The sequence below is a fragment of the Actinomadura sp. NBRC 104412 genome (assembly GCF_030269515.1).
GTDB lineage: Bacteria > Actinomycetota > Actinomycetes > Streptosporangiales > Streptosporangiaceae > Spirillospora.
Genome location: NZ_BSTM01000044.1, coordinates 1 through 43,974 on the forward strand (window position 1 = coordinate 1; position 43,974 = coordinate 43,974).

General features: G+C 71.6%; 37 protein-coding genes and 3 pseudogenes. 24 read left to right on the top strand and 16 right to left on the bottom strand.

The genetic code is table 11. From position 1 onward, the window contains the following. Nucleotides 1–227 precede the first annotated feature (227 nt). Complete coding sequence (locus tag QSK21_RS33100; protein WP_285701572.1) at nt 228–536, top strand: tyrosine-type recombinase/integrase; 309 nt, start codon at nt 228–230, stop codon at nt 534–536. Between the two features lie 49 nt (nt 537–585). On the opposite strand, the pseudogene QSK21_RS33105 reads toward QSK21_RS33100, so the two are convergent. After that, nucleotides 586–922, bottom strand: a pseudogene (locus tag QSK21_RS33105) (NUDIX domain-containing protein); the annotation flags it as partial. Between QSK21_RS33105 and QSK21_RS33110 the strand changes: the two are divergent. Further along, nucleotides 905–1,027 carry a hypothetical protein gene (locus QSK21_RS33110; RefSeq protein WP_285701573.1) on the top strand — a complete coding sequence of 41 codons (123 nt, stop codon included), beginning with the start codon at nt 905–907 and terminating at the stop codon, nt 1,025–1,027. The pseudogene QSK21_RS33105 and the gene QSK21_RS33110 sit on opposite strands and share 18 nt — an antisense overlap. Here QSK21_RS33110 and QSK21_RS33115 read toward each other — a convergent pair. Further along, nucleotides 1,005–1,403 carry a Zn-ribbon domain-containing OB-fold protein gene (locus tag QSK21_RS33115; protein WP_285701575.1) on the bottom strand — a complete coding sequence of 133 codons (399 nt, stop codon included), beginning with the start codon at nt 1,401–1,403 and terminating at the stop codon, nt 1,005–1,007. The two genes, QSK21_RS33110 and QSK21_RS33115, sit on opposite strands and share 23 nt — an antisense overlap. 71 nt (nt 1,404–1,474) lie before the next feature. After that, a complete protein-coding gene (locus QSK21_RS33120; protein ID WP_285701577.1) occupies nt 1,475–2,605 on the bottom strand; it encodes an acetyl-CoA acetyltransferase in 1,131 nt (376 codons plus the stop codon). Between the two features lie 285 nt (nt 2,606–2,890). Here QSK21_RS33120 and QSK21_RS33125 point away from each other — a divergent pair, with 285 nt between their 5' ends. From QSK21_RS33125 to QSK21_RS33145, 5 genes are all read left to right on the top strand, one after another. Continuing rightward, on the top strand, nt 2,891–4,411 hold the full coding sequence (locus QSK21_RS33125; protein WP_285701579.1) for an ABC transporter substrate-binding protein: 1,521 nt from the start codon (nt 2,891–2,893) through the stop codon (nt 4,409–4,411). A 20-nt stretch (nt 4,412–4,431) separates the two neighbouring features. Then, nucleotides 4,432–5,292 carry a hypothetical protein gene (locus tag QSK21_RS33130; protein WP_285701581.1) on the top strand — a complete coding sequence of 287 codons (861 nt, stop codon included), beginning with the start codon at nt 4,432–4,434 and terminating at the stop codon, nt 5,290–5,292. Further along, the gene (locus QSK21_RS33135) at nt 5,289–7,871 is read left to right on the top strand and encodes a CaiB/BaiF CoA-transferase family protein (RefSeq protein WP_285701582.1); all 2,583 of its coding nucleotides are present in this window, start codon (nt 5,289–5,291) and stop codon (nt 7,869–7,871) included. Before QSK21_RS33130 ends, QSK21_RS33135 begins: the two co-directional genes overlap by 4 nt. 71 nt (nt 7,872–7,942) lie before the next feature. After that, nucleotides 7,943–9,199, top strand: coding sequence for an acyl-CoA dehydrogenase family protein (locus QSK21_RS33140; RefSeq protein ID WP_285701584.1), 1,257 nt, complete (start codon nt 7,943–7,945; stop codon nt 9,197–9,199). Continuing rightward, nucleotides 9,196–10,326: an acyl-CoA dehydrogenase family protein gene (locus QSK21_RS33145; protein WP_285701585.1), complete on the top strand. Its 1,131-nt coding sequence runs from the start codon at nt 9,196–9,198 to the stop codon at nt 10,324–10,326. Before QSK21_RS33140 ends, QSK21_RS33145 begins: the two co-directional genes overlap by 4 nt. A gap of 71 nt (nt 10,327–10,397) precedes the next feature. On the opposite strand, the gene QSK21_RS33150 is transcribed toward QSK21_RS33145, so the two are convergent. Both QSK21_RS33150 and QSK21_RS33155 read right to left on the bottom strand, forming a co-directional pair. Beyond that, the gene (locus tag QSK21_RS33150; RefSeq protein ID WP_285701586.1) at nt 10,398–11,069 is read right to left on the bottom strand and encodes a TetR/AcrR family transcriptional regulator; all 672 of its coding nucleotides are present in this window, start codon (nt 11,067–11,069) and stop codon (nt 10,398–10,400) included. Between the two features lie 221 nt (nt 11,070–11,290). Continuing rightward, entirely contained in the window at nt 11,291–12,172 is an 882-nt protein-coding gene (locus QSK21_RS33155; RefSeq protein WP_285701587.1) for a MaoC family dehydratase, read from the bottom strand. 179 nt (nt 12,173–12,351) lie between these two features. Between QSK21_RS33155 and QSK21_RS33160 the strand changes: the two genes are divergently transcribed. Then, a complete protein-coding gene (locus QSK21_RS33160) occupies nt 12,352–14,661 on the top strand; it encodes an acetate--CoA ligase family protein (protein ID WP_285701588.1) in 2,310 nt (769 codons plus the stop codon). Nucleotides 14,662–14,818: 157 nt separating this feature from the next. Next, entirely contained in the window at nt 14,819–15,703 is an 885-nt protein-coding gene (locus QSK21_RS33165) for an SDR family NAD(P)-dependent oxidoreductase (protein WP_285701589.1), read from the top strand. A gap of 113 nt (nt 15,704–15,816) precedes the next feature. Here QSK21_RS33165 and QSK21_RS33170 read toward each other — a convergent pair whose 3' ends face one another. From QSK21_RS33170 to QSK21_RS33180, 3 genes are read right to left on the bottom strand one after another with little or no spacing between them, the layout of a single operon-like run. After that, nucleotides 15,817–16,899, bottom strand: coding sequence for a phosphotransferase family protein (locus QSK21_RS33170; protein WP_285701590.1), 1,083 nt, complete (start codon nt 16,897–16,899; stop codon nt 15,817–15,819). Beyond that, nucleotides 16,899–17,675 (bottom strand): SDR family oxidoreductase, encoded by a 777-nt coding sequence (locus QSK21_RS33175; RefSeq protein WP_285701591.1) that lies wholly within the window; start codon nt 17,673–17,675, stop codon nt 16,899–16,901. The genes QSK21_RS33170 and QSK21_RS33175 overlap by 1 nt, the downstream gene beginning before the upstream one ends. Then, nucleotides 17,668–20,127, bottom strand: a complete 2,460-nt coding sequence (locus tag QSK21_RS33180; RefSeq protein WP_285701592.1) for an AMP-binding protein — start codon at nt 20,125–20,127, stop codon at nt 17,668–17,670. Before QSK21_RS33180 ends, QSK21_RS33175 begins: the two co-directional genes overlap by 8 nt. Before the next feature lie 386 nt (nt 20,128–20,513). Here QSK21_RS33180 and QSK21_RS33185 point away from each other — a divergent pair, with 386 nt between their 5' ends. The 11 genes from QSK21_RS33185 (at nt 20,514) to QSK21_RS33235 (ending at nt 32,742) form a co-directional block, all read left to right on the top strand. Beyond that, on the top strand, nt 20,514–21,536 hold the full coding sequence (locus tag QSK21_RS33185) for an ABC transporter ATP-binding protein (RefSeq protein ID WP_285701594.1): 1,023 nt from the start codon (nt 20,514–20,516) through the stop codon (nt 21,534–21,536). Beyond that, complete coding sequence (locus QSK21_RS33190) at nt 21,533–22,582, top strand: ABC transporter ATP-binding protein (protein ID WP_285701596.1); 1,050 nt, start codon at nt 21,533–21,535, stop codon at nt 22,580–22,582. The genes QSK21_RS33185 and QSK21_RS33190 overlap by 4 nt, the downstream gene beginning before the upstream one ends. A gap of 80 nt (nt 22,583–22,662) precedes the next feature. After that, nucleotides 22,663–24,201 carry an ABC transporter substrate-binding protein gene (locus QSK21_RS33195; protein ID WP_285701598.1) on the top strand — a complete coding sequence of 513 codons (1,539 nt, stop codon included), beginning with the start codon at nt 22,663–22,665 and terminating at the stop codon, nt 24,199–24,201. Then, nucleotides 24,201–25,283, top strand: coding sequence for an ABC transporter permease (locus QSK21_RS33200; protein WP_285701599.1), 1,083 nt, complete (start codon nt 24,201–24,203; stop codon nt 25,281–25,283). Before QSK21_RS33195 ends, QSK21_RS33200 begins: the two co-directional genes overlap by 1 nt. Next, complete coding sequence (locus QSK21_RS33205) at nt 25,280–26,158, top strand: ABC transporter permease (protein ID WP_285701600.1); 879 nt, start codon at nt 25,280–25,282, stop codon at nt 26,156–26,158. Before QSK21_RS33200 ends, QSK21_RS33205 begins: the two co-directional genes overlap by 4 nt. Then, nucleotides 26,142–27,251 (top strand): CaiB/BaiF CoA transferase family protein, encoded by a 1,110-nt coding sequence (locus tag QSK21_RS33210; protein ID WP_285701601.1) that lies wholly within the window; start codon nt 26,142–26,144, stop codon nt 27,249–27,251. The genes QSK21_RS33205 and QSK21_RS33210 overlap by 17 nt, the downstream gene beginning before the upstream one ends. After that, nucleotides 27,248–28,654 (top strand): CaiB/BaiF CoA transferase family protein, encoded by a 1,407-nt coding sequence (locus QSK21_RS33215; RefSeq protein WP_285701605.1) that lies wholly within the window; start codon nt 27,248–27,250, stop codon nt 28,652–28,654. The genes QSK21_RS33210 and QSK21_RS33215 overlap by 4 nt, the downstream gene beginning before the upstream one ends. Further along, complete coding sequence (locus QSK21_RS33220; protein ID WP_285701606.1) at nt 28,651–29,901, top strand: acyl-CoA dehydrogenase family protein; 1,251 nt, start codon at nt 28,651–28,653, stop codon at nt 29,899–29,901. The genes QSK21_RS33215 and QSK21_RS33220 overlap by 4 nt, the downstream gene beginning before the upstream one ends. Next, entirely contained in the window at nt 29,898–31,010 is a 1,113-nt protein-coding gene (locus tag QSK21_RS33225) for an acyl-CoA dehydrogenase family protein (protein WP_285701607.1), read from the top strand. The genes QSK21_RS33220 and QSK21_RS33225 overlap by 4 nt, the downstream gene beginning before the upstream one ends. 67 nt (nt 31,011–31,077) lie before the next feature. Beyond that, a complete protein-coding gene (locus QSK21_RS33230) occupies nt 31,078–31,929 on the top strand; it encodes an enoyl-CoA hydratase/isomerase family protein (protein ID WP_285701608.1) in 852 nt (283 codons plus the stop codon). 108 nt (nt 31,930–32,037) lie between these two features. Then, nucleotides 32,038–32,742, top strand: a complete 705-nt coding sequence (locus QSK21_RS33235) for a TetR/AcrR family transcriptional regulator (protein ID WP_285701609.1) — start codon at nt 32,038–32,040, stop codon at nt 32,740–32,742. A gap of 463 nt (nt 32,743–33,205) precedes the next feature. Here QSK21_RS33235 and QSK21_RS33240 read toward each other — a convergent pair whose 3' ends face one another. After that, complete coding sequence (locus tag QSK21_RS33240; protein WP_285701610.1) at nt 33,206–33,625, bottom strand: hypothetical protein; 420 nt, start codon at nt 33,623–33,625, stop codon at nt 33,206–33,208. Between the two features lie 312 nt (nt 33,626–33,937). Next, nucleotides 33,938–34,945: a helix-turn-helix transcriptional regulator gene (locus tag QSK21_RS33245; protein WP_285701611.1), complete on the bottom strand. Its 1,008-nt coding sequence runs from the start codon at nt 34,943–34,945 to the stop codon at nt 33,938–33,940. Between the two features lie 62 nt (nt 34,946–35,007). Here QSK21_RS33245 and QSK21_RS33250 point away from each other — a divergent pair, with 62 nt between their 5' ends. After that, a complete protein-coding gene (locus QSK21_RS33250) occupies nt 35,008–36,165 on the top strand; it encodes an epoxide hydrolase family protein (RefSeq protein WP_285701612.1) in 1,158 nt (385 codons plus the stop codon). A 4-nt stretch (nt 36,166–36,169) separates the two neighbouring features. Here QSK21_RS33250 and QSK21_RS33255 read toward each other — a convergent pair whose 3' ends face one another. Then, the gene (locus tag QSK21_RS33255) at nt 36,170–37,639 is read right to left on the bottom strand and encodes a DHA2 family efflux MFS transporter permease subunit (RefSeq protein ID WP_285701614.1); all 1,470 of its coding nucleotides are present in this window, start codon (nt 37,637–37,639) and stop codon (nt 36,170–36,172) included. Between the two features lie 23 nt (nt 37,640–37,662). Between QSK21_RS33255 and QSK21_RS33260 the strand changes: the two genes are divergently transcribed. Beyond that, on the top strand, nt 37,663–38,112 hold the full coding sequence (locus tag QSK21_RS33260; protein ID WP_285701615.1) for a MerR family transcriptional regulator: 450 nt from the start codon (nt 37,663–37,665) through the stop codon (nt 38,110–38,112). A gap of 430 nt (nt 38,113–38,542) precedes the next feature. Further along, nucleotides 38,543–39,344 (top strand): annotated as a pseudogene (locus QSK21_RS33265) (IS5 family transposase). 51 nt (nt 39,345–39,395) lie between these two features. Here QSK21_RS33265 and QSK21_RS33270 read toward each other — a convergent pair. The 3 genes from QSK21_RS33270 to QSK21_RS33280 form a co-directional block, all read right to left on the bottom strand. Then, complete coding sequence (locus tag QSK21_RS33270) at nt 39,396–39,782, bottom strand: hypothetical protein (RefSeq protein ID WP_285701616.1); 387 nt, start codon at nt 39,780–39,782, stop codon at nt 39,396–39,398. Between the two features lie 610 nt (nt 39,783–40,392). Continuing rightward, complete coding sequence (locus QSK21_RS33275) at nt 40,393–41,160, bottom strand: restriction endonuclease (protein ID WP_285701618.1); 768 nt, start codon at nt 41,158–41,160, stop codon at nt 40,393–40,395. Continuing rightward, on the bottom strand, nt 41,157–41,348 hold the full coding sequence (locus QSK21_RS33280; RefSeq protein ID WP_285701620.1) for a hypothetical protein: 192 nt from the start codon (nt 41,346–41,348) through the stop codon (nt 41,157–41,159). The genes QSK21_RS33275 and QSK21_RS33280 overlap by 4 nt, the downstream gene beginning before the upstream one ends. Nucleotides 41,349–41,709: 361 nt before the next feature. On the opposite strand from QSK21_RS33280, the gene QSK21_RS33285 reads away from it, so the two are divergent. Then, the gene (locus tag QSK21_RS33285) at nt 41,710–42,438 is read left to right on the top strand and encodes a hypothetical protein (protein ID WP_285701621.1); all 729 of its coding nucleotides are present in this window, start codon (nt 41,710–41,712) and stop codon (nt 42,436–42,438) included. A 277-nt stretch (nt 42,439–42,715) separates the two neighbouring features. Here the strand turns inward: QSK21_RS33285 and QSK21_RS33290 are convergent, their stop codons facing one another. Together QSK21_RS33290 and QSK21_RS33295 are read right to left on the bottom strand one after the other, a co-directional pair. After that, nucleotides 42,716–43,477 (bottom strand): hypothetical protein, encoded by a 762-nt coding sequence (locus tag QSK21_RS33290; RefSeq protein WP_285701622.1) that lies wholly within the window; start codon nt 43,475–43,477, stop codon nt 42,716–42,718. 107 nt (nt 43,478–43,584) lie between these two features. Continuing rightward, nucleotides 43,585–43,845, bottom strand: a pseudogene (locus QSK21_RS33295) (ISKra4 family transposase); the annotation flags it as partial. Between the last annotated feature and the right edge of the window lie 129 nt (nt 43,846–43,974).

Consider the following 43,974-nt stretch of genomic DNA (forward strand, 5'->3'; position numbering starts at 1 on the left):
GCCAAGCTGGACCACGCGGGAAGGGCGACCACGTGTCGGCCCTTCGAGGTCTGACCTGAACCGCCGCTCAGACGGCCTTGTCGGCGCCCTTCCCGCCCCAACCACGCCTTATTCAGTGGGCTCCTAGAGCCACCGTGGGCTGCGGCTGTGCCAGCTGGCCGTGGACGCGCTGATCGTCGCACGGGCACAGCAGGCAGCCGACAAGCTCGCCGCCGGGCCCGCCTACCGTGACCACGGACCTGGTGTTCTGCCGGCCGGACGGGACGCCCTGGTGCGCCGAGCAAGTGCTGTACCGCTTCACGAAGATGACCGACGCGGCCGGGATCGGGAGGCGATGGTGCCCACGGGAGCTCCGCCACACGTTCGTGTCGCTGATGAGTGACAGCGGTGTGCATGTGGAGAAGATCACCGACCTGGTCGGCCACCGCACCACCGTGGTCACCGAGATCGTGTACCGCCACCAACTGCGACCGTTGATCGAGAACGGCGCCGAACGGATGCAGGAACTCGCTGATGTGACGTCCGCGCCCGCATGACAGGTCTGTGCTCGTTCCGGACTCGGAGGATGAACGGGCCTTTGCGGTCCCCGGCAAGTAGGTGGTCGATTCTGGTGCGCATTGACGCGGACATGCGTAAAGCAGCAGGCTCCACCAGCGGAGTCCAGCACACGTCGAGGGACTCGCTGCTTGGGGTGGGGCGGCCGGAGAGGGTGAGGGCGATCGAGAACTCTTGGCGGACCTCGTCGTCGCCGGTGTAGTGGATCACGTGCCGCGGATCGGAGTAGATCCCGACGAGTCCGGTGATCTCGCACAAGATCCCCGTTTCCTCGTAGGTCTCCCGGACGGCAGCCTGACTCACCCAAGTCGATCGCCCCACCGGGCAGGGCCCGGTTCCCGTTGTCGCTATGGCGAATCAGCAACAGCTCACCCGCGAGAACGCCAGCACCCCGGCGGCCATCTGGCTGAAGGTCCGCTGGGCGCTGGAGTGGCCCGGTACGAACGCGGTCAGTCCTGGGGGATCGGGGTGAAGCAGGGGAGGGACAGGCCGTCCTCGACGGTCTTCACGGTCACCTTCACCCGGGATCCGATCCGCACGTCCGCCGGATCCACCTCGACCAGGTGGGTCATCATCCGCACGCCCTCGTCCAGGTCGACCAGGGCCACCACCGTGGGCGGGTTCGTCGCGAAGCGGCCGAAGGCCCTGCGCAGGACGGTGTAGGAGTAGACGGTGCCGGTGCCGGACGCGGGCCGCCACTCCAGTTCGGTGGAGAAGCAGAGCGGGCACACCGCGCGCGGGTAGAAGATGGCCCGCGTGCAGCTCAGGCAGTGCTGCAACAGCAGCTCGCCGCGGGCGACCCCGTCCCAATAGGGACGGGTGTCGGCGTCGATCATCGGTTCGAACATCGGTGGCTCCCTGGGGCGGCGGGACGGCAGGCGACCTGGACGTCGGGCGACCGAGACTTGGGTGGCAGACGTCAGGCGGCCAGGACGCAGGTCGCGCTGGATGACAGGACGCCGCCGGTGCCGTGCACGAGGGCGAGCTCGGCGCCGGGGACCTGGCGCTCGCCGCACTCGCCGCGCAACTGCCGGACGGCCTCGATCAGCAGGAAGATCCCGTACATGCCGGGATGGGTGTAGGACAGGCCGCCCCCGTTGGTGTTCATGGGGAACTCCCCGCCGGGGGCGATACGGCCGCCGGACACGAAGTCGCCCGACTCGCCCGGCTCGCAGAACCCGAGCGACTCCAGCGTCAGCAGCACGGTGATGGTGAAGGAGTCGTAGATCTCCACCAGGTCGATGTCGGCGAGCTCCACTTCGGCCCGGCGCAGCGCCTCGGGGCCGGAGCGGGTGGCGCCGGTCACGGTGAGGTCGGGCATGCTCATGATCGAGTTGTGGGTGTGCGTCTCGCCGTGGCCCAGCACCCGGACCGGTCTGGTCGCCACGTCGGGGAAGCGGTCCTCGGCCGCCACCACGACCGCACCGCCCCCGTCGGTGACCAGGCAGCAGTCCAGTTTGTGGAGCGGGTCGGCGACCAGCGGCGAGGCGAGCACGTCGGCGACGGTGAGCGGGTCGCGGCGGTAGGCCCTGGGGTTGAGCGCCGCCCACCGGCGGGCGGCGACGGCGACCTCGGCGAGCTGCTCGGAGGTGGTGCCGTACTCGTGCATGTGCCGCATGGCGGCCATCGCGTAGGAGGTGACCGGGGTCAGCACGCCGTAGGGCTGGTCGAACTGCCCGGTCAGCGCGGCGGTCCGCGGCCTGCCGGCGAGGCCCCCGGTCTTCTGGGTGCTGCCGTAGGTGATCAGCGCGACGTCGATGAGCCCGGCCTCGATGGCGGCCGCGGCATGGCCGACATGGGCCTCGAAGGAGGCGCCGCCGATGTTGGTGCTGTCGGTGAAGGACGGCTGGATGCCCAGGTACTCGGCGAGCATCATCGTCGGGGCCCAGCCCCAGCCGCCCGCGGTGAACAGGCCGTCCACGTCGTTCTTGGTCAGGCCCGCCTCGTCCAAGGCGGCCTTGGCGGCCAGCGCCTGCTGGGAGAGCACGGTCAGGTGCGGGGTCTTACCGAGGTCCGATTCGGCGACGCCGACGATGCCGGCCTTGCGCATGGCCCCTCCGCGTTTTAGAGCAGCATTCTAGAGTCGCATTCTAAATCGGGTTCCAGCGTGGACCGGTTCTCGCGGGGCTGTCAAGAGGACGGAGTCGCCGTAACCGGCCCTTGTGTCGGCCGTCACAACTATTTTAGCATCGCGAGTGCAAAAATCGTGCGTTGCTTCGCGGTCGGGGCGCGCTGAGCACGGCTTATCGCTGAGGCGTGAACGGGAGTCACAGTGCAACTTGGAGTCACAGTGCGACTTGTAGGGACCACAAGCAGAGGCGGCGGTCGACGGCGCATGGCGGGCTGGACCGCCGCCGGGCTCCTCCTGGTCTCGTCCGCTGCCGGATGCGGCGGCACGGCCGGCGGTGGACCCGCCGGAGACGTCCTGCGCGTCGCCACCCAGCAAAAGCCGGTCCAGCTCGACTCGTGCGGACCCAGCAACGGATCCGAGCTGGCCTACGACAACGTCCTGTACGCGCCGCTCATCAAGGCCGACGACAAGACCGGCAAGCTCGGCCCCGGCCTCGCCGAGAGCTGGTCGTACTCCGACGACAGGCGCAGCTTCACCCTCAAGCTCAAGCCGAACCTGAAGTTCCAGGACGACACCGTGATGGACGCCGCGGCCGTCGCCAAGAGCCTCACGCAGTGCAAGGAGATGGGGAACCAGGTCCCCGAGCAGGTCACCAAGATCAGGGCCGACGGCGACCGCACCGTCGTTTTCGAGCTGAGCGAGCCGTACGCGGCCCTGCCCGACCTGCTCTCGGGGCGGATGGGCATGGTCGCCTCGCCGACCGCGCGCGAGAAGGAGGGCGAACGGTTCGCCAGCCGGCCGGTGGGCGCGGGCCCGTACCGGCTCACCTCCTACAAGCCGGGCGTCTCCGCGGAGCTGACCCGCTGGGACGGCTACACCCAGGCGGGCACCCCGGCCGCGAAGGTGAAGCGGATCGAGTGGCGGATCCTCAGCGACAACTCGGCCCTGGCCAGCGAGATCATCGCGGGCAACGTCGACTACGCGTGGGGCTTCAGCACCTCCCTCATCGCGCAGCTCAAAGGCCAGTCCGGAATCACCGTCGGCAGCAACGACATCGCGACCGGATGGACCTCCATCAACCTCAACCGGTCCAAGCCGCCGCTGAACGACGTGCGGGTGCGCCAGGCCATCAGCCACGCCATCGACCGCAAAAGCATGGCCGAGGCCGTCTCGGACGGGGTGTGGAAGACGCCCACCTGGGGCCCGTACCCGCCCGGCAGCCCCTACTACGACGGCAGCGTCGAGAACGCCCAGCCCTACGACCCCGAGAAGGCCAAGGAGCTGTTGAAGCAGGCGGGCTACGGCGGAGGCCTCACGATCAAGGCGGTGGCCCTCAACGTCCCGCCCTACAACGACAACGCCGTCATCCTCAAGGAGCAGCTCAAGAAGGTGGGCATCGACCTCCAGGTCGAGGCCCAGCCCACGGCGGAGGCCACCAAGAACTTCTACCCCGGCACCGACAACCTGATGCTGATCTCTGCGATGGGCGGGACCTCGCCGCTGTACGTCTACCCAAAGTTCTACGGCCAGGACACCAGCGCCAACGTGGGCCGGGTCGAGACCGCCGCGACCCCTCTGGTGAACAAGCTGCTCACCACCTACGGCGAGGAGGAGCAGAAGAAGGTCATGAAGCAGATCAACGCGGTGGCCGCCGATGACGTCCCCTTCATCGGCCTGTACTTCATCCCCGAGGCGCTGGCCTGGCGCAGCAACGTGACCGGTGCCAAGGAGAGCACCTCCGTCCAGGGCAACGTGAACCTCGCCTACCTCGGGCTGGGCCGATGACGCGGGGGACGGACGGGGACATGGCGACCGACGACGGAACCCTCGCCGGGGAGCCGCGGCGCCCCCGCAACCTCCACGGGGCGGTGTCCGGCAGCATCCACGACGACGCGACCGCGCGGCGGCTCGGCTTCCGCGGCGGGACGATCGCGGGCAGCTACCACATGGAGCAGGCGGTGCCGCTGGCGCTGGCCCTCTTCGGCCGCGCGTGGTTCGACAACGGGACCATGGCCGCCTACTTCCGGAACGCCACCGTCGACGGCGAGGGGGTGCAGGCCTTCGCACGGCGCACGCCCGGCACCGGCGACGGCGAACGGGCGGAGCTGTGGATGGACACCGCCGACGGCCGGCGGGTCTGGGACGGCTCGGCCACCGTCGGCGACCCCGGCGGTCCCAGCGCCTTGGCCGACCGGATGACCGACCGCGACGCCGACAAGGTCCGCATCCTGTCGTTCCTCCGGGTCGGCGAGGTGATCGATCTCGGCGAGCTCCGGCTCGACGGCGAGCGGCAGCGCGAACGGCTGCGCAAGGGCCTGATGACCGAACCCCTCGACTGGTACGGCGACTCCTCGCCGTGGGGACCGGCCGTCGCGTCGCCGCCCACCGAGGTGTCGTTCACCTTCGAGTCGGTCAAGCAGGCCATCGTGCGGCGGCGCGGCCCCGCGGTCGGCCTGTACGGCGCGATCGAGATCCGCCACCTGGCCGGGCCGCTGCTGCTCGGCGAGACCTACCACGTCTCCAGCACCGTCCTCGCGCTGGGCTGCACCCCGAAGACCGAGTACATGTGGACCGAGACGGTGGCGGCCGATCGCGACGGAACCCCGGTGACCTCGGTGCTGATGATGAGCCGGGTCATGAAGGCGTCCTCGGACCTGTACTCATGAGCGGGCCGCTGCGACGGGACGCCCCGCGCCCCTCCGCGCTGGGGCATCTGAGGGTCGTCGATCTGAGCTCGGGCGTGGCCGGCCAGTACTGCGGCAAGCTGCTGGCGGGCTACGGCGCCCAGGTCACCCTGGTGGAGCCGGTCGAGGGCACGCCGACGCGCCGCATGCACCCGTTCACCGACGGCGGCTGCGCGGGTTCGCCCACCTCCTCCCTCACCTTCCGCCACCTCAACCAGGGCAAGGCGTCGGTGGTCGTGCCCGACAAGGAACCCGCCCGCGGGAACCGGTTGTGCACGCTCACGGCGGGCGCCGACGTGGTCATCCGGGACGCCGCGACCGTCCTGCCCCCGCTCGGCCCCGCGGTCGTGGAGTGCGTGGTGAGCGACTTCCCGGACGGTGGACCGTACGCCGACTGGGCCGCCGACGAGATGGTGCACCAGGCACTGTCGGGCTACATGAACGCCACCGGCCGCAGCGACCGGGAACCCCTCTACGGCGTCGGCCGACGCGCCTACTACGCCTGCGGCACCACCGCGTTCGTGTCGGTGCTGGCGGCGCTGCACGAGCGGCACCGCTCGGGACGCGGGCAGCGGGTCCGCGCGTCGGTCTTCGAGTCGATGGCCGCCATGGGGCAGAACTTCGTCACCCAGTACAGCTACAACGGCACGACCGAGACCCGGGCGCGGTACACCGGTCTGCTGGCCACGCTGCGCTGCGCCGACGGTTACATCGTGATGTTCGCGATCCGGGACCCCGCCGCGGTGTGCCGCCTGTTCGACGCCGAGCACCTCGCCGAGGACCCGCGCTTCGACCGGCCCGGCTCGTTCATCCGCAACTGGGACGAACTGGTGAAGGTCTTCCAGGACCGCGCCCTGCGGATGACGACCGAGGAGGTGGTGACCCGGGCCCAGGAGCTGCGGATCAGCTGCGAGCGGATCTGGGCGCCGGAGGAGCTGGTGGCCTCCGAACAGTGGCTCGGCCGCGGGGTCGTGCGCACCCTGCGCTCCCCGTGCACCGGCCGCGAGGAGGCGGCGCTCGGGCCGGTCTTCCGTATCTCCGGCTCCCCCTACCTCGCCGACACACCCAGCCCCCTGCCCGGCGAGGCCGTCCAGGACGCAGGCGCCCCGGCGAGCGCCGAGCCGCAGACCACCGGGCCGAAGACCACCGGGCCGAAGATCACCGGGCCGCAGACCACCGGGCGACTGAGCGCTGAGCCACAGACCACCGGGACACGGACCGCCGTCCCACAGCCCGCTGCGGCGCGCACCGCCCCGAAACCGGCGGGGGAGGGGCCGCTCGCCGGAATCCGGGTCATCGACATGACCACGGCCTGGGCGGGACCGATGGCCACGCGCAGCCTGGCGTGGCTCGGCGCCGAGGTCATCAAGATCGAGCCGCCGCGCCGCCCCGACGGCTGGCGCGGCTTCCTGACCGGCGGGCCGCCCCACCACTACCCCGACATGGACCCGGGCGACAAGCCGTACAACCGCAACCTCCTCTTCAACACCCAGGGCCACGACAAGCTCTCGCTGTCCCTTGACCTGAAGAGGCCCGGAGGACTGGACGTCATACGGCGCCTCGCCGCCGTGAGCGACGTCCTGGTCGCCAACTTCACCCCCGGCGTGCTGGACCGGCTCGGCATCGGCCACGACGACCTCGCCGCGATCAACGACCGGATCGTCGTGGTGGAGATGCCGGCCTTCGGCGCGACCGGACCCATGGCGTCCCACCAGGGCATGGGCAAGACGATGGAGGCCGCCTGCGGCATGGCCGCGCTGCTCGGGTACGGCGGCGACGAGGAGCCGGTGCTGACCGGCCCGGCGATCCTCGACCCGATCGGTGGGCTGAACGCGGCGGCGGCCGTCGTCACCGCCCTGGAACTGCGCGCGCGGCACGGCGCCGGATGCCATGTCGAGGTGCCGCAGACCGAGGCCGCGGCGCACTGGATCGGTGAGTATGTCCTCCAGCAGGTCGAGACGGGCCGGGTACCGGCCCCCGACGGTAACCACGTTCCCGACGCCGCGCCCCACCAGGCGTTTCCCGCTGCGGGTGACGACCAGTGGGTCGCGGTCGCGGTGCGCGGCGACGCCGAGTGGCGAACCCTGTGCCGCGTCATCGACCGGCCCGACCTGGCCGCCGACGGGCGCTTCGCCACGCTCGGCGGACGGCTGGCCCACCAGGCCGAGCTGGAGGACGCGGTGGCCGCCTGGACGCGCACGCGCGGCAAACGCGAGGCCGCCCGCGCCCTCCAGGCCGCCGGTGTCCCGGCGGCCCCCGTGAACGACGGGACCGACGTGGCGACCGACCCCGGGCTGCGCGCCTGCGGCTTCCTGACCACCGTCACCCATCCCGAGGCCGGGACCCACGTCTACCCGGGCCTGGGCTTCCGGCTCGACCGCACACCCGGCGCTGTCCGGCGGCCCGCCCCGCTCTTCGGGCAGCACAACCGGGAGGTCCTCGCCGGTCTGCTCGGGCTGACCGACACCGAGATCGCCGACCTGTACGCCCACGGGACGGTGACCGACGACCCCGTCCTGGACGACCCGCCGCGCCGGGGCCCACGCAAGGTGCGTCGGTGACCCCGGCTCCCCGGCCGCCTGTTCACCACCCCAGCGAGCGACAGAGGCAGCGACCAAGGAAAGGTGCAGCGATGACCACCCCCCGGACGGTGTACCGGCCCCCGCAGGTGACGGCCACGGCCGTCGACCCGGGGCCGGAGGCCGAAGAGTTCCGGCGCGAGTTCCGTGCCTGGCTGAGCGAGAACGCGCCTCCGGAACTGCGCGGCGTCGGCTGGCCCGCCCCGCCCGGCAGCCCCCACGCCAAGGCGCTCAAGAAGTGGGGGGATGTGCTGTGCGAGGCCGGGTACATGTGCGTCGCCTGGCCCCGGGAGTACGGAGGCCGCGGGCTCGGGCCCGTGGAAGTCGCGATCATGAACGAGGAGTTCGACCGGGCGGGCGTCCCCCGGGTGACCCGGGGACGGGCCGAAACGACCGTCGGCCCGGCCATCATCGCCCACGGCACCGAGGAGCAGAAGGCGTACTTCCTCCCGCGGATCATCTCGGGCGAGCACGTGTACTGCCAGGGCTTCTCCGAGCCGGGCGCCGGGTCGGACCTGGCCTCGCTGCGGACGGCGGGCGTGGTCGACGGCGACGAGCTGGTCATCACCGGGCAGAAGGTGTGGACCTCCGGCTATTACGAGGCGACCATGATGTTCTGCCTGGTCCGGACCGACCCGGACGCCCCGCGCCACGCGGGCATCAGCTACGTCCTGGTGCCCGTCGCCGAGAACGGGCCGGGCACCGGGATCGAGTTCCGGCCGATCCGCCAGCTCACCGGGCGCAGCGGCTTCGCCGAGACCTTCCTGGACGGGGCGCGGGTGCCGCTGTTCAACGTCATCGGCGGTCTTGACCAGGGGTGGCGGGTCACCGTGACCACCCTCGGGCACGAGCGGGGGAACCGGGCGACGGTCGCCCACGTCGGCTACGCGCGTGACTTCTGGGCCCTCGTCGAGGAGGTACGGGCCCGCGGCCTGGCGGACGACCCCTCCGTCCGGGAGAGGCTGGCCTGGGCGTGGACCCGGATCGAGACCATGCGGTTCTCCGGCCTCCAGCTGCTGGCGGCGCTTGCGGCGGGCCAGGACCCGACCGGGCGGGCCGAGAACGGCTCCGTCACCAAGATCCGCTGGTCGGAGTACGCCCGCGAGTTCGGGGAACTCGCCCTCGACCTGCTGGGCCCCGACGCCCTCACCGCCGGGGGCTCCGGGGACGATGGCCTGGGGCACTGGCAGGAGGAGTTCCTGTCGTCCCGGTCCGGGACGATCTGGGGCGGGACCGCGGAGGTCCAGCGCAACATCATCGCAGAACGTGTCCTGGGACTACCCAAGGAGAGCAGGGGGACCGGCCGATGAGTCTCGCCATCACCGCCGAACAGGAGGACCTGCGCGCCGCCCTCGGCCGGTTCCTCGACGCCCGTTCGCCGCTGTCGCGCACACGCGAACTGATGGAGCGGCCGGTGCCGCACGACGGCGACGTCTGGCGCGCCATGGCCAGCGACCTCGGCCTCCACGGCATCGGCGTGCCCGAGCAGTACGGGGGCGTCGGCGTCGACGTGCAGACCCTCGCCTACGCCTTCGAGGAGACCGGCCGGGTCCTCCTCCCGGGTCCCCTCCTGGCGACCCTGGGGCTGGCGGTCCCGCTCCTGCTGGCCGCCGGCGACACCGACGCCCAGGCCCGCTACCTGCCGGGCATCGCCGCCGGAGAGACCGTCGCGACGGTCGGCTGGCTCGCCCCCGGCGCGTCGTGGGACTCGGTCGGGGACGCGGCGGAGGCGGTCAGGCGTCCCAGCGGTACGGCCCGCGGCGGATGGACCGTCGACGGCCGGGTGTCCCTGGTGCTCGACGGGCTCGCCGCGGACGTGTGCCTGGTCGTGGCCGCCGCGCCCGCGGGCCCGTCGGTGTTCGCCGTCGACACCACGGGACCCGGCGTGGACCGGCGGCGGATACGCGCGCTGGACCCGACGCGCGGGCTCGCCGAGATCACCCTCACCGGTGCGCCGTGCACGCCGGTCGGTGCGGAAGGGGCCGGGCGTGCCCTGCTCGACGCCGCCCTCGACCAGGCGTGCGTGCTGCTGGCGTCGGAGATGGTCGGCGCAGCCCAGGCGTGCCTGGACATGGCCGTCGCCTACGCAAAGCAGCGCGAGCAGTTCGGCCGTCCGATCGGGTCCTTCCAGGCCATCAAGCACAAGTGCGCCGAGGTGCTGGTCGAGGTCGAGGGTGCGCGCTCCTGTGCCCGGTACGCGGCGTGGGCGTGCGGCGCCGTCCCGGAGGAGGTGCCCGTGGTGTCGGTTCTGGCGAAGGCGGCGGCGGCCGAGGCCCTCTTCCGCGCCGCCGCGGAGAACCTCCAGATCCACGGCGGGATCGGGTTCACCTGGGAGCACGACGCACACCTGTTCCTCAAGCGCGCCAAGGCGTGCCAGGTGCTGTTCGGTGACACCAGGTCCTTCCGCCTCCGGCTGGCGGACCGGCTGGGCCTGTGAGACCGGGCCTGAGACCTGACCTGTGAGACCGGTCCTGTGAGAGAAGTGGGATTGTGAGCGAGGCCGCCGGGTCAGTGCGTCTCGTCGTCCCGGACGACGAGACGCATCCCGGTGGCGCTCGCCAGGAGCGGGCGCATCCGCTCCAGTACCTCCAGCATCGCCTCCACCTGCTCGCGCGCGGCGCGGGGGGTCGGCTGTCTGCTGATCTCGCGGCGGGCCTCGCCGATGTAGCTGGTGACCAGCCACACCAGGACGCGGTTCACCGGCTCGTCGGTGGCGCCCAGGAGCCGGAAGTTGCGATTGAGCCACTCCCGGCCGCTGCGGCGCTGCACCTCGGTGAAACCGGGAGGGGTGTCGCCGTCCTGGAAGATGCGCACGAGGTCGCGGCGGGACCAGGTGGCCTCCAGGTAGGCGCGGGCGCCGGCGACGAGGAGGTCGAAGGGGTCGGTGACGCCGGCGGCCTGCGCATCCCGCACGCCCTTGCGGACGATCGCCACCTGCTCGGCGTGGTGGCGCTCCCACAGCGCCATGAACAGGTCGGTCTTGCTGCCGAAGTGGTGGTAGATACTGCCGACGCTCGCCCCCGACCGCTCCACGACCTCGTTGATCCCGGCGGCGGCGAAGCCCCGCAGGGCGAAGACCTCCCGGGCGGCGTCGAGGATCTCGCCGCGCACGATCTCGGTCGAGCGCCACTTCCGGCCACCACCGGTTTGTGACTCGCCGGAAGGGGTCGGTGGTGGCATCGGGGCGTTTCCCTCTTCCTTATGTCGGGGTGCCGGGGCGCGGCTGGGCGCCACCAGCATGCCAGGACGGCGTCAGGGGCGAGGACCGGGCCGGGAGTGAAGGCCGGGCCTCCGGCGAGCAGGTGCCGGGTGAGCACGTGTCAGGTGAGCACGTGTCAGGTGAGCACGTGTCAGGTGAGCACGGTGCCGGGAGCGGTCGGGGCGGCGGACGTGGGGCGGCGTCAGGAGTGCTGGACGACGCCGCGGTCGATGACGACCGTGCCGTTCTCGGTCTGCGTCTGGAACAGGGCGCGGCCCTCGCCGTCGCGCCACACGTTCACCACGAGCACGTCGCCGGGGTGGACGGGGCGGCTGAAGCGGCCGTACATGGCGTGGAACCGCGCCGGGTCGGAGTCGCACAGGGTGTGCAGCAGCGCCCGTCCGGTGAAGCCGTAGGTGCACAGGCCGTGGAGGATCGGGCGGTCGAAGCCGCCGCGCGCGGCGAAGGCAGGGTCGGAGTGCAGCGGGTTGCGGTCGCCGCTGAGCCGGTAGAGCAGCGCCTGGTCGGGACGGGTGCGGTAGACCACGCGGTGGTCGGGCTCCCGGTCCGGCCGCGTCCATGGCAGGTCGCCCGGCGACGGCTCGTCGTCGGGCGGGCGTTCGGCCGAGACCGAGCCCGCGCCGCCCTCGCCCATGATGAAGGCGCCGCTGGTGGCGGTGATGAGGGGACGGCCGTCGGTGTCGAGCGCGCGGCTCTCGGTGCGCACGAGCGCGCCCTTGCCCTTGTCGAGCATGTCGGTGACGGTCGAGGTCACCGTCACCGTGCCCGCGACGGGCAGTGGGCGGTGGAGCCGGAACGACTGCTCGGCGTGCACGAGCCGGGCGGGGTCGAAGTCGCCCAGCTTGCGGCGCGGCCCGCCGCGCGCCTGGGCGGCGAGCACGGCGAAGGTGGGCAGTACCTGCTGGGGGACCCCTTGGGTGTTCTCGGTGGTGAACGCCAGCTCTTGCAGGGGGTCCTCGGCTCCGGCGCCGACGCCGAGCGCGTACAGCAGCGCGTCGGTGCTGTCCCAGGAGCGGGTGGCCGGTTCTCCCGGCACCCCGACGAGCGTGTGATCGAGCGCCATGCCACGGCTCCTCACGTATTGAAATGGCATTCTAGAACTAACGTGCTGCAATCGGTCTGTCAACCCGTTGACACAGGCTCTGATTCTGTTGTTGGCTCCATTATGAAATGACGTTCTAAGATGCGACCGCCTGGACGGCGCCGGGAGGCGCGGTGCGGGCGGCCGGGGAAGGGGGCCCGATGACCCCTGCGGCCGACGGCGCGCCGGACGGCAGGACCACAGACACAGGCCCCGCGGCACAACTCGACGCGGGCCCCGACGCGGGCCCCGACGCGGGCCTCGACGCGGGCCCCGACGCGGGCACGGAGGCGGGGCGCCGCCGTCTGGCCCGGCCGGAGCGGCTGCGCGCCCTGTTCGCGCCCCGCAGCGTCGCGCTGGTCGGCGCCAGCGAGTCCTCCGGCTGGTCCCGGCTGGTGGTCGCGAGCCTGAGGACGGGCGGCCTTCCAGGGCGTGTCGTGCCCGTGAACCCCCGCCACTCCTCGGTCTTCGGGCTCCCCGCGGTGCCGAGCCTGCGGGCGCTGGACGAACCGGTGGACCTGGCCTTCTGCCAGGTCGCCACCGAGCGGGTGGAGTCGGTGATGGAGGAGGCCGCCGAGGCCGGGGTGCGGCACCTGGTGGTGCTCGCCTCGGGCTACGGCGAGAGCGGCACCGACGGCCGCCGCCGCGAACGGGCTTTGCTCGGCAAGGCGGTCGGCCTCGACCTGACCCTGCTCGGCCCCAACACGCTCGGCTACCTCAACCCGCACGCCGGAGCGGCGCCGTTCGGCCTGCCGATCACCGAGCCGCCGCGTCCCGGCGGCGTCGCCGTGGTGTTGCAGAGCGGCGCCCTCGCCAGCGCCGTTCTGGACTTCTCCGCCCGCCACGGCATCGGGCTGAGCCTGCTCTCCTCGATGGGGAACGAGGCGGTCGTCACGGCCACCGACGTGGTCGCGCACCTGCTGGAGGACGACCACACGCGCGCCATCGCGATGTTCCTGGAGACCGTCCGCGACCCGGACCGGTTCGTCGAGCTGGCGCGCCGGGCGCTGCGCGCGGGCAAGCCGGTCGTCGCGCTCAAGGTCGGCCGCAGCGACGCGGGCCGCGCCAGCGCGCTGGCCCACACCGGCGCGGTCGCGGGCGACGACGCCGTCGTCGACGCGGTGTTCCGCGCCGCCGGGGTGGTGCGGGTGCGGAGCCTGGAGGAGCTGCTGGCGACCGCGGACCTGCTGGCCCAGGGACTGCCGCTCGACAGGCCGCGGATGGGGGTGGTGAGCGCGTCCGGCGGGGCCTGCGACATCATCGCCGACCGCGCCCACGACGAGGGCGTCGAGGTGCCCGAGCCGGCGCCCGCGACACGCGAACGGCTCACCGAGCTGCTGCCCCCGTTCGCCGTCGCCCGCAACCCGCTCGACGTCACGGGGTTCGTCCTGGCGCGTCCGGCGGTGGGCGGGCGCGGCCTGGCCGAGCAGTGCCTCGAAGCCATGCTGGACGACCCCTCCATCGACTTCGTGTTCAACTCGCTGAGCCTGCCGTCGCGGGAGCCGGCGGACCCCGCCGCGCTGCACGGACGGCTCGCGGCGATCGCCGAGATCACAGCCGGGTCCGGCAAGCCGGTCGTGCACTACACCACGACCTGCGCCGACCTCGCACCGTACGCGCGGGACGCGCTCGACAAGCACGGCCTGCGGGTCATGCCGGGGATCGAGCTGGGAATGGCGGCGGTCGGGCACGCCCTGCGCTGGGGACGGGCGCGGCGGCGCCTGCTCCGGCGCGAGAACGCTCCCGTCGAGGGCCTGCCTGCCGCCGCCCCCGTCGGCAGTCCGCCGGCGCGTACCGGCCCCTGGTCAGAGGCCGCCGCCCGGGAACTGGCCGCCGCCCACGGCGTCCCGCTGGTGCCGGCGACGCTCGCGACCACACGGGAGGAGGCGCGGGCGGCGGCGGAGGCCCTGGGATACCCGGTGGCGCTCAAGGTGTGCTCGGCCTCCATCACCCACAAGTCCGACATCGGCGGCGTGGCGTTGATGGTCGGCGGGCCGGAGGAGGCCGAGAGCGCCTTCGATCGCGTGCACTCCGCGGGCGCGGCCCACGCCGACGACGTCGAGGGCGTGCTGGTCACGCCGATGCGGCGGGGCGGTGTCGAACTGTTCGCCGGGGTGAAGGTCGACCCCCTCTTCGGCCCGGTCCTGGCCGTCGGGCTCGGCGGGGTCTTCGTCGAGGTGCTGGGTGATGTGAGCCTGCGCCCGCTCCCGGTGAGCGCCGCCGACGTGGAGGAGATGCTCGGCGAACTGCGCGGCGCCCGGCTCCTGGAGGGCGTCCGCGGAGGCGTCCCGGTCGACCTCGGCGCGGTCGCGCGCGCCGTGTGCGCCCTCAGCAGGGCCGCGCTGTCCCTGGGGCCCTCGCTGCGCGCCTTCGAGGTCAACCCCTGGTGGGTGCACGGTTCCCAGGTGGAGGCACTCGACGCCCTCGTGGTCACCGGACCACCCGAGGGCGATGGGCCGGAGGACGCGTGAACAGCCGCGTGAACGACCGCGCGGGCACGGGCGTGAACACCCGAGCGGGCCCCCGAAGCGACACAAGACAGACACAACCAGAGCACGAGACACGACCCGAGCACGAGACACGACCAGAGCACGGCCGGAGACGAGAACAGCGGAGGATGCGAAAAGCATGAGCGGACTGAAGGGAAGGGTCGCGGTCGTCACCGGCGGCGGGAGGGGCATCGGCGCGAGCGTCGCCCGCATGCTCGCCCGGGAGGGCGCCGCGGTCGTGGTGAACGACCTTGGCACCGGCCTGGACGGAAGCGGACGGGACGAGGGGCCCGCGGCGGAGGTGGTCGCGGACATCACCCGCGCGGGCGGATCGGCGGTGGCCGACCACGGCGACGTCACCGACCCCGCCACCGGCGAGCGGCTGGTGCGCACCGCCGTCGAACGCTTCGGCGGACTGCACGTGCTGGTCAACGCGGCCGGGATCCTCCGCGACCGGATGATCTTCAACATGGCCGAGGAGGAGTGGGATGACGTCATCCAGGTGCACCTGAAGGGCCACTTCGCCACCATCAAGCCCGCGGCGGCCCACTGGCGCGAGCTGCGGAACCCGGACGGCGACTTCCGCATCATCAACTTCACCTCCGGCTCCGGGCTCTTCGGCGCCCCGGGGCAGCCGAACTACGCCGCCGCCAAGATGGGCGTCGTGGGGCTGACCTACTCCTGCGCCAACGCCCTGGCGCGGTACGGCGTCACGACCAACGCGATCTCACCCGTCGCCGCCACCCGTATGACCGCCTCGATCCCCGGGGAGCGGAGGAAGGCCCGTGATGTCACCGAGGACCAGCGGGCCGCCGAGAACATCGCCCCCGTCGTGACCTACCTCGCCGGTGAGGCGTCGGCCTGGCTCAACGGCCGGATCATCGGCGCCAACGGCTACGACGTGACCCTGTACAGCAACCCCGAGCCCGTCCGCGTGATCTCCGGCGGTTCCCGCTGGGACGTGGCGGCGCTGGGCGAGTCGATGGAAAGGCTGTTCCGCCCCGCCGTCACGCGGGGCCGCTGAAGGACCGCGCACCAACCGCCCCGGTAGATCGTGGGAGCCGGAAGACCGAGGCGGAAGGGGGCCGGCCTGCCCGGACGCGTGACACGCCCGGGCGGGCCGGCACGGCGGTCGGGTCAGTCCTGGAGCCCGATCGTCTTCCTCTGCAGGTTCCGGGTGGCGGCCAGACCGGCCATGAGCAGCGGCTCCACCGCGTCGCCGACCCTGTCGAACCCGCTGCCGACCGTCCCGCCCTGGAGATGGCGGTAGCGGATGCCCTCCAGGATGGCGGCCAGCTTGAAGTACGCCAGCCCCAAGCGGAGGTCGAGGTCGCCCAGTTGCCGGCAACTGAGCCGCTCGTAGTGCGCCAGCAGCTCCTCGGCGCTCGGATACCCGGGGGCCAGGCTCGCCGTGGCGTCGCTGGCGCCTCCCGAGATCCGGGGGAGCCGGTCGTAGACGAGCAGCAGGGCCAGATCGGTGAGCGGGTCGCCCAGCGTCGCCATCTCCCAGTCGATGACGGCGGCCACCTTGTCGTCGTGCACCAGCAGGTTGTCCAGGCGGTAGTCGCCGTGGACGATCGTGGACTCCTCGGCGGCGCCCGCCCGCGCCGCGACGCCCTCCTGGAGGCGGCGCAGCAGCGCGTCGGCGTCGGGGAGGTCGCGGGTGCGCGAGCCGTCCAGCTGGCGGCCCCACCGGCGCACCTGGCGGGCGAGGAACCCCTCGGGCCGTCCGAAGTCGGCCAGCCCGACGGCGGCGGGCGAGACGGCGTGCAGCCCGGCCAGGACACCGATCATCTCCAACGCCACCGACCGGGTGCGCTCGGGCCCCAGCGGTTCGAGCTGCTCGCGCCGCCGGTACGCCGTGCCTGACACCTGCTCCATGACGTAGAAGACGGCGCCCGACACGGTCTCGTCCCGGCAGAGGGCCAGGGCCCGCGGGACGGGGACGGCGGTACCCGCCAGGGCGGTGATGACCGTGTACTCCCGCACCATGTCATGGGCGGTGGCCTGGACGTGGCGCAGCGGCGGGCGCCGCACGATCCGGGTGGTGGTGCCGTCGGACACCGCGTAGGTGAGGTTGGACTTGCCCCCCGACACCACCCGTGCGGTCAGGGCGGGGCCCAGGTCGCCGGGGCATTGCCGCTCGTACCAGGCGGAGAAGCGTTCGAGGTCCAGGCCGGGCACGCTGTCGGAGGCGGGGGACGACATGGGGGATGCCATCAGGTGCCACGCCCCAGCGTCACGCCGCCGTCCAGGACCACCGTGTGCCCCGTCATCCACGACGCCTGCTCCGACAGCAGGAAGGCGACCGCACCCGCGACGTCCTCCGGTACACCGAGGCGCCGCAGCGGGTAGCTCGCGGCGACGTCGTCCTCGCGGCCCTCGTACAGCAGCCGCGCGAACCGCGTCTTGACCACGGCCGGGGCGACCGCGTTCACCCGGACGCCCGGCCCGAGTTCGACCGCCAGGTTCTTGGTGAGGTGGATGAGCATCGCCTTGCTCGCGCCGTAAAAGGCGATCCCCGGTGAAGGCCGCAGGCCCGCGACGGAGGCGACGTTGACGATGGCGCCGCCGTGCTCGCCCATCCAGGAGCGGTGGCACAGCTGCACCATCGCCAGCGCGGCCACGACGTTGACCTCGGTGATCTTGCGGGCCGCGGCGAGGTCGAGGTCGAGGAGCGGGCCGTGCACGGGGTTGATCCCGGTGTTGTTCACCAGCAGGTCGACGCCGCCGAAGGCGGCCAGGGTGCGCTCGACGACCTCCTCGCGGTGGGCGGGGTCGCCGATGGTGCCGGCCACGCCGAGCGCGTGCTCGGGCCCGCCGAGGGCGCGCACCGCCTCGGCGAGGTCGGCGGGCTTGCGCCCGGTGACGCACACCCGGGCGCCCTCGTCGACGAGGCGCTGTGCGATGGCGAGCCCGATGCCGCGGCTGGCGCCGGTGACGACCGCGGTGCGCCCGGTCAGGCCCCCTGTCCCGGTGACGATCGTGTCAGGCATGCGCGGACTCCCCCGTGCGTTCGGCGCGGGTCTGTTTAGTGGAGGTCTGTTCGGTAGGGGTCTGTTCTGTGCGGGACCGGTGGTCGGTGCGGGACTGTTCGAGGCGCGACCGGAGGCGGATGACCATCTCCTGCGCGCCGGTCGCCACCAGCCGTCCGTCCTCGGTGAAGAGCGATCCCTGCCCGAGTGCCCGCGCGCCGCCCGCCGAGGGGCTGGTGGTGACGTAGCGCAGCCACCGGTCGGCGCGTCCGGCACGGTGCAGCCAGACGGCGTGGTCGAGGCTGGCGCTCGCCAGCTCCCTGCGCGGCACGCCGTGCCGGCGGAACGCCGCGCGCAGGATGGTGAAGTCGGACAGGTACACCACCAGCGTGCGGTGCAGCAGCGGGTCGTCGGGCAGTCCCGCGGGCACGCGCATCCAGACCTCCGAGGGCGCGGACGGGTCGGAGCCCCGGTCGGTCTCGCGCAGCTCGACCGGGCCGGGTGGTGCTCCGTCGTCGCCGCGGGCGCCCTCGGCGAAGGGGTAGCGGGACGGCATGTCCTCGGGCGGGGGAGGCGTCGGCGGTGCGTCCACCTGGTGGGCGAGGTGGTCGGGCTCGCCGCGCTGCATCGAGCAGGTGACCGTCGCGATGATCTCCTGTCCCTGCCAGGCGTCGACCCGGTGCAGGACGAACGAGCGGCCGGAGCGCAGCGGGGTCACCTCGTACCTGATGGGGGAGCCCGGGTCGCCGGTGCGGGCGAAGTAGCCGTGCAGCGAGTGCAGGACCACGTCGTCGGGGGCCGTGCGCACCGCCGCCACGCTCGCCTGGGCGAGGACCTGCCCGCCGAAGACGCGGTGGGCGGGACGCTCGTTGCTCAGCCCTTCGAAGGTGCGGTCGCCGACCTGGTCCAGGTCGAGCACCCGCAGCAGCCGGTCGACGACCGAGGCGCCCGTCCTGAGGTCACGCCACCGGTCCCGGCTCGGCATGACCAGCCGCCCGTGACCGGGCCGCCCCGGGAGCCGCTCGGCGCGCAGCGCGGAGCGTCGCACCTTGCCGGCCTCGTCGCGCAGCGGGTGGTCGACGAACTCGTAGGCCCGTGGCCGTTTGTAGGGCGCGAGCAGCGGACGCAGGTGCTCGTCCAGCTCGTCGGCCCGGGGTGCCGGCCCGCCGGGCGCCGGCTCCACCAGGGCGACGGCCCGCCGGCCCAGGTCGTCGTCGGGCAGGCCCACCACCGCGCACGCGTGGACGCCGGGATGGGACTCCAGCGCGCCCTCGACCTCGGCCGGGTAGATGTTGGCGCCGCCGCTGACGATGCAGTCGGTGGACCGGTCGGCGAGGTAGAGGTACCCGTCCTCGTCGTACCAGCCCAGGTCGCCGAGCGACTCCCAGCCGTTCCGGCTGCGCGGCTCGGCGCCGACGTAGTGGTAGGTGGACCCCTGGCCGCCGGGCGGCATGAGGAAGATCTCGCCCACGACGCCGGGCGGCACGACCCGCCCCTTCTCGTCCTGGACCCGGAACCGGGTGCCGCGGATGGGGCGTCCGACCGAGCCGCGGTGGTCGAGCCACTCCCGGCCCGTGATGTAGGTGATGCCCTGGCTCTCGGTCCCGGCGTAGACCTCGGCGATGCGGTCGGGCCCCAGCCACTCGATGTACTCCAGCTTCAGCCGGGGCGGGCAGGGGCCGCCCACGTGCAGGAGCGTGCGCACCGAGGACATGTCGGCGCGGGCGAGGCGTTCGGCGGGCAGCCTGCGGAGCCGGTTCATGTGGGTGGGCACCATCTGGAGCCAGGTGACGCGGTGCTGTTCGATGAGGTCGAGGGCGAGCGCCGGATCGAAACGCGGCATGATCACCAGCCGGTTGCCGCTGAAGAGGCCCCGGGCGGAGTAGACGAAGGCGGCGTTGTGGTACAGCGGCCCGCAGACCAGGTGGACGCCGTCGGCGTGCATGTACTCGCTGGCGGGGGAGTCGGGGTCGTAGTGCGGGTCGTCGTGGCTGACGATGAGCTTGGGCTTCCCGGTGCTGCCGCCGGAGGTGAGCGCCTTCCAGTACGTGGGGACGGCGTCGGGCAGCTCGCCGTCGTCGAGGTCCTCGCCGGGGACGAAACCGGCCGGGATGGTGGCCAGGTCCTCGTACTCCTCGTCGCTCCCCACGAGCAGTGACGGGCGGGCCAAATCGAGTACGCGCCGCCGCTCCGCCGGGGGGAACTTGTGCGACAGCGGCATGGCGGTGGCGCCCAGCTTCCACGTGGCGATGCAGGCGCAGAAAAACTCGACCGAGTTGGGCAGGGCGATGGCGACCATGTCGTCCTTGGTGACCCCTGTCGCGGCGTAGGCGCGCGCCAGCCGGTTGGTGTGCCGGTCCAGCCTGGCCCAGGTGATCTGCCCGGAGCCGTCGCCCGCCACCAGGGCCGGCTCGTCGGGCTTAACGGTGGCGAAGTGGGCGAAGAGCCGGCCGATGCTCAACCGACGTCCCATGTGCGTCCTCCCGTCGACGACCGTCCGTGCCGGACGCCGCGGCGGTGGCCGGCAACGTCCGTCAAACTTTATGCATTCTGAATGCACATTAGACGTACCGATGGTGGCCTGCCAATCCTCCGATGGGGGAGTTCGGTGCGCCGTTGGGTCTGGTGCTCTTCTGCATGTGTGGTGCATATTGCAGGTCAGGGGGCATCGGTGCCCGGTCCGGGTCGGGAAGGAGCGGCCCGAGGGCGGGGTGGCGGATGGCCTGGTCCGCGGCGATCGCGCGGTCCGGGTGCGGGCAGCGCGGAAAACGTCCGGCGCACCCCTTGACAAGCGTGTGATGTCGAACACAATAATTTATGCACTGCGTATGCATATTTCTCTGGAGCGGAGGGGTCTCCATGGCCACGACGAGCGCCGAGCCGGGCGACGCCACGGTCGGCGAAACCGCACCGGCACTGCTGGAAGTCAAGGACCTCACCGTCTCGATCGGCGGCGCCCGGCTGTTGTCGGAGGTCTCGCTGACCATCGCCCCCGGGGAGCTGGTCGGGCTGGTCGGCGAGTCGGGGTCGGGCAAGACCCTCACCGGGCTGAGCCTGCTGGGACTGCTGCCGCCGGACGCCTCGGTGCGGGGCAGCGTCCGCTTCGACGGCGTGGACATGCTCACGGTCGACGGGGAGCGCCGGCGGCGCCTCCGCGGGAGCGAGATCAGCATGATCTTCCAGGAGCCGCGCGCCTCGCTGCACCCCTCGCGCCCGGTGGGCAAGCAGATGGTCGATGTGATCCGCGCGCACGGAACGGTGCGCGTCGCCGAGGCCCGGCGCCAGGCCGTCGAGATGCTCGGCATGGCCGGCCTGCCCGACCCCCGCCGCACCATGGACGCCTACACCCACGAGCTGTCGGGCGGCATGTGCCAGCGGGTGATGATCGCCATGGCCCTGGTCTGCCGGCCGCGGCTGCTGGTGGCCGACGAGCCGACCACCGCCCTGGACGTCACCATCCAGGCCCAGGTGATCTCCCTGCTGCGGCGGCTGGCCCGCGAGCTGGACCTGGCCGTCCTGCTGATCACCCACAACCTGGGCGTGATCTCGGCGCTGTGCTCGCGCGTGGTGACCATGTACTGCGGCCAGGTGGTCAACGACGACGACGCCGAGCGGCTGCTCGGAGCGCCGCAGCACCCCTACGCCTCGGCGCTGGTGCGTGCCTCGGAGGTGAGCCTGGACCGCACCGGCGGGCAGAGCGGCATCACCGGCGCCCCGGCCAACCCCGCCCGCCCACCGAGCGGCTGCCGGTTCCATCCCCGCTGCCCCTACGCCCAGGACCGCTGCCGCGAGCACATGCCCGCCCTCGAACCGGCTCCGCGGGGAGGCCGCACCCGGTGCCTGCGCGTCGACGAGCTGACCCTTCCGGGGGTGGCGGCATGACCGCCGACAGCACGCTCGCCGCCACCGCGGGCGACACGCGGAAGGCCCCCGCGCTCCAGGTGCGCGACCTCGTCGTCCGCTACGGCAACCGCCGCGACACCGTCCGCGCCGTCGACGGCGTCAGCGTCGAGGTCGCGCGCGGCACCACGCTCGGGATCATCGGTGAGTCCGGGTCGGGCAAGTCCACCCTCGCCAAGGCCATCGCGGGCCTGGTCCCCATCAACTCCGGAACCGTCGCCATCGCCGGTCCGGACGGCAAGCCGGCACCGGCCGCCCCGTCGGTCGGACGGGCCGGCCAGGTCCAGATGATCTTCCAGGACCCTGTGCTGGCGCTGAACCCGGGCAGACCGGTGTGGAAGAGCGTTGTGGAACCCCTGGTCCCCCACCGCCCGGTGATCCCACGGCGGCTGCGCGACCGCGCCGTGGAACTGCTCGGGCAGGTCGGCCTGGGCCCCGAGTTCGCCGACCGGCGCCCCGGCCAGATGTCGGGCGGGCAGCGCCAGCGCGTCACCATCGCCCGCGCCGTGGCGGCCCGCGCGCCGCTGGTCATGTGCGACGAACCCGTGGCGGCGCTGGACATCTCCGTCCAGGCCGAGGTGCTGCGCCTGCTCGACGAGGTGCGCGAGGCGTTCGGCCTTACCTACGTGTTCATCTCCCACGACATGTCGTCCATCGCCCGCATCGCCCACGACGTCGGCGTCATGTACCTCGGCCGGCTCGTGGAGGTCGGCCCCGTGCGCGAGGTGCTCGAACGGCCCCGGCACCCCTACACGCGGGCGCTGATCCGGGCGGTGCCGCGGATCGGCCTGGACGCCCGCGACCGCGAGCTGCACCCCCTCGAAGGGGAGATCCCCGACGCGCGCCGCCCGCCGTCCGGCTGCCGCTTCCGCACCCGCTGCCCCTTCGCCCAGGAGGTCTGCGCACGGGACGAACCGCCCGTGGAGACCGTCGCCGAACCCGCGCCGGGCGGCGGCTCGGCGCACCGGACCGCCTGCCACCTGTGGCGCGAGATCCAGGACGGGACCGCCCGGCCCCGTACGTCGTGAGCCCCCCGCTGTATCGGACCCACCACCCTCATCCCAGACCGCGTTCGGGAAATTGTCCCACCCCGTAAAGGAATGTGCCGATGAAGCAGCGATCCCACCGACACGGCCTGCGTGCCGCCGCCCTCGCCGCTGCGCTCGTCTCCGCCCTCGCCGCCTGCGGTTCCGGCTCCGATTCGGACGGCGAGAAGACGCTGCGGACCCTCCAGGGCCTCAACCCCAGCCAGTTCGACCCCTGCGGCCCGGCCAACGGCTCCGAGACCTCCTACATGGCGGCCATCTACGCACCGCTCATCCGCACCGACCCCCGCACGGGCAAGGCGTCCCCCGGCATCGCGACGGAGTGGAAGTTCACCGATGGCCTGAAGACCCTGACGCTCAAGCTCAGAAGCGGCCTGACGTTCCAGGACGGCACCACGCTCGACGCGGCGGCGGTGAAGAAGAGCATCGAGCAGTGCCTCGCCCTCAAGAACCAGCAGATCCCGGCGCTGAAGGCGATCGAGGCGCCCGACGCCGGCACGGTCGTGTTCCGGCTGTCGGCGCCCGGTGGCGGCCTGGTCGACCTGCTCGGCTCGCGGATCGGCATGATCGCCTCCCCGACCGCGCGGGAGAAGGCCGGCGACAAGTACGGGGCGCGGCCGGTGGGCGCCGGCCCCTACCGGCTGACGCAGTTCGTCCCCGGGTCGTCCCTCACGCTCCAGAAGTGGGACGGCTACAAGCCCGCGGGGCTGCCGGCCGCCAAGGTCGACCGCATCACCTCGCAGATGGTCAGTGACCCGTCGGCGCAGGTGGCGGCGCTCACCGGCGGCCAGGTCGACTTCGCCTGGCGCCTGGACTACTCGGCGCCCAAGGCGCTGTCGGGCACCGGCGTGCACGCCGAGCACAACCTCGGCGTCTCCCAGAGCACCCTCAGCGTCGACCGGAGCCAGGGACCGCTGCGTGACCGGCGGGTGCGCCAGGCCATCAGTCACGCGATCGACCGGGCCGCGCTCGCCCAGACCAACACCGCCGGTCTGAGCGACGTCGGCTCGCAGCAGCCCTACCCGCCGGGCAACGGGTTCCACTTCCCCGAGCTGGACAACGCCTACCCCTACGATCCCGCCAAGGCCAAGCGGCTGTTGGCCGAGGCCGGGCACCCCGACGGCCTGACCCTGCGCGCCGCCGCGCTGAACTCCCCGGCGTTCGTCAACAACGGCGTCGTCATCGCCTCGCAGCTCGCCAAGGTGGGGATCAAGGTGCGGTTCGAGGCCAAGGACATCGGCGAGGCCACCAAGGGCTTCTACGTCGAGCACAAGTACGACCTGATGTCCACCGGCATGAACTCCGGGCCCGACTGGCTGAGCATCTACCGCCGCCTGCTGACCACCCAGTCCTCCGGCAACGCGGGCCACGTGCCCGTCCCCGGCGGCGAGGAGGCCGTGGCCCGGGCGAACGCCGCGCAGAGCCCCGAGCAGCTGAAGGAGGCCATCAGGAACGCCGGCAAGGTGGTCCAGACCGAGCTGCCGATCATTCCGCTCTACTACTCGCCCACGGTGACGGCGTGGACCGACCGGGTCACCGGCGGCCCGCAGTCGATCGCGCTCAACGGTGAGGCCGACCTGACCGCGCTCGGACTGAAGTGATGACGGTTCCCATGGACGCCGCGAAGACCCGTACCGACGGGGGCCGGCGGACGGCCGCGACCGGCACCGAGGCGGCGGCGCCGCCCGGTGCCGGGCCCGGTCCCCGACGGCGCCTCGGGGCCGGGGGCGGGCTGGCCAGGTTCGTCCTGGTGCGGCTGCTGCTCTTCCTCCCCACCGCGGTCGGGGCGGCCCTGTTCACCTTCCTCCTGGTCAAGATCATCCCCGGTGGCCCGGCCTACGCGCGCCTGGGCGAGAACGCCACACCCGAGTCGGTGGCCCTGATCGAGCGGCAGCTCGGCCTGGACCGCCCGCTGCCGCAGCAGTTCCTGGGCTGGCTCGGGAAGGCGCTCACCGGCGACTTCGGCACCTCCTTCCAGACCGGCTACGCGGTGTCGGCCACGATCGCCGAGACACTGCCGGTGACGCTGGAGCTGACCTTCATCGCGATCGCGGGCACCTGCCTGGTGGCGATCCCGCTGGGGGTGTACGCGGGCAAGCGGGTCGCGCGCTCGTCCGGGCGGCTCATCCGCAGCCTGTCGGGCCTGGGCCTGGCCGTCCCGGACTTCTTCGCCGCCCTCGTCCTGATCACGATCTTCTCGGTGTGGCTGGGCCTGCTGCCGCGGCTGGGCTTCGTCCCGTTCACCGAGGACCCCATCAGGAACCTGCACCACCTGATCCTGCCGGCCATGCCGATGATCCTCGGCGGCAGCGCCATCGTGATCCGCCAGGTCGGCGCCGCGATGGCCGACGCCATGGCCAGCGACTACGTGCGCACCGCCCGCGCCATGGGCGTCCCCGAACGGCAGGTCACCTGGCTGTACGCCTTCCGCTCGGTGCTGCCCACGACGCTGAACGTCGTCGCGCTGCTGGCGCTCGGGCAGCTGGGCGCCACGCTCATCCTGGAGCAGATCTTCGTGCTGCCCGGCCTCGGGCGGACCCTCGTCACCGCCATCGGCCAGCTCGACTACCCGGTCATCCTCGGCGTCGTCCTGGTCTACGTGGTCATCGCGCTGCTGGTGAACCTCGTGGTGGACATCGCCGCCGGCCTGGTCGACCCCGTGATCCGGAAGGGGACGTCATGACCCGCGGACCCACACGCCCGCGCCGCGCCCTGCCCGCCCTGCCCCCGGGCGCCTGGCTGTCCCTGGCCGTGCTGGCCCTGCTGCTGGCCGCGGCGCTGCTGGCGCAGTGGATCGCCCCGCACGACCCGCTGGCGCAGGACCTCACCCGCAAGCTGGAGGGGCCGAGCGCCGACCACCTGCTCGGCACCGACCGCTTCGGCCGCGACGTGCTCAGCCGCCTCATCTGGGGCGGGCGCAACGCCTTCGGCGGCGTGGCGATCTGTATCGCCGTGGCCGTGCTGCTCGGCGTGCCGTGGGGCACCGTCGCCGGGTTCTGGCCCCGCTACGTCGGCACGGTGCTGATGCGGATCTCCGACACCATGATCGCCTTCCCGCTGCTGGTGCTGGCGATCGCCATCACCGGCTCGCTCGGCGTCGGCCTGGTCACCTCGATGGTCGCCGTCGGCCTGGTGCTGGCCCCCAACACCGCCCAGCTGACCCGCGCGGGCGTGCTCGCGGTCCGCGAGCGGGACTTCGTGGCCAGCGCCCGGCTGTCGGGAGTGTGGACGCCGATCCTGCTGGTGCGGCACGTGCTGCCCACCGCGCTGCGCCCGGTCGTCATCCAGATGACGATCTACACCGGGCTCACCTTCGTCGTCCAGGGCGCCCTGGCCTTCCTCGGCCTGGGGCCCCAGCGGCCCACCCCGAGCTGGGGCAGCGACCTCAACGACGCCTACTCGCAGATCCTGTCGGCTCCGCTGCTGATCCTCCCGCCCGGCCTGCTGCTGGGCGTCGTGGTGCTGTGCGTCTACCGCGTCGGCGACGCCCTGCGCGACCGGATGAGCGCGGAGCCGTCCCGGGTCCACCGAAAGGAGAACGATGTCGTCGTCGCCTGACCCTCCCGTCTCCCCCCTGGACGGGACGTTGGTCCTCGACCTCAGCACGTCGGTCGCCGGGCAGTACGCCGGACGGCTGCTGGCCATGAACGGGGCCGACGTGGTGCTGGTCGAGCCGCCCGGCGGCACCCCCACCCGCCGGCGGGGTCCGCGCGCCGAGGGCGACTCGTTCCTGTTCCGGCACCTCAACCAGGGCAAACGCTCCATCGCGCACGACCCGCGGTCCCCGGCCGACCGGAGCGTGCTGCGGGAGCTGGCGGGCCGCGCGGACGTCGTCCTGCGCGACCAGGGCACGCCTGCGCCCGAGGGTGCGGGCGACCGGCTGGTGGACTGTGTCGTCGGGGACGTCCCCGAAGGCGGCCCCTACGCCGGGTGGCGGTTCTCGGAGATGATCCACCAGGCCCTCTCGGGCGCCATGAGGACCACGGGCGCCCACGACCGCGAACCCGTCTACGGGCTCGGCGAACGGGCGTCCTACGCCACCGGCACCACGGCGTACATCTCCATCGTGTCCGCCCTGTACGAGCGCCGCCGGTCCGGCCGCGGCCAGCGCGTCGACGCCACCGTCTTCGAGTCGCTGGCCGCGATGGGCCAGAACATCGTCAGCCAGTACAGCTACAACGGCACCAGCGCGACCCGCCAGCGCTACCCGGGCTTTTTGGCCCTGCTGCGCTGCGCCGACGCCTGGGTGGTGCTCTTCGTCATCCGGAACTGGCCCACCGTGTGCCGGGTCCTGGACTGCGAGCACCTGCTGGAGGACGAGCGCTACCGCACCTCGGGGGACCGGCTGCGCCACTGGGACGAGATCGTGGCCGTCCTCCAGGAGCGCGCGGCCACCCGCCGGGCCGACGAGGTCGTCGCAGCCTGCCAGCGGGGACGGGTCAGCGCCGAGAAGGTCAGCGGCCTGCGCGAGCTGCTGGAGTCCGAGCAGTGGCGCGTCCGGCGCATCATGTCCCGGGTCCGCGGCCCCGGCGGCGAGGAGGAGCCCGCCGTCCGCTCGCTCTTCGGCATCGACGGCGCCGTCTGCGAGGTGCGCTCGCCCAGCCCGCGCCTGCCGGCCCCGTCGGCGGACCCCCGCCGGAGGTCGGCATGACCGCGGGCGGCCCCCTCGCCGGTGTGCGGGTCCTGGAGTTCACCACCGCCTGGGCCGGGCCGTTCGCCGGACGCTGCCTGGCCTACCTCGGCGCCGACGTCATCAAGATCGAGGCGCCCGGCCACCCCGACTCCTGGCGGGGCACCCGCAGCGGCGGCGCCCCGGTCTACTACCCCGAGTCGACGCCGGGGGAGGACCCGCAGAACCGCAACGTGCTGTTCAACTCCCAGAACATCGACAAGCGGTCCCTGGCGCTGGACCTCAAACGCCCCGAAGCCATGGACGTCATGCACGACCTGGTGCGCGTGTCCGACGTCGTGCTGGCCAACTTCACCCCCGGCGTCCTGGACCGGCTCGGCATCGGACGGCGCGACCTGGCCCGGATCAACGACCGCATCATCGTGGTGGAGATGCCCGCCTTCGGACCGGGCGGCCCGTCCTCCTCCCACCAGGGGATGGGCAAGACGATGGAGCCCGCCGCGGGAATGACGGCGCTGATGGGCTACCCCGACGGGACACCGGTCCTCACCGGGCCCGCGATCATGGACCCGATCGGCGGGCTGAACGCCGTCGCGGCCGTCGTCTCCGCGCTGGAGCTGCGCGAGCGCACCGGACACGGCAGCGCCGTGGTCGTCCCGCAGGTCGAGGCCGCGGCCTCCTGGATCGGCGAGTACCTGCTGGAGCAGGCCGAGACCGGGACGACCCGGGTGCCCGACGGCAACCACGTGCCCGACGCCGCCCCGCACGGCGCCTACCCCTGCGCGGGCGAGGACGAATGGATCGCGATCGCCGCCCGCGACGACGACCAGTGGCGGGCGCTGTGCGCCGTCCTCGGCGCGCACGACCTCGCCGCCGACCCCGCCTTCCGGAGCCTCGCCGACCGCCTGGCCGCCCAGGACCTGCTGGACGACGTGCTGGCCGAGCTGACCCGCCCGCACGACAAGATCTCGCTCGCCGAGCGTCTCCAGGCGGCGGGCGTGCCCGCGGCGCCGGTCCTCGGCGGCGACGAGATCGCCCGGAGCCCGGCGATGCGCGAGGCCGGGATGCTCGTCGACCTCGACCACACCGCCGTCGGGCGGCGCACCTACAGCGCCCTCGCCTTCCGCCACTCCCGCACCCCCGGCGCACACCGCCGCGCCGCCCCACTGTTCGGGGAGCACAACGACGAGGTGCTGCGCGACCTGCTCGGCTACGACGCCGAACGGGTCGCAGAGCTGCGCCGCACCGCCGCCCTCGCCGACGCCCCCACCGCGGACACCGACACACCGCGCGTGCTGCCGCCCCAACCCGGCGCAGGACCCGGCTCCGGGGCCGCCACCGGGTCTGAGGCAGGGCCCCGTACCGAGTCCGGGCCCGCCCCGGCCGCGGCCGCGCGGACCGCACGAGAGGAGACCCGTCCATGACGACATCCGACCCGGACGTCTCACCGATCCCCTACAGCGACGCCGCCCTGGAGTTCCGCGACGAGATCCGAGACTGGCTGAAGCGCAACGCCCCCGACGAACTGCGAGGCGTGGAGGCACCGCGCGTCCCGTCACCGGAGCTCCAGACCCACCTCGACCGGTGGGCCGACACGCTCACCGAGGCCGGCCTCATGTGCGTCTCCTGGCCGAAGGAGTACGGCGGGCGCGGGCTCACCGGCGTGGAGGTCGCGCTGATGAACGAGGAGTTCGCGCGGGCCGGCGTGCCCCGGCTGACCCGCGGCATGGGCGAGGGCCTGGTCGGCCCCGCCGTCATCGCCCACGCCACCGAGGAACAGAAGCGGCGGGTGCTGCCGCCGATCATCAGCGGCGAGCACGTGTACTGCCAGGGCTTCTCCGAACCCGGCGCCGGCTCGGACCTGGCCGGGCTGCGCACCCGCGGCGAGATCGACGGCACCGACCTGGTGATCAACGGCCAGAAGACCTGGACCTCGGGCTACTACAAGGCGAACTGGATGTTCTGCCTGGTCCGCACCGACCCCGACGCGCCCAAACACAAGGGGATCAGCTACGTCCTGCTGCCCCTGGAGGTCGACGGCGAACCCAACGGCGTGGAGTTCCGGCCCATCCGGCGGATGACCGGGAAGGCCCTGTTCGGCGAGAGCTTCCTCACCGACGCCCGCACCCCGCTGGACAACGTCATCGGCGGCCTCAACCAGGGCTGGAAGGTGGCCATGACCACGCTCGGCAACGAGCGCGGCGGCAGCGCCACCACCCAGCACGTGGCGTTCGAACGGCAGTTCTGGCGCCTGGTCGACCTGGCCCGCGAGCGCGGGCTCGCCGGCGACGTCCGGGTGCGCGAGCAGCTGGCCTGGGCCTGGTCGCGGATCCAGGTCATCAAGGCCACCGGGTTCGGGCTGGTCGCCGACCTGGCCGCGGGCGGCTCCGGCACCGGACTGGGCAACGGCTCCACCGCCAAGATCCGCTGGTCGGAGTTCCAGCGGCGGCTGATGGAGATCGCCATGGACCTGGCCGGACCGGACGCCCTGGTGACCGGGCCGGACTACGAGCTGGACGAGTGGCAGGAGGACTTCCTGGCCACCCGCTCCCACACGATCTGGGGAGGGACGGCCGAGGTGCAGCGCAACATCATCGGCGAGCGGGTCCTGAACCTGCCCAAGGAGCCCGCGCCCGCGAAGAAGACGGAGCGGAAGGAGGCCGTGCGATGAGCCTGGCGATCACACCGGAGCAGGAGGCCCTCCGCGACACGGCCCGCCGCTTCCTCGCCTCCGAGAGCCCACTGGAACGGGTGCGGGCCGTCATGGACACCCCGACCGCCTTCGACGAGGAGCTGTGGCGGCGGATGGCCACCGAGCTGGGGGCGGCGGGCCTGGCCGTGCCAGAGCAGTTCGGCGGCGCGGGGATGGGCTACCAGGAGGTGTCCTACCTGGCCGAGGAGGCGGGCCGCGCGCTCGCCCCCAGCGCCCTGCTCGCCACCGCCGGTATGGCCGTCCCCGCCCTCATGGCCGGGACGCAGGAGGCGCGCGCCGCGTTGCTGCCGAGCATCGCCGACGGATCGGCCATCGCCACCGTGGCATGGCCGGACCTCGGTTCTCCCGGGAGCACCACCGCACCCGCCGCCCGCGCGGACCGCGGGCCCTCCGGGTGGACCGTGTCGGGGGGCTTCCCGCACGTGCTCGACGGGGCAGCCGCCGCCATCCTGCTCGTCCCGGCCGAAGGCCCCGACGGCCTGACGGTGTTCGCGGTGGAAAGCGGAGAACCGGGCGTGCGGGTCGAGCCGCTTCCGGCCTTCGACCAGACGCGCGGCCTGGCACGCGTCGATCTCTCCGACGCGCCCGCGACGCCCGTGTCCGTCCCCGGAGGCGGAAGCGAGGTGCTCGCCGCGGTGCGCGCCCACGCCGACGTCGTGCTGGCCGCGGAGATGGTCGGCGGGGCCCAGGCCTGCCTGGACATGAGCGTGGAGTACGCCAAGGTCCGCGAGCAGTTCGGCCGCCCCATCGGCTCGTTCCAGGCCATCAAGCACAAGTGCGCCGAGAACCAGGTCGAGATCGAGGGCGCGCGCGCCATGGCGCGCTACGCGGCGTGGTGCGCACAGGCCATCCCCGACGCCATGGAGGAGCCCGCGGCGGTGGCCAAGGCGACCGCGGCCGAGGCCTACTTCCGCGCCGCCGGCGACAACCTCCAGATCCACGGGGGCATCGGCGTCACCTGGGAGCACGACGCCCACCTCTACTTCAAGCGCGCCAAGGCGTCCCTGATGCTCTTCGGCGACGTGGGCGCCTACCAAAGGCGCATCGCCGACCTCATCGGCATCTGACCGGACCGGCGCGCCAAGACCACCCGACCTCACCCCGGCCGCCCCGACCCCGCCCTCAGGAGAAAGCATGACAAGCGGTTCCGAACCCGAGTACGAGTCCATCCTCGTCCACAGCGACGGCCCCATCGGCACCATCACCCTCAACCGGCCCGACCGGCTCAACGCCTGGGACTGGCTGATGTCCGCCGAGATCGGCCATGCGATGGGACGCTTCGAGGCCGACGACGCCATCAGGGCGATCATCCTGACCGGCGCCGGGCGCGCCTTCTGCGCAGGCGCCGGGCTGCTGCCCGCGGGCCGCACCTTCGACGGCTCGCTGACCCGCGAGGATGCCGAGGCCAAGTTCCCCGGCCCGCACCGTCCCGCCGACCGCCTCCGCACCCCGGTGATCGCCGCGGTCAACGGGCACGCCGTCGGGGCCGGGATGACGATGGCGCTCCGCGCCGACATCATCGTCGTCGCCGAGGACGCCAAGCTCGGCTTCGTCTTCAACCGGCGCGGCGTGATCCCCGACGCCGACCTGCTGTGGAGCCTGCCCCGCCTGATCGGCTACTCCCGCGCCCTGGACCTGCTGCTGACCGGGCGGATCTTCGCCGGCCGGGAGGCGGTCGCCCTCGGCATCGCCTCCCGGGCGGTGCCCGCCGGATCGGTGGTGGAGACCGCCGAGGAGATCGCCACCGACATCGCGACCAACGTCGCGCCCGTTTCCGCCGCGATCACCAAGCTGGTGGCGCGCCGCTTCCTGGAGGAGACCGACCGGAATGCAGCACTCGAACTGGAACGGGAGCTGTTCCGGTGGGCGGGCCGCCACGCGGACGCGCCCGAGGGTGTCAACGCCTTCCGGGAGAAGCGCGCACCCCGGTGGACGCTCTCCAAGACGAAGGACTTCCCCGTCGAGCTGTTCGATGACCGCGTCTGACGGCCTCCACGTCCGTCCCGGCGGCCTGGTCGTCCGGACGACGTTTCGCGCCATCGCCACGGTTCATCATGAGACAATGGTCGGCAGGGTCCGAGTGGAAGGTGCGGTATGACCTCGCGACAGGCCCCCCCGTCCGGGCAGCGGGCCTCCGACCGGTCGGCCGAGCGGCCCGACCGCTCGCCGGAGCGGGCCCCCGACGGCCGGACCCTGCGGTCGCAGCGGACCCGGTCGGCGATCGTCGACGCCAACATGGCGCTGATGATGGAGGGTAACCTGCGGCCGACCGCGGCCCAGGTCGCCGAGCGGGCGGACGTCTCGCTGCGCACCCTGTGGAGCCACTTCCCCGACCTGGAGAGCCTCTTCGCCGCCACGGGCGAGAAGACCCTGCAGGTCCAGTACGCCCACCACTCGGTGATCCCGGCCGACCAGGCCCTGGAGGACCGGGTGCGCGCCTTCTGCCGCCAGCGCGCGACCATGCTGGAGTCGATCGCCGGAGCGTCCCGTGCCGCGCAGCTGCGCCTGCCGTTCTCCGAGCAGCTCCGGCGCAACCGCAGGCGGCACAACGAGCGGCTGCGCACCGACATCGGGCAGACGTTCGCGCCGGAGATCGCGCTGGCCGGGGGTGCGGCCGACGAGCTGGTCAGCGCGCTCCTGGTCGCCTGCACCTGGCCGGCGTGGATGGGGGCCCGCGACGACCTCCACCTGTCGGTCGAGGAGGCCACGCGGGTCATGGAGCGCACCGTCATGGCGATCCTGAAGGACGTCCGGGCGACGGCCGGCCAGGCGGACCAGGGGGGCCAGGACTCCGAGTGATCGTCACGCACTGATCACCACCGGGTGACCGCGTCACCCGCCGCCCGGCCGGACCCGCGCCTAGGCCGATCGACCGGGCGGTCAGCCGGCGGGGTGGACCGTGGCGCGCAGCCCGATGTAGAAGGCGAGTCGTAGGCGCCGCCGCTGCGTCTTAGGCCGCTGGCCTTGGTGCCGCCGAACGGCAGGTCGCCCCGCCGGGCGGAGGTATTGATGTCGACCTGGGCGGCGTGCAGCCGTCCGACCCAGGCGTTCGCCCTCAAGCGCATCGACACCCGCTTCACCGAGGCCGCGGCTGGCCGCGCCTCCGCCGTCGGATGACCCCACGGCGTCCGCGCCGCCAAGCCCCTTCGGCGCGCACGCCGTGTGCCCGCTCAGTCGTACCTGCCCCACTCACAGCTCCCCGGGCCCACCAGGTAGGGGACCCCCATCGAGTCAGGGGTGAAGCGGTCGCGGACATGGAGCGTCACCGCGCCGTTCTCCTCCCGGTAGGCGCAGGTGACCGTGTACCCGGCGCGGGGGTCCGCAGGTGGTCGGCCAGTTGCCAGCATCCTGGCTGGGCACACACCGCCGCGACGCACAGCTGGGGCCGGGTGTCCAGGACAGCTGCGGCAAGGCGGCCAGAGATGCTGACCGCTTCGGAAGCGGTGGGGTGGTCCAGAACTTGGATGAGGCTGATGAGTGCGGTGCCGCAGTCACCGGGCGCGGGGGTGTGAATTACGGCGTGCCCGGCGGCGCGGTACCAGTCCAGCAGCAGGGCGGTGCCGGGCCTGCCGCTGGTTTCGCTGATCAACAAGACCTCCTCGGGACGGCCGGCCGGCCATTCCAGGAGCCGTTCGGCGCGGTCGGCGGCGGCGCCGATATTGACGGTCGGCATGGACGCCATGACCGGGTCTCACTTCCCATGGGCAAGCGCGGGTGCGGGAACACACCTCGGGCGCTTTACAGCGGCGAACCCAGTTCGAGGATGCGGTCGGTGAAGTTGCCGGCGACTCGGTCCCAGTCGCGGTGACGGTCCACCGTCCATCTGGAGATAGGTCAGGCCCGGGATGGGGTCGAAGGCCGCGAGGGCGGGGCTGAGCCTGGGACTCCCTAGCTGGGCAAGGACCAGAAACGTCGGGGCAGCCGGTGGACAGCCGCCTGTCGGCAGCCTGCATGGGGTTGCGGATGGTGTGGGCGGCCTTGGGTGAGAATGGGGCTACGTCGGGCTTTGGGGATTGGGGGGAGGTGGTCCGGAGTGGGTTGGGGTGGGGTGGCTGGTTTGGGCGGCTTTGGATAGGCGGGTGGAGACTTCTTTTAGGACGGGAATCAGGTCTGGGGGGTCTAGGACCTCGAAGTCGAAGCCCTTGGTGGCCACGTATATGGCGATTTCGTGGAGTGAGTTCGAGCCTGCCTCCAAGACGCAGGTCTGGGTGTCGGCGGGTGTCAGGTGGCCGGACGCCGGGGACGTGTGGGGCGCCACCTGTTCTATTGGGGCGTGGAAGAGGATGCGGGCCCGGTAGGTGTAGGGGGCCGAGCTGATGGAGTGGGTGACGTAGGCGGCGGGGTCGTCCTGTGGGAGCGGGCGCGGTGTGAAGCGGGCGCCGGGTGGTCCTAGGGGTGCGGTGATTCTGTCTACGCGGAATGTTCGCCAGTCCTGTTTGCCGGTGTCCCAGGCCAGGAGGTACCAGCGGTTCGGGGTGTGGACGAGTCTGTATGGCTCTACTTCCCGTCGTGAGGTGCCGGCGCGGCCCTTGTAGCGCAGTCGGATGCGGCGGTGGTCGCGGCAGGCGGCGGCTATGTCGGTCAGGAGGTCGGGGTCGACGCCGGTTGTGGGGGTGAGCGGGACGGTCGTTTGGAAGGCGCTCACTCGGTGGCGGAGCCGGGACGGCAGGACCTGTTGGAGTTTGGCCAGTGCGCGCAAGGCGGACTCCTCCAGGCCGGTGACGCTGCCGGTCGCGGCCATGCGCAGGCTGATGGCCACGGTGACGGCCTCCTCGTCGTCCAGGAGGAGGGGCGGGAGGGCGGCGCCGGTGCCCAGGCGGTAGCCGCCTGCGACTCCGCGGGCGGCCTCGACGGGGTAGCCGAGTTCGCGTAGGCGGTCGATGTCGCGGCGCACGGTGCGCAGGCCGACCTCCAGGCGTTCGGCGAGTTCGGAGCCCGTCCAGTCCGGCCGCGACTGGAGGAGTGAGAGCAGGCGGAGCAGACGGGCCGAAGTCGTCAACATGCGGAAATTATCACCGGGATTGGTGACCGGAACTGTCACCTATGGGGCCTAGCGTCAGCTGTATGAGCGAGACATCGCAGATCACGCCCTACCGCGTCCAGATTCCGCAGGACGAGCTCGACGACCTGCGCGACCGACTGCGTCGCACCCGCTGGGCTCCCCAGCTCACGGGGACCGGATGGGAGCGCGGCGTCCCGACCGACTACCTGCGCAGGCTCGTCGACCGATGGGCCGACGGATTCGACTGGCGGGCGCGGGAGGCCGAGCTCAACCGGTTCCCGCAGTTCACGACGACGATCGATGGCACGAACGTGCATTTCCTGCACGTGCGGTCGGACGTGCCGGACGCCACGCCGCTGATCCTCCTGCACGGCTGGCCCGGCTCGATCGTGGAGTTCCTCGACCTGATCGGCCCGCTCACCGAACCGGTCGCGCACGGCGGCACGGCGGCCGATGCCTTCCACCTGGTGATCCCTTCGCTGCCCGGCTTCGGCTTCTCCGGCCCGCCGCCCGGCACCGGCTGGACGGACGGGCGCATCGCCGCAGCGATGGTGGAGCTGATGGCCCGGCTCGGCTACGAGCGCTACGCCGTCCAGGGCGGCGACGTCGGCCAGTTCGTGGGCCCGCTGATGGGACGGCACGCGCCGGACAAGGTCATCGGCGTCCACGTCAACGGCCTGCTCACCTTCCCCAGCCCGGACGCCGCGGTGATGGCCGCGCTGAGCGACGCCGACCGCGAGCGGCTGGACGCCATGCGGCGCTGGCAGGAGCAGATGGGCGCCTACATGCAGGTTCAGGGCACCCGCCCGCAGACCATCGCGGCGGCCCTGCACGACAGTCCCGCCGGCCAGCTCGCCTGGATCGTCGAGAAGTTCAAGGACTGGACCGACCCGGCCGTCGACCTTCCCGAAGAGGCGGTCGACCTGGACCGCATCCTCACCAACGTGAGCATCTACTGGTTCACCGGCACGGCCGGCTCGTCCGCGCACACCTACTACGAACGCTTCAACGACCCGGCAATGTGGGCGCCCAAAGAGCGCGGCACGGTGCCGACCGGGGTCGCGGTCTTCCCGAACGACATCTCCGTTCGCCACCTTGCCGAGCAGGTCCACGACATCGTCCACTGGACGGAGTTCGAGCGCGGCGGCCACTTCGCCGCCCTGGAGGCCCCCGACCTGCTGATCGGCGACATCCGCGCCTTCTTCCGGTCCCTCGGCTAGCGGATCAGACCGCCTCGGGTGTAGGGGACTCTGTACGAGGGCCGCGGTCCATGTCCTCGAAGAGGGCCGCGGCTCGCGTGGCGGTGTGCATGGCCCAGGGGGCGGTGCTGAGCAGGGACAGGACGACGATGCCCAGGCCCAACGCGAACATCATCCACCAGATGCCGTGCGCCGCGCCGGTGAATGCCGTCCCGCCGTGGGCCAGGGACGAGCCCACGATCGTGCCGGCGATCGCGACGCCCAGGGTGGTGCCGGTCTGCCGGCCCGCGGAGGCCAGCGAGCCGGCCACCCCGTCCATCGAACGCGGCATTCCCGAGACCGCCGTGTTGGTGATCGGCGGGTTGACGGTGCTCAGGAAGAGCCCGACCAGGAGGTAGGTGGCGGCCACGGCGGTCAGCGGGGTCGCCGGCCCGAGCCGCAGGGACGCGACGCCCGCCACCGCCAGCGCGACCCCGGCCACCAGCAGCGGCAGGCGCGGGCCGCGCGCGCCGACCAGGCGGCCGGTGAACGGGGAGAGCACCAGGACCAGCCCGCCGACGGGAATCAGGGTCAGCCCGGTCGTCAGCGCCGCCATGCCGCGCACGTTCTGCAGGTAAAGGGTGGTCACGAACATGAACGCGCCGAACCCGCACAGTCCGAACAGCGCCATCAGGATCGCCGAGGTGAACGGCACGCTGCGGAAAAGCCGCAGTTCCAGCAGCGGGTCGGTGCGGCGCGGCTCGTAGGCCAGGACGCCCACCGCCGCGAGCGCGGCCACGGCGAGCAGACCCAGAATGATCGGCGATGACCAGCCCAGCCGCTCCGCCTCGATGATCGCGAACACCACGCCCGCCAGCACCACGAACACCAGGGTCTGGCCCACCGGGTCGAACCGGCGCGCCCGGGCGGCCCGGGACTCCGGGACGAACAGGGCCGTGCACGCCAGCGCGGCCAGCACGACCGGCACGTTGACCCAGAAGATGGAGCGCCAGCCCAGGCCGTCCACCAGGGCGCCGCCGAGGATGGGGCCGAGCGCCAGCGCCAGCCCGCTCATCGAGCCGAACACGCCGATCGCCTTGGCCCGCTCGACCGGGTCGGTGAAGGTGTTGGCGACGATCGCCATCGCGACCGGGTTGAGCATCGTCCCGCCGACGGCCTGCACCGCGCGCGCCGCGATCAGCCAGCCGATGCCCGGCGCCAGCCCGCACAGCAGCGAGCCCAGCCCGAACGTGGCCAGGCCGATCTGGAAGACGCGGCGGCGGCCGAACCGGTCGGCGCTGGACCCGGCCAGCACCAGGAACCCGGCCAGGACGAGGGTGTAGGCGTCGATCGTCCACTGCAGGCCGGACACCGAGGCGGTCAGGTCGCGGCGCATGGACGGGAGCGCGACGTTGACGATGGAGATGTCCATCACCACGATGACGACGCCGGCGCAGCAGATCGCGAGCACCAGGTACCGTCGCCGCGCTCCGAGCGCGGCCATCCGTTGAGACATGCTGGAACGGTAGAATTTAGAGTGTGCTCGAAGTCAAGCGGCAAGCGCCGGAACCGATTCCCGAGACGGGCCTGAGCATCGCCGAGGCCGCCCGCCGCACCGGGGTGAGCGCGCACACCCTGCGCTACTACGAACGCGCCGGCCTGGTCGTCACCCCCGTCAACCGCACCGACGGCGGCCGGCGCCGGTACCGCCGGATCGACCTGAAGTGGATCACCATCTGCACCAGGCTGCGGGCGACCGGCATGCCCATCCGGGGCATCCGTCGCTACGCCGAACTGGTGGCCGCGGGCCCCGGCAACGAGGACGAGCGCCTGGACCTACTGGTCTCCCACCGCGACCGGGTGCTCGCCCAGATCGCCGAACTGCGGCAAAATCTGGAGCTCATCAACCACAAGATCGAGGTCTACCGGGGTCACCTGACGGCCGGTGACGCCGACCGGCTGTGGGCCCCGGTGCCCGACGCCCGCTGAGCAACCGCCTCGCACGCCTAGCCCCTAGATGGGCAGTGGCGACGCTTCTCGGGACGACCATGCGCCAGGCGTCGGTGAGCAGTTCGCGCATCTCGGGTTCGTCGAGGGCGGCCGTTCAGGCGTGGACCCAGTTCCAGCGCTGGTCGGAAAGGCTCGGCAGGTGGAACTTGGCGGGGTCGGAGGCGATGAGCGCGTCGCGTTCCTCCTTGGGGAAGGCGAAGCCTATGACCGTCTCGTCGGAGGAGAACGCGACGTAGACGATTCGGCCGACGCGGAACTTGACCCGATCCCTGATGAGGTGCTCGGTGGTGCGGGCAGGCTCAGCGCCAGCCGCCTGACCTCGTCCACTGTGATCATCGAGGGGCCTCCGGCGCTTAGAGCGTGTCCTACGTGGATTTTGGGTGTTCAGCCGGGGTGATCTGGGACTGTGGTGTTATCCGGGCTTGCGTGTCGGCTGGTTGTGGACGGGTTGTGGGAGGTGGCTGCTGCGTTGATCCCGCGGTTGGCGCCTGGTCCGCAGGGCGGCGGAACCGCCCTTGCTGGACGATCGGCTGGTGTTCACCGCGATCGTGTGCGTGCTGACCGGCGGATGCGCCTGGCGGCACCTGCGGGACGGGTTCGGCGTGATGCGCTCCACCGCGCATCGCCGGTGCACCGGCTGGACCCGTGCCGGGCTGTGGCCGCGGTCGCACCAGGCGGTGCTGGACGGGCTGGGCGCGCGCGGGCAGATCGACTGGGCGTCGGCGATCGTGGACGCCGCCGCCGTCCGGGCCGGAGAGGGGGCACGCTGACCGGTCCCACTCCGGTCGATCGGGGCAGGAAAGGCAGCACACTCCATGTGCTGTCCGATGCGGCCGGGCTGCCGCTGGTGGTCGCTGTCTCAGCCGCCGACCTCCACGACGGCCAGGCGTTCAAGCCGCTGCTGATGGCCCTGCCGGCGATCCGGTCCCGGCGCGGGCCACGCCGTCGCAGGCCGGTCAAGGTCCGTGCGGACAACGCCTATCACTCCGCCGAGCATCTGGCCTGGTTACGCGGGCGCGGCATCGTGCCGCGCATTGCCCGTCCCGGCATCGAGTCCGGCGAGCGCCTCGGGCGCCACCGCTGGATGATCGAACGGACCCCTGGCTATCCGGCTACCGCGACTGACCATCCGCTACGAACGCCACGGCCGCCTGTTCACCGCCTTCCTGACCCTGGCAGCCACCATCACCTGTTACAAGGAACCCGCTTAACTCACCACGTGAGACACTCTCCCAGCTAATGGACCACGTACGGTCCGTTGCTCAGGCCACCGTCACCCGGACGGCGCCAGTCCGCTGCACAGTCACTGGCGCCGCAGGAGATCGGCCACCCGTCCACGCGGTGGTGGGCCAGCTGATCGACATCCAGCCCTGAGTCCGTGATCGGGTCGAACGGACGCTATCCACGCTTGTAAGGGTGGCCAGAAGAGTGGGCGCCTCATCCTCCCGGACGGTGACCCAGGCCCGGCCGGCATTCAGCCGAGCCAGCCGCGCGATCTGGTCAGGTTCTGAACCGGTGGTACCCGCGAGCGTGGCTTCACCGCCGTTCTGGCAGCAGCGGAGCGTGGCATAGCCCAGCCGCCACAGCCCGCTGATCACAGGCACCATCAGCTTGTCGATCTCGACCCGTTCACCGTCCGGAGTCGTCATGCGCCGGGACGGATGATGCTGACGCACGGACACACTGAGCCTCCCAATAGCGCGGCACTGATCACCCTGTAACCACGAGAGGGAACACCGCCCAGTCGCTACGCGGTAACAACGCGGTGGCTCCGGGACGTGGTATGTGGGGTCCTCGTTTGAGGCGGAAGGGACGGCGTCCAGGGTCATGATCGTCCCCGGTTCTGCCTCGCGAGCTCACAGCGAGCCGGCACGGGAACGAAGCGGGGCAAACCTAGCGGAGGGCATACCGGGGCATTCTTGCGTTTGCCCAGGTCAGGGTGGGTGGGTCGCGTGGGACTCGAACCCACAACCTACGAATTAAAAGTCGGATACTTTCATATCGGGCTGGCCATTTTGGTGTCGCCCGATGTCATACGGTCCACATCCAGCCCCATTTTGGTGCCGGGCAATGCTGCTACGTGCCGGCCGGTACCAATGCTGCCGAGCCAACAACGAGTCAACATGGCGTCGATCCTACCTCCGTCGCCCTACTTTGAAAGTGGCGTATCGGACAGTCGCGCGGAACGCGTGAGCGGGAGTCCCTTTGTTGGTCACCATTAACGGGTGCCCATGGTGAGGATGGTATGCCCCTTGCCCGTCAGGCGACGCGGTCGGGGTTGCGGTGCCGAAGCCGGTAGCGGCGGCCGCGGACGCTGCCGAGTGCGAGCAGGTCTACCACGCTGGCGCCTTGGCCCGCCCAGAGTTCGAGCGTGTCGCGGTCGATGAGCGCCATGCGGAACTCGCGTGCGCATTGGCGGGCCTTGACACTGAATCCTCCGTTGGTGACCACGACCGCGACATCGGCTCCGTGGGCTGGCCCCGCGGTTCCGTTGACCTCGTAGATGACCTTCGGCGGGACCTTGGCGCCGGTGGTGGTGTGCTTGCACTGCACGACGACCTTCAATCCCGTCGGGGCATGCCGACCGATCACGTCGGCGGCCCGGTCGTTGCTGCCACCGACTCGCTGGGAGGTGATGCCGTCACGAATCATCAGCTTCCTAACGGCCTCCTCGAAACCGGTTGGTGTCATCGCATCGATCTCCTCCAACGTGTAGCTGAGCAACTGCAGACGGCGCGCGGCGGCTCGGGCGCGCACGCCCCGGCTCCAGCCCCATGCCCACGCACCACCACCGCCGACGGCGAGCAGTGAGGGCAGTGTCCACCAGACCGCCAGCAGGGTCTGGACGAGGGTGGCCAGCACTTGCAAGGTCACGCTGACGGCTAACAGGGCGATAAAGACCGCGCCGATCCAGTCCTCCGCTGTGGCGGGACGCCGTACCCGCCGGAGGACGCCAAGTCCCCATACGCAGACTCGAACCAACCGGGACGGCTGTCCGGTGGTGCGGTAAAGGTGCTGGTCACTCATGGCGTAGCCGTCGAGGAGACTGAGGCGGGCGAGGACGGCTTGGGCTGCTCGGCGGACTGGTCACCGCTGTTCTGTGCGAGCGCGTACAGCACCAGAGCGATGCCGGCGGCGATCACCCACCCTGACCCCTTGGACGCACCCTTGCCAGGGCTGTTCACCCAGTGGCCTCGCCGGTAGTACCGAGCCATTTGGTGCTCCTTCGTCGCAGAGCCGCGCGGCCCACCCGCGCGTCCTGACTCCACTCAGGCCCGTACTGAACCATCCCTGTCAGACAAAATCCGACGGAATCTGCACTTGCGTCGTGAGAACTCCATGCAGCCGTCAGGGAAACCTGGCAGCCCGGTGATGCGGCCCTATCCGGGACGCTTCACTGGGAGGGAGCCGCCTGGCCCGCTATCCCATGCAGTTGAGGCGATCGGTGGAGTGGTTCAGTCATCACCACGCCGCCGCACTCCGGCGGGACCGTCCCACGCTGGGTGGGCTCGGTGCGGCACCGAGCCGTACCGATTGCCGCCATGGAGCCAGGGCTGGCTCGAAAGTGAGCGCCGGATGGCCGTGGTTGTAGAGGTGTCCGCGCATGCATATGACACTCCGCAATACGACGCCGTGTCATCGCTGCTGGAGGGCTGGGAGCTGGTCGACGGGATCGAACTGGGTTACAGGCAAGACGAGCGCTGCACGGTTCAGATCGTGAACCTGGCAGACGTGTGCGAACAGCTCGAGCTGGACTCAGATGCCCTCGAGCGGGAGCCGCTCGCCTTTACGGAAGATGACGGATTGTTCGTGGGTCCGTGGTCGCTCGCGGTGAAGCTCGCCAAGCGTGTAGCAGCACTTAACGGTGAAGCCGTCATGCAGAGGGTGATGGAAGAGGAGGAAAGGATCGAACTAGAGTCAATCCGTGGCTGGACCTACACCGTTGGGCGCGATCGCGAGGAGCACTGGATGCCGCCGGAGCGCCTTAAGGACGGCCATGCCGCGCGGCTGATGGCGTTGAATGTCGTGCGGGACTGGTGTGGCAAGAAAGTTATCGAGCGTCTGGATGAGTTGGAAGCCCTGCGGGAAGAGGTGTGGCGGCTGGGCAACCTGGCAGAGCGGGCCATCGCAGAACTGCGTCGATGCGGTCAGAGCACTACTGCCGCCACCATGGAAACCACCTTGGCGTGCCAGTATCCAGGTTGGTACTTCGGAGCCGTACGAAGAGGAAGGGGGCTGACAGTTTCTCTGGCGGGCGGCCGGTACTCCCTCTCGGGCCGGAACAGGCTCCACTCGCCAAGATGAGTACGAAGATCGTCCGGACTTGGCTCAGGGTGGAACAGCGCGACGAAGTCTGGCAGGCCGAGGGTGGGGACGAGCCGATCCGCACGAGACCTTGCCCAAGCTGTCCACTCCGAGGTCGCGTTCGACATGCTCGCCTCGCCCGAGGCGCGGTCGAGTTCATCGCAGAATTCGCGGACCTGCCTGGGGAGCGTCCATCTGCACAGCCCGTCCCAAAAGGCCCTCTCACGTAGATCCTCGACGGGTGTAGCTCGAATTCAGTGACCTAGCGGCTTGCGATTCATCGAACGCTTCGGAAGCTTGGGGCCCAGCGACGAAGTTCGGTGGCTGCCTCGTCGCGAGTGAGGGGGCCATGTTCCAGGTAGACCTCCTGGAGATGCCGGATCGCGGCCCCCACCATTGGGGAGGGTGGAATATCGAGCACCTGCATCACGGCTCTGCCATCGAGCACGACGGGGACATCGTCACGCCTGATGTACTGGTCCCGTTCGGTGGCTGCGCGGGCATCGGCCTCCTTCTTGGCGCGGCACGCGGCCTCCCACTCGTCGTAGTCGGCGGCGTCCAGGGCACGTAGGCCTGCCCAGCGCCACCCCTCCATGTCGCGTTCCCGCCCGAAGCCGACCGTGTCGAAGAGGTCCAACGCACTCGTTCTGACCGCTCCCAGGCGCGCGAGCACGGCGTTGATCGGCCAGTCCTGGCGTGGCGGTCCCGGGCACCAGGCGTACTCGGGACCCCATTTGGGACGGCCGTTCTCCCACAGGGCAGCGGCCTGGCTGCCCTCACCACCCCAGAAGTCGGCTTCCACGTAGGCGAGGCGGCCGCTACGTGACCAGTCCTGCAATCGCTTGGCGAAGGCCGGGGACATGAGTGTGAACGGCTTGTTCTGTCCCTGCGTGTCGGTCAACTCGTCGCAGATCTCGCCGGTCACCGGTACCAGCCCCAGGCGTTGCCGGAGGGGCGCCACCACAGCCCGTGGCACATCGTCCGACAGGGATCGGAGGAGGTCGAAGTCACCGACAACACCGTGGAGCACGTAGGACATGCCCGCACCCTAAATCGGGTAGCGGCACCCGATCACCACGTTTCGCTGGGGCCGGGCGTCGTGGTTTCCGACCACCGTCGCCTGGTGTGACTCACGCTGACTGCGTTTCAAGCCGTGAGGGGGTGGTTGTCGTGATGGTGAGTGTGGTGGACGCGGTGGCGTTCGCGGTCGAGGTGATAGGTCCAGTACGCGTCCAGGTCGCCGTTGCTGATGACGGCGCGTAGCTTCAAGATCGCTTCGTCGCCGGCCAGTCCCCACCTGGCGCCGGTGATCTCCAGCCGGTCGCCGACCAGGTGCCTGGCCGTGCCCTCGACCACGCCGGTGGCGATCGGCCACCCCTGCTTCAGGGCGTGGTCGTAACGCAGAAAGTATGAGCTTCCCCCCGTTCACCGGACACCTGTCCTGAGGTCACCGGCGATCATCAGGAAGGATGTTCGTCATGCCGTCACCACACCCGCCCGAGTTCCGGCGCCGCGCGGTCGAGCTGGCCCGCCAAG

Excerpts from the sequence above, each read along its gene's own strand:
- QSK21_RS33110 (WP_285701573.1), top strand. The coding sequence starts at position 905 with ATGGCGAATCAGCAACAGCTCACCCGCGAGAACGCCAGCACCCCGGCG.
- QSK21_RS33115 (WP_285701575.1), bottom strand. The coding sequence starts at position 1,403 with ATGTTCGAACCGATGATCGACGCCGACACCCGTCCCTATTGGGACGGG.
- QSK21_RS33120 (WP_285701577.1), bottom strand. The coding sequence starts at position 2,605 with ATGCGCAAGGCCGGCATCGTCGGCGTCGCCGAATCGGACCTCGGTAAG.
- QSK21_RS33125 (WP_285701579.1), top strand. The coding sequence starts at position 2,891 with ATGGCGGGCTGGACCGCCGCCGGGCTCCTCCTGGTCTCGTCCGCTGCC.
- QSK21_RS33130 (WP_285701581.1), top strand. The coding sequence starts at position 4,432 with ATGGCGACCGACGACGGAACCCTCGCCGGGGAGCCGCGGCGCCCCCGC.
- QSK21_RS33135 (WP_285701582.1), top strand. The coding sequence starts at position 5,289 with ATGAGCGGGCCGCTGCGACGGGACGCCCCGCGCCCCTCCGCGCTGGGG.
- QSK21_RS33140 (WP_285701584.1), top strand. The coding sequence starts at position 7,943 with ATGACCACCCCCCGGACGGTGTACCGGCCCCCGCAGGTGACGGCCACG.
- QSK21_RS33145 (WP_285701585.1), top strand. The coding sequence starts at position 9,196 with ATGAGTCTCGCCATCACCGCCGAACAGGAGGACCTGCGCGCCGCCCTC.
- QSK21_RS33150 (WP_285701586.1), bottom strand. The coding sequence starts at position 11,069 with ATGCCACCACCGACCCCTTCCGGCGAGTCACAAACCGGTGGTGGCCGG.
- QSK21_RS33155 (WP_285701587.1), bottom strand. The coding sequence starts at position 12,172 with ATGGCGCTCGATCACACGCTCGTCGGGGTGCCGGGAGAACCGGCCACC.
- QSK21_RS33160 (WP_285701588.1), top strand. The coding sequence starts at position 12,352 with ATGACCCCTGCGGCCGACGGCGCGCCGGACGGCAGGACCACAGACACA.
- QSK21_RS33165 (WP_285701589.1), top strand. The coding sequence starts at position 14,819 with ATGAGCGGACTGAAGGGAAGGGTCGCGGTCGTCACCGGCGGCGGGAGG.
- QSK21_RS33170 (WP_285701590.1), bottom strand. The coding sequence starts at position 16,899 with ATGGCATCCCCCATGTCGTCCCCCGCCTCCGACAGCGTGCCCGGCCTG.
- QSK21_RS33175 (WP_285701591.1), bottom strand. The coding sequence starts at position 17,675 with ATGCCTGACACGATCGTCACCGGGACAGGGGGCCTGACCGGGCGCACC.
- QSK21_RS33180 (WP_285701592.1), bottom strand. The coding sequence starts at position 20,127 with ATGGGACGTCGGTTGAGCATCGGCCGGCTCTTCGCCCACTTCGCCACC.
- QSK21_RS33185 (WP_285701594.1), top strand. The coding sequence starts at position 20,514 with ATGGCCACGACGAGCGCCGAGCCGGGCGACGCCACGGTCGGCGAAACC.
- QSK21_RS33190 (WP_285701596.1), top strand. The coding sequence starts at position 21,533 with ATGACCGCCGACAGCACGCTCGCCGCCACCGCGGGCGACACGCGGAAG.
- QSK21_RS33195 (WP_285701598.1), top strand. The coding sequence starts at position 22,663 with ATGAAGCAGCGATCCCACCGACACGGCCTGCGTGCCGCCGCCCTCGCC.
- QSK21_RS33200 (WP_285701599.1), top strand. The coding sequence starts at position 24,201 with ATGACGGTTCCCATGGACGCCGCGAAGACCCGTACCGACGGGGGCCGG.
- QSK21_RS33205 (WP_285701600.1), top strand. The coding sequence starts at position 25,280 with ATGACCCGCGGACCCACACGCCCGCGCCGCGCCCTGCCCGCCCTGCCC.
- QSK21_RS33210 (WP_285701601.1), top strand. The coding sequence starts at position 26,142 with ATGTCGTCGTCGCCTGACCCTCCCGTCTCCCCCCTGGACGGGACGTTG.
- QSK21_RS33215 (WP_285701605.1), top strand. The coding sequence starts at position 27,248 with ATGACCGCGGGCGGCCCCCTCGCCGGTGTGCGGGTCCTGGAGTTCACC.
- QSK21_RS33220 (WP_285701606.1), top strand. The coding sequence starts at position 28,651 with ATGACGACATCCGACCCGGACGTCTCACCGATCCCCTACAGCGACGCC.
- QSK21_RS33225 (WP_285701607.1), top strand. The coding sequence starts at position 29,898 with ATGAGCCTGGCGATCACACCGGAGCAGGAGGCCCTCCGCGACACGGCC.
- QSK21_RS33230 (WP_285701608.1), top strand. The coding sequence starts at position 31,078 with ATGACAAGCGGTTCCGAACCCGAGTACGAGTCCATCCTCGTCCACAGC.
- QSK21_RS33235 (WP_285701609.1), top strand. The coding sequence starts at position 32,038 with ATGACCTCGCGACAGGCCCCCCCGTCCGGGCAGCGGGCCTCCGACCGG.
- QSK21_RS33240 (WP_285701610.1), bottom strand. The coding sequence starts at position 33,625 with ATGGCGTCCATGCCGACCGTCAATATCGGCGCCGCCGCCGACCGCGCC.
- QSK21_RS33245 (WP_285701611.1), bottom strand. The coding sequence starts at position 34,945 with ATGTTGACGACTTCGGCCCGTCTGCTCCGCCTGCTCTCACTCCTCCAG.
- QSK21_RS33250 (WP_285701612.1), top strand. The coding sequence starts at position 35,008 with ATGAGCGAGACATCGCAGATCACGCCCTACCGCGTCCAGATTCCGCAG.
- QSK21_RS33255 (WP_285701614.1), bottom strand. The coding sequence starts at position 37,639 with ATGTCTCAACGGATGGCCGCGCTCGGAGCGCGGCGACGGTACCTGGTG.
- QSK21_RS33270 (WP_285701616.1), bottom strand. The coding sequence starts at position 39,782 with ATGACGACTCCGGACGGTGAACGGGTCGAGATCGACAAGCTGATGGTG.
- QSK21_RS33275 (WP_285701618.1), bottom strand. The coding sequence starts at position 41,160 with ATGAGTGACCAGCACCTTTACCGCACCACCGGACAGCCGTCCCGGTTG.
- QSK21_RS33280 (WP_285701620.1), bottom strand. The coding sequence starts at position 41,348 with ATGGCTCGGTACTACCGGCGAGGCCACTGGGTGAACAGCCCTGGCAAG.
- QSK21_RS33285 (WP_285701621.1), top strand. The coding sequence starts at position 41,710 with ATGGCCGTGGTTGTAGAGGTGTCCGCGCATGCATATGACACTCCGCAA.
- QSK21_RS33290 (WP_285701622.1), bottom strand. The coding sequence starts at position 43,477 with ATGTCCTACGTGCTCCACGGTGTTGTCGGTGACTTCGACCTCCTCCGA.